The 57,671-nt window shown below is 52.4% G+C and carries 52 protein-coding genes (1 of these 52 running past the window's edge); 23 read left to right on the top strand and 29 right to left on the bottom strand.

The features are described from left to right. The 5 genes from JWJ90_RS07845 to JWJ90_RS07825 all read left to right on the top strand — a co-directional run. Positions 1-1,011: the 3' portion of an Rne/Rng family ribonuclease gene (locus JWJ90_RS07845; protein ID WP_205226658.1), read on the top strand. 495 nt of this gene lie to the left of the window's left edge; only the last 1,011 of its 1,506 coding nucleotides appear in the window; its start codon lies beyond the left edge, outside the window; its stop codon occupies positions 1,009-1,011. Positions 1,012-1,051: 40 nt separating this feature from the next. Next, positions 1,052-2,431: a peptidoglycan DD-metalloendopeptidase family protein gene (locus tag JWJ90_RS07840; RefSeq protein ID WP_205226657.1), complete on the top strand. Its 1,380-nt coding sequence runs from the start codon at positions 1,052-1,054 to the stop codon at positions 2,429-2,431. Next, the gene (lptF, locus tag JWJ90_RS07835; protein WP_205226656.1) at positions 2,421-3,719 is read left to right on the top strand and encodes an LPS export ABC transporter permease LptF; all 1,299 of its coding nucleotides are present in this window, start codon (positions 2,421-2,423) and stop codon (positions 3,717-3,719) included. The genes JWJ90_RS07840 and lptF overlap by 11 nt, the downstream gene beginning before the upstream one ends. A 318-nt stretch (positions 3,720-4,037) precedes the next feature. Next, positions 4,038-5,639 (top strand): NAD(P)H-hydrate dehydratase, encoded by a 1,602-nt coding sequence (locus tag JWJ90_RS07830; protein WP_205226655.1) that lies wholly within the window; start codon positions 4,038-4,040, stop codon positions 5,637-5,639. Then, the gene (locus JWJ90_RS07825; protein ID WP_205226654.1) at positions 5,633-6,088 is read left to right on the top strand and encodes a CBS domain-containing protein; all 456 of its coding nucleotides are present in this window, start codon (positions 5,633-5,635) and stop codon (positions 6,086-6,088) included. The genes JWJ90_RS07830 and JWJ90_RS07825 overlap by 7 nt, the downstream gene beginning before the upstream one ends. Here JWJ90_RS07825 and JWJ90_RS07820 read toward each other — a convergent pair. The 9 genes from JWJ90_RS07820 to rplU all read right to left on the bottom strand — a co-directional run bounded on the left by JWJ90_RS07820 (position 6,060) and on the right by rplU (position 17,554). Continuing rightward, a complete protein-coding gene (locus JWJ90_RS07820; protein ID WP_205226653.1) occupies positions 6,060-7,394 on the bottom strand; it encodes a diguanylate cyclase domain-containing protein in 1,335 nt (444 codons plus the stop codon). The genes JWJ90_RS07825 and JWJ90_RS07820 overlap by 29 nt on opposite strands. A gap of 72 nt (positions 7,395-7,466) precedes the next feature. Beyond that, positions 7,467-9,149, bottom strand: coding sequence for an ATP-binding protein (locus JWJ90_RS07815; RefSeq protein ID WP_205226652.1), 1,683 nt, complete (start codon positions 9,147-9,149; stop codon positions 7,467-7,469). Between the two features lie 3 nt (positions 9,150-9,152). Continuing rightward, positions 9,153-12,440 (bottom strand): UvrD-helicase domain-containing protein, encoded by a 3,288-nt coding sequence (locus JWJ90_RS07810; RefSeq protein WP_205226651.1) that lies wholly within the window; start codon positions 12,438-12,440, stop codon positions 9,153-9,155. Beyond that, positions 12,440-13,114, bottom strand: coding sequence for a nicotinate (nicotinamide) nucleotide adenylyltransferase (nadD, locus tag JWJ90_RS07805; protein ID WP_205226650.1), 675 nt, complete (start codon positions 13,112-13,114; stop codon positions 12,440-12,442). Before nadD ends, JWJ90_RS07810 begins: the two co-directional genes overlap by 1 nt. Before the next feature lie 21 nt (positions 13,115-13,135). Beyond that, positions 13,136-14,404, bottom strand: a complete 1,269-nt coding sequence (locus JWJ90_RS07800) for a glutamate-5-semialdehyde dehydrogenase (protein ID WP_205226649.1) — start codon at positions 14,402-14,404, stop codon at positions 13,136-13,138. Between the two features lie 101 nt (positions 14,405-14,505). Further along, a complete protein-coding gene (gene proB, locus JWJ90_RS07795; protein WP_205226648.1) occupies positions 14,506-15,714 on the bottom strand; it encodes a glutamate 5-kinase in 1,209 nt (402 codons plus the stop codon). Beyond that, positions 15,695-16,723: a GTPase ObgE gene (obgE, locus tag JWJ90_RS07790; protein ID WP_205226647.1), complete on the bottom strand. Its 1,029-nt coding sequence runs from the start codon at positions 16,721-16,723 to the stop codon at positions 15,695-15,697. Before obgE ends, proB begins: the two co-directional genes overlap by 20 nt. Before the next feature lie 231 nt (positions 16,724-16,954). Then, on the bottom strand, positions 16,955-17,212 hold the full coding sequence (gene rpmA, locus JWJ90_RS07785) for a 50S ribosomal protein L27 (protein WP_205226646.1): 258 nt from the start codon (positions 17,210-17,212) through the stop codon (positions 16,955-16,957). Between the two features lie 30 nt (positions 17,213-17,242). Next, positions 17,243-17,554: a 50S ribosomal protein L21 gene (gene rplU, locus JWJ90_RS07780; RefSeq protein ID WP_205226645.1), complete on the bottom strand. Its 312-nt coding sequence runs from the start codon at positions 17,552-17,554 to the stop codon at positions 17,243-17,245. Between the two features lie 452 nt (positions 17,555-18,006). Between rplU and JWJ90_RS07775 the strand changes: the two genes are divergently transcribed. From JWJ90_RS07775 to JWJ90_RS07740, 8 genes are all read left to right on the top strand, one after another. After that, positions 18,007-18,165 carry a rubredoxin gene (locus JWJ90_RS07775; RefSeq protein ID WP_205226644.1) on the top strand — a complete coding sequence of 53 codons (159 nt, stop codon included), beginning with the start codon at positions 18,007-18,009 and terminating at the stop codon, positions 18,163-18,165. Positions 18,166-18,522: 357 nt separating this feature from the next. Next, positions 18,523-19,233 carry a lipid-binding SYLF domain-containing protein gene (locus JWJ90_RS07770; RefSeq protein WP_205226643.1) on the top strand — a complete coding sequence of 237 codons (711 nt, stop codon included), beginning with the start codon at positions 18,523-18,525 and terminating at the stop codon, positions 19,231-19,233. Between the two features lie 43 nt (positions 19,234-19,276). Beyond that, entirely contained in the window at positions 19,277-20,389 is a 1,113-nt protein-coding gene (locus JWJ90_RS07765; RefSeq protein WP_205226642.1) for an MlaE family ABC transporter permease, read from the top strand. Beyond that, a complete protein-coding gene (locus tag JWJ90_RS07760; RefSeq protein ID WP_205226641.1) occupies positions 20,386-21,162 on the top strand; it encodes an ABC transporter ATP-binding protein in 777 nt (258 codons plus the stop codon). The genes JWJ90_RS07765 and JWJ90_RS07760 overlap by 4 nt, the downstream gene beginning before the upstream one ends. Continuing rightward, the gene (locus tag JWJ90_RS07755) at positions 21,159-22,166 is read left to right on the top strand and encodes an MlaD family protein (protein WP_205226640.1); all 1,008 of its coding nucleotides are present in this window, start codon (positions 21,159-21,161) and stop codon (positions 22,164-22,166) included. Before JWJ90_RS07760 ends, JWJ90_RS07755 begins: the two co-directional genes overlap by 4 nt. Before the next feature lie 2 nt (positions 22,167-22,168). Further along, positions 22,169-22,780, top strand: coding sequence for a PqiC family protein (locus tag JWJ90_RS07750; protein WP_205226639.1), 612 nt, complete (start codon positions 22,169-22,171; stop codon positions 22,778-22,780). An 81-nt stretch (positions 22,781-22,861) separates the two neighbouring features. Then, positions 22,862-23,281: a DUF3124 domain-containing protein gene (locus JWJ90_RS07745; RefSeq protein WP_240194818.1), complete on the top strand. Its 420-nt coding sequence runs from the start codon at positions 22,862-22,864 to the stop codon at positions 23,279-23,281. A 5-nt stretch (positions 23,282-23,286) separates the two neighbouring features. Continuing rightward, positions 23,287-24,132: a substrate-binding periplasmic protein gene (locus JWJ90_RS07740; RefSeq protein WP_205226637.1), complete on the top strand. Its 846-nt coding sequence runs from the start codon at positions 23,287-23,289 to the stop codon at positions 24,130-24,132. A gap of 168 nt (positions 24,133-24,300) precedes the next feature. Here the strand turns inward: JWJ90_RS07740 and JWJ90_RS07735 are convergent, their stop codons facing one another. Genes JWJ90_RS07735 through kdsB form a run of 8 tightly spaced genes read right to left on the bottom strand, consistent with a single transcriptional unit; the run spans position 24,301 to position 36,130 of the window. Further along, on the bottom strand, positions 24,301-26,103 hold the full coding sequence (locus JWJ90_RS07735; RefSeq protein ID WP_205226636.1) for an ABC transporter ATP-binding protein: 1,803 nt from the start codon (positions 26,101-26,103) through the stop codon (positions 24,301-24,303). Continuing rightward, positions 26,096-27,871, bottom strand: a complete 1,776-nt coding sequence (locus JWJ90_RS07730; RefSeq protein ID WP_205226635.1) for an ABC transporter ATP-binding protein — start codon at positions 27,869-27,871, stop codon at positions 26,096-26,098. The genes JWJ90_RS07735 and JWJ90_RS07730 overlap by 8 nt, the downstream gene beginning before the upstream one ends. A 10-nt stretch (positions 27,872-27,881) precedes the next feature. Beyond that, positions 27,882-28,928, bottom strand: coding sequence for a hypothetical protein (locus JWJ90_RS07725; RefSeq protein ID WP_205226634.1), 1,047 nt, complete (start codon positions 28,926-28,928; stop codon positions 27,882-27,884). Between the two features lie 9 nt (positions 28,929-28,937). Next, positions 28,938-30,902: an ATP-binding response regulator gene (locus tag JWJ90_RS07720; RefSeq protein WP_205226633.1), complete on the bottom strand. Its 1,965-nt coding sequence runs from the start codon at positions 30,900-30,902 to the stop codon at positions 28,938-28,940. Then, positions 30,895-31,263 (bottom strand): response regulator, encoded by a 369-nt coding sequence (locus JWJ90_RS07715; RefSeq protein WP_205226632.1) that lies wholly within the window; start codon positions 31,261-31,263, stop codon positions 30,895-30,897. Before JWJ90_RS07715 ends, JWJ90_RS07720 begins: the two co-directional genes overlap by 8 nt. Continuing rightward, the gene (locus JWJ90_RS07710; RefSeq protein ID WP_205226631.1) at positions 31,260-32,990 is read right to left on the bottom strand and encodes a response regulator; all 1,731 of its coding nucleotides are present in this window, start codon (positions 32,988-32,990) and stop codon (positions 31,260-31,262) included. The genes JWJ90_RS07715 and JWJ90_RS07710 overlap by 4 nt, the downstream gene beginning before the upstream one ends. Positions 32,991-32,997: 7 nt before the next feature. Further along, positions 32,998-35,346: a gluconeogenesis factor YvcK family protein gene (locus JWJ90_RS07705; protein WP_205226630.1), complete on the bottom strand. Its 2,349-nt coding sequence runs from the start codon at positions 35,344-35,346 to the stop codon at positions 32,998-33,000. A gap of 19 nt (positions 35,347-35,365) precedes the next feature. Next, a complete protein-coding gene (gene kdsB / locus JWJ90_RS07700) occupies positions 35,366-36,130 on the bottom strand; it encodes a 3-deoxy-manno-octulosonate cytidylyltransferase (protein WP_205226629.1) in 765 nt (254 codons plus the stop codon). 128 nt (positions 36,131-36,258) lie between these two features. Between kdsB and JWJ90_RS07695 the strand changes: the two genes are divergently transcribed. After that, the gene (locus tag JWJ90_RS07695) at positions 36,259-37,020 is read left to right on the top strand and encodes a class I SAM-dependent methyltransferase (protein WP_205226628.1); all 762 of its coding nucleotides are present in this window, start codon (positions 36,259-36,261) and stop codon (positions 37,018-37,020) included. 351 nt (positions 37,021-37,371) lie between these two features. Here the strand turns inward: JWJ90_RS07695 and JWJ90_RS07690 are convergent, their stop codons facing one another. From JWJ90_RS07690 to JWJ90_RS07680, 3 genes are read right to left on the bottom strand one after another with little or no spacing between them, the layout of a single operon-like run. After that, a complete protein-coding gene (locus JWJ90_RS07690; RefSeq protein WP_205226627.1) occupies positions 37,372-38,565 on the bottom strand; it encodes an aminotransferase class I/II-fold pyridoxal phosphate-dependent enzyme in 1,194 nt (397 codons plus the stop codon). Positions 38,566-38,612: 47 nt separating this feature from the next. Then, on the bottom strand, positions 38,613-39,461 hold the full coding sequence (gene panC, locus JWJ90_RS07685) for a pantoate--beta-alanine ligase (protein ID WP_205226626.1): 849 nt from the start codon (positions 39,459-39,461) through the stop codon (positions 38,613-38,615). Further along, positions 39,461-40,240, bottom strand: a complete 780-nt coding sequence (locus tag JWJ90_RS07680; RefSeq protein ID WP_205226625.1) for a YfgM family protein — start codon at positions 40,238-40,240, stop codon at positions 39,461-39,463. The genes panC and JWJ90_RS07680 overlap by 1 nt, the downstream gene beginning before the upstream one ends. 306 nt (positions 40,241-40,546) lie before the next feature. Between JWJ90_RS07680 and xseA the strand changes: the two genes are divergently transcribed. Then, entirely contained in the window at positions 40,547-41,884 is a 1,338-nt protein-coding gene (xseA, locus tag JWJ90_RS07675) for an exodeoxyribonuclease VII large subunit (RefSeq protein WP_205226624.1), read from the top strand. Positions 41,885-41,958: 74 nt separating this feature from the next. On the opposite strand, the gene JWJ90_RS07670 is transcribed toward xseA, so the two are convergent. From JWJ90_RS07670 to JWJ90_RS07655, 4 genes are all read right to left on the bottom strand, one after another. Beyond that, positions 41,959-42,495 carry a hypothetical protein gene (locus tag JWJ90_RS07670; protein WP_205226623.1) on the bottom strand — a complete coding sequence of 179 codons (537 nt, stop codon included), beginning with the start codon at positions 42,493-42,495 and terminating at the stop codon, positions 41,959-41,961. Between the two features lie 345 nt (positions 42,496-42,840). Further along, positions 42,841-43,917, bottom strand: coding sequence for a nicotinate-nucleotide--dimethylbenzimidazole phosphoribosyltransferase (gene cobT, locus JWJ90_RS07665; protein ID WP_205226622.1), 1,077 nt, complete (start codon positions 43,915-43,917; stop codon positions 42,841-42,843). A 576-nt stretch (positions 43,918-44,493) separates the two neighbouring features. Further along, positions 44,494-46,242: an ARMT1-like domain-containing protein gene (locus tag JWJ90_RS07660; protein ID WP_205226621.1), complete on the bottom strand. Its 1,749-nt coding sequence runs from the start codon at positions 46,240-46,242 to the stop codon at positions 44,494-44,496. Between the two features lie 138 nt (positions 46,243-46,380). After that, a complete protein-coding gene (locus JWJ90_RS07655) occupies positions 46,381-46,911 on the bottom strand; it encodes a shikimate kinase (RefSeq protein ID WP_205226620.1) in 531 nt (176 codons plus the stop codon). A gap of 160 nt (positions 46,912-47,071) precedes the next feature. On the opposite strand from JWJ90_RS07655, the gene JWJ90_RS23905 reads away from it, so the two are divergent. The 3 genes from JWJ90_RS23905 to JWJ90_RS07640 all read left to right on the top strand — a co-directional run bounded on the left by JWJ90_RS23905 (position 47,072) and on the right by JWJ90_RS07640 (position 49,660). After that, positions 47,072-47,608 carry a PilZ domain-containing protein gene (locus JWJ90_RS23905; protein ID WP_420828899.1) on the top strand — a complete coding sequence of 179 codons (537 nt, stop codon included), beginning with the start codon at positions 47,072-47,074 and terminating at the stop codon, positions 47,606-47,608. Positions 47,609-47,885: 277 nt separating this feature from the next. Next, the gene (locus JWJ90_RS07645) at positions 47,886-48,626 is read left to right on the top strand and encodes a DUF4114 domain-containing protein (protein ID WP_205226618.1); all 741 of its coding nucleotides are present in this window, start codon (positions 47,886-47,888) and stop codon (positions 48,624-48,626) included. Positions 48,627-48,967: 341 nt separating this feature from the next. Continuing rightward, complete coding sequence (locus JWJ90_RS07640) at positions 48,968-49,660, top strand: transposase (RefSeq protein ID WP_205226617.1); 693 nt, start codon at positions 48,968-48,970, stop codon at positions 49,658-49,660. A gap of 131 nt (positions 49,661-49,791) precedes the next feature. Here JWJ90_RS07640 and JWJ90_RS07635 read toward each other — a convergent pair whose 3' ends face one another. Both JWJ90_RS07635 and JWJ90_RS07630 read right to left on the bottom strand, forming a co-directional pair. Continuing rightward, on the bottom strand, positions 49,792-50,067 hold the full coding sequence (locus tag JWJ90_RS07635; protein ID WP_205226616.1) for a type II toxin-antitoxin system RelE/ParE family toxin: 276 nt from the start codon (positions 50,065-50,067) through the stop codon (positions 49,792-49,794). Beyond that, positions 50,067-50,336 (bottom strand): CopG family ribbon-helix-helix protein, encoded by a 270-nt coding sequence (locus tag JWJ90_RS07630; protein ID WP_205226615.1) that lies wholly within the window; start codon positions 50,334-50,336, stop codon positions 50,067-50,069. The genes JWJ90_RS07635 and JWJ90_RS07630 overlap by 1 nt, the downstream gene beginning before the upstream one ends. Before the next feature lie 345 nt (positions 50,337-50,681). On the opposite strand from JWJ90_RS07630, the gene JWJ90_RS07625 reads away from it, so the two are divergent. After that, positions 50,682-51,284 (top strand): PEP-CTERM sorting domain-containing protein, encoded by a 603-nt coding sequence (locus JWJ90_RS07625; RefSeq protein ID WP_205226614.1) that lies wholly within the window; start codon positions 50,682-50,684, stop codon positions 51,282-51,284. A gap of 32 nt (positions 51,285-51,316) precedes the next feature. Here the strand turns inward: JWJ90_RS07625 and JWJ90_RS07620 are convergent, their stop codons facing one another. Both JWJ90_RS07620 and JWJ90_RS07615 read right to left on the bottom strand, forming a co-directional pair. Further along, on the bottom strand, positions 51,317-51,736 hold the full coding sequence (locus tag JWJ90_RS07620) for a PGPGW domain-containing protein (RefSeq protein WP_240194817.1): 420 nt from the start codon (positions 51,734-51,736) through the stop codon (positions 51,317-51,319). Next, positions 51,733-52,335 carry a nitroreductase family protein gene (locus JWJ90_RS07615; RefSeq protein ID WP_205226613.1) on the bottom strand — a complete coding sequence of 201 codons (603 nt, stop codon included), beginning with the start codon at positions 52,333-52,335 and terminating at the stop codon, positions 51,733-51,735. The genes JWJ90_RS07620 and JWJ90_RS07615 overlap by 4 nt, the downstream gene beginning before the upstream one ends. A 160-nt stretch (positions 52,336-52,495) precedes the next feature. Between JWJ90_RS07615 and cdaA the strand changes: the two genes are divergently transcribed. The 3 genes from cdaA to glmM are packed head-to-tail and all read left to right on the top strand — an operon-like array spanning position 52,496 to position 55,616. Then, on the top strand, positions 52,496-53,299 hold the full coding sequence (gene cdaA / locus JWJ90_RS07610; RefSeq protein ID WP_205226612.1) for a diadenylate cyclase CdaA: 804 nt from the start codon (positions 52,496-52,498) through the stop codon (positions 53,297-53,299). After that, entirely contained in the window at positions 53,292-54,212 is a 921-nt protein-coding gene (locus JWJ90_RS07605; RefSeq protein WP_205226611.1) for a CdaR family protein, read from the top strand. The genes cdaA and JWJ90_RS07605 overlap by 8 nt, the downstream gene beginning before the upstream one ends. 51 nt (positions 54,213-54,263) lie before the next feature. Then, positions 54,264-55,616 (top strand): phosphoglucosamine mutase, encoded by a 1,353-nt coding sequence (gene glmM / locus JWJ90_RS07600; RefSeq protein ID WP_205226610.1) that lies wholly within the window; start codon positions 54,264-54,266, stop codon positions 55,614-55,616. A gap of 559 nt (positions 55,617-56,175) precedes the next feature. Here glmM and JWJ90_RS07595 read toward each other — a convergent pair. After that, positions 56,176-57,363: a pyridoxal phosphate-dependent aminotransferase gene (locus JWJ90_RS07595; RefSeq protein ID WP_205226609.1), complete on the bottom strand. Its 1,188-nt coding sequence runs from the start codon at positions 57,361-57,363 to the stop codon at positions 56,176-56,178. A 112-nt stretch (positions 57,364-57,475) separates the two neighbouring features. On the opposite strand from JWJ90_RS07595, the gene JWJ90_RS07590 reads away from it, so the two are divergent. Further along, positions 57,476-57,671: transposase (locus tag JWJ90_RS07590; RefSeq protein ID WP_205226608.1), on the top strand; the 196-nt coding region annotated here is incomplete at its 3' end.

Raw genomic sequence — 57,671 nt, 5'->3', positions numbered from 1 at the left:
CGCGATAAGATCGAGGTTCTGCGGCCACCGGGAACCGGGTTCATCATGCGAACGGTGGCAGAGAATATCGGGAGCGAGGCTCTGGAAGCAGACATGGAGTTTCTTTTGCTGCTCTGGGATGAGATTCTCACCAAAACCGCTAAATCTACTGCCCCCTGCCTGATTTACAAAGATCTGGATATAATTCTCCGGGCGGTCCGTGATTTTTTCACCGAGGTCACCAACGAGCTGGTCATCGACAACTACGAGGTCTATGAGCAGCTCCTTTCCTATGCCCAGACCTTTGCTCCACAGCTCCGTGATAAGATCACCTACTACAACTCCGATCTGCCGCTTTTCGAGCGTTACGGGGTCGAAGCCGATATCAACAGCGCCCTGGATAAAAAAGTCTGGCTGCGTTCAGGCGGGTATATCATCATCGAACCCACCGAGGCCCTGACCGTGATCGATGTCAATACAGGCCGGTACGTGGGCGCCCATGACCTTGCGGAAACGATCTTCAAAACCAATATGGAGGCGGTGCGGGAAATTGCCCGGCAGCTGCGGTTGCGCAATCTGGGCGGCATCATCATCATCGACTTCATCGACATGGAGAATGAAGATCACCGGGAAGAGCTCTATGATGCCTTTCAGGAAGCCATGCGCGATGACAAGAGCAAGGTCAATATCCTCAAGCTTTCTGAATTCGGCCTGGTCCAGATGACCAGAAAGCGGCTTTCCGAAAGTTTGATGCAGACCATGTGCGAGCCCTGCCTCTACTGCGGGGGGGATGGTTTTATCAAGTCACGCCGCACCATCTGCCATGAAATCTTTCGCAAAATCATTCGTGATGCCCGAAAAATTGGCGGTTCGCATGTGACGATCAAAGTGCATCCCCATATCGCCGACATGCTTCTCAACGAAGAATCTTTTACCATTGAGCTCTTGGAAGAGCAGACCGGGAAACGGTTTTCCATAATTCCCGTACCCGAGATGCACATCAAACGTTATGATGTTATCTGGAATGAGTAATCCCCTTTCTTCGCCACCTTCACCTTAGCCTTCTTCTCCCATGTCTACTCAGATTCGACTCCGTGGTTCTTCCCGAAAACGAGGCGGTTTTTTCAAGATGTTTTTTGCAGCGCTCCTGACCGCTGCCCTTCTTGCCGGAGGCTTTGCCGCCTTTTTGCTCTTTGAGTTTGAACAGCCAACCTTGACCCTGGACAAAGAGGTTAAATACCTTGGCACCACCATGCAACTGCCCCTGCAGGCGGCGGATAGCAAAAGCGGCATTCAAGAGTTGAACGTTTCTCTGCAGCAGGGGGAAAGTACCGTCACGGTTCTTGAACGTCACTTTCCCCGTAAGGCATGGTTCAAACCGGCTGGCCCCCAACTGCTCAATGAAAAAGTTCTTATTGATGCCCAGAAAGCAGGGATCAGGCAAGGGGCGGCTCAACTGGTCATTACGGTACGAGACTTTTCCTTAAGCGGTATGCTCAAGGGCAATGAAACAGTCCGTCGCATTCCGGTCATTATGGATACCGTTCCCCCCAGGGTGGGTTTGGTACATGGCCAACGGGTCATCAAACCGGGCAGCACCGGGCTTGTCGTCTACACAGTTGGCGAAATGCCCACCCGCCAGGGCGTACTGATTGACTCCACTTTTTTCCCTGGCTATCCCACCGGAAAGAAGGATACCTATGTGGCCTACTTTGCCTTGCCCTGGAATGCGCAGCCTCCGAGCGGCACCCGCGTTGTCGCCTACGATGCAGCGGGTAATGAGGGGACGGTGAGTTTTTCTCCCACCTTCACCGCCGTACCAGAAAGACATGATACCATTCGTTTAAGCGATGGTTTTTTCAAGAAAAAAATCCCAGAGTTTGCACAGCACTATCCACAGATGCAGGGTAGCCTGCTTAATCAGTATCTCTTTGTCAACAATCAGGTGCGCAAACAAAATAATCAGGTCATTGCGCGCATCTGTGGTCAGACCGATCCCGTTCAATATTGGAGCGATCGCTTTCTCCGTATGCCCGGTGCCGGTCGTGCCGGTTTTGCCGACCAGCGCACTTATGTATACAATGGACAGGCTGTGGATTACCAAACCCACCTGGGGATGGATATTGCCTCGGTGGCCAAAGCCGAAATTCGGGCGGCAAACCGAGGCAAGGTCATTTTTGCCGACTATCTGGGGATTTACGGCAACATGATTATCATCGACCATGGTCAGGGGGTGGCGAGCCTCTACTCCCATCTCAGCAGTATCGAAACCTCGGTGGGTGCCCTTGTTAAAAAAGATCAGCCTATTGCCCATTCCGGAGCAACCGGAATGGCCGGTGGCGATCATCTTCATTTTTCCATGCTCATCCACGGTATTTTTGTCAACCCGCTTGAATGGTGGGATCAACGCTGGATTACTATCAATATTACATCTGCGCTAGATGAATCCTGATCAGTCTATGGTGCAACCTCCCCAAAGGGGAGTATCAGCAAAAAATGCGAAGGCAGCCTTTGCTTTTCCCTGGCTGCTGTACAGCTACATCGCCAATGAGTTGCTCGCCCCTTTTTTTGCCAGCTTCCTCATCCTCTATGGCGTTTTTTTTCTGGTGCGGCTGATTCCGCTTCTCGAGGTTGTGCTCTCGCTCCAGATCGGAGCCGCTGATTTCATCCGACTCTTTGCCTATATCTTTCCCCATATGTTGCTCTACATCATCCCCATGGCCTCCATGGCCGGGGTGATTGTCGGCTTCACTCGACTGACCAACGACCGGGAAATCCTTGCGCTTAAGGCCTGCGGGGTCAGCCTCCGGCAGATGCTTCCTCCTGTGATTCTTACAGCCGCTGCCATTGCAAGCCTGACGGGCTATTTCTCTATTCGCCTCATTCCCGTGGGTGAACTTGGTTTCAAACAGCTGATGTTTCAGCTGGCCATGGAAAAAATCGAACACGGTATTCGCCCCCATGAGTTCACCCAAGCTCTGGGGGATATCGTGCTCTATGTCGACCGCATTGATGATCACAATCAGTGGCATGGTGTCTATGTTTCCGACATGCGTGGGCGCACCCAGCCCATTATCACATTGGCAAAACGAGGCCACATGGAACCGGATATGGATAACCTGCGCATGACCATCGTCCTGGAGGATGGGAGCCTGCACAATAACCAGGGCAAGGACAGCCAGGTGATAGGCTTTGGCCGCTACCAGCTGCAGATTGGTTTGCAGTTGCCCACCCGGGTGGGCAAAGAAAATGTGACTCATCGAAGCCGTGGTACCATGAGCCAGGCACAACTCCTGGAGGCGGCCCATAACGCCGAACCCGGCTCAAAGGCTGCCATAAATTACCTCAGCGAGTACCACAAACGCTTGGTCCTGCCGGTGGGATGCTTCATCCTCAGTCTACTGGGGCTGCCTTTGGGGCTGCAGGCCGCCCCAGGACGACGGGCAGTGGGAATTCCTCTGGGCCTTGGCTTTTTTATTCTTTATTACATCACCTACACAACCACCGGCATGATGGTTGAAGAAGGCTCTTTGCCTCTGGTACTGGGGATGTGGCTACCGAATATTCTTTTTCTGCTGCTGACCGTGGTTATTATCTATCGGGTCAACCTGGAGCGGCCCCTGCTGCCTGAATGGCTCCAACACTGGAGTGCACTCTTTTGCGAGCGTACCCTGACCCCGTTTCTACGACGCCCATGGCGCATTTTTACCCGTTCACGCCACAGGGAGAGGAAACCGTAAGGGGACTTCCGCAAACTGACAAAGCTAACAAAGGTTGAAGTGCTGTATGCTTCTGCAAGGCACGGTGCTTCAGCCTCTCTTTTTCAGATTCCCCTCCAAAGTTCTTCCATTTTTTCAAGCTCTAACAACATTGCCTCCCCGTCTAAGCCGCTGTATAGTATACCTGAATCCATAAAGGTGGATGATTGCACGGCTTCAGGGAATATCTAAATACCTCTTTGAACCAGATCTCATCCCCGAGACCTTTCCAGCCTGACCTGCTTTTGTTGCATCAAAAACGCAGATTGGGCTGACCTCTTTCGCACGGAGAACTTTGGCATGCAACTGGCCCTGGCTGCTCAAATGCGTGAGCTTGATCGTCAAACCATTGAAGAAATAGGCATTCCCGGCATGGTCCTCATGGAAAATGCAGGCCGAGGCACGGTGGACTTCATGCAACAACACTATGGTTCGGTGGCGGGGAAAACCGTCTGCATCTTTGCCGGGCCGGGGAATAACGGCGGAGATGGCCTTGTGATTGCGCGCACAGTCCACGGGTTAGGCGCCTATCCTTTTGTTTTTTTCCTGCTCGACCCTGAAGAACTCAAGGGGGATGCCGCTCAAAACTTCTCCATCTACAAACAAATGCGCCTCCCCTACCAGGTTCTGGATTTCTCGGAAAAAATGCTCAACCTTGCCGACACAATCCTGACGCTCAATCGCATACATCCCATGCACTCTCTGGTGGACTCCATCTTTGGTACGGGCCTTGAGCGCGAGGTGAGTGGCCATTTTTCCGATGTAATCAACTGCATCAACCATTTGGGGGAAAGCCACCAAATGCCGGTGGTCAGCGTGGATCTCCCCTCAGGTCTCAACGCCGATACAGGGGCTGTATTGGGAATTTCGGTGCATGCCGATCTCACCGTTACCTACGGCCAACCCAAGCCGGGCCACTATCATAATGGTGGTGTTGGAGTCGGCCATCTGGAACGGGTGGATATTGGCATTCCAACCAAGGTGGTCGAGGCCATGGGGCTCAATGGTGAGGTTCTGGACACGAGCACGGCGAACCTGCTGAAATCAAGGAATAAAGAAGCCCACAAGGGCGCAAACGGACATCTTTTCATCCTGGCGGGTTCCGAGGGCAAAACCGGAGCTGCTCTTTTAAGTGCCCAGGGGGCGCTGCGCATGGGAACCGGCCTGGTCAGCTGCGGTGTGCCCAGAGAACTCAACCCGATCTTTGAAACCGCCCTTGCCGAGGCAATGACCATTGCACTTCCCGCCTCGGCAAAAGCCCTCTCCCACGAGGATTCCCCCCTGATAAATTCCCTGATGCAAGGCAAGGACGCCCTGGTGATCGGGCCGGGAATCGGTACTGACAAGTCAACGGCTGAGCTGGTTCTTCAACTCTACTGTGACTCGCCACTCCCCATGGTTATCGATGCCGATGGACTCAATATTCTGGCGGCTCATCGGGAGAGCATTCGCCTGGCCCAAGGCCCCCGTATCTTCACACCACACCCGGGCGAGATGGCCCGCCTGCTGGGTATTTCCATTGGGGAGATTCAGGCCAATCGCTTGCAAGCATCCCAGTGGCTGGCAGAAGCCAGCGACTGCCCTGCCCTGATTACCGTTCTCAAAGGAGCGGGTACTGTGGTCAGTGGCAATGATGGCCGTTATGCGCTCAACACCAGCGGAAACCCCGGTATGGGCACCGGGGGTATGGGAGATGTACTCTCCGGAATAATCGGCGGTCTACTGGCTCAGGGGTATCCCCCCTGGGAGGCCGCCACTTTAGGAGTGTATCTGCATGGATTGGCAGCAGATTTTCTTGCCCAAAGCCAGCCTTACGGATACACTGCCACCGAGGTTGCCCAGGCCCTGCCCCGGGTACTTGGCGGTCTTACTCACAACGAACCAAAGGAGCATTTATGCTAAAAGCACGCGATATCATGACCCAAGACGTTATTACTGTGAATCCGCAGACAAGTGTGCGCGAGTTAGCCGCCCTGCTCCTCGAAAAAAAGATCAGCGGCGCTCCGGTTGTGGACGAGGCCGACAAGGTGGTTGGCGTGGTCACGGAAAGTGATCTTATCTTTCAAAACAAGAAAGTGCATCTCCCCACTGCCGTGGCTATTCTGGATGCCTTTGTCTTTTTAGAATCAACGGAGAAGACAGAGAAAGAGATAAAGAAGATGGCTGGCTACAAGGTAGGTGATATCTGTTCGCAGGATCTGGTGAGTGTCACTCCGGAAACAGAACTCGATGAACTGGCCACCATGATGGCAGAGAAAAAAATCCACACCCTCCCCGTCCTCGATGGAGACCAACTCGTGGGAATTATAGGGAAGTCGGATATTATTCGGACGATTGCCCAGGGGAACTGACCAGGGGCTCATAGAGCTGCCAACAGTTCCGCCCTTTTTTCTTGGCCTCGTACATGGCGATGTCGGCATGCCTGAGCATGGTCTCGGCATCGCTGCAGTCATTGGGGAAGACCGAGATCCCGATACTGGCACCGATAAAGCAGATGTGATCGTTGGCCTCAATGGGTTCATTGAGCGATTCGATCACTTTCTGCGCAACCAGGGTTGCCCCTTCCAGGGTCTCGGTGCTTTCAAGCAAAATCACAAACTCATCCCCGCCTAATCGACAGACCGAATCAGAGGAGCGCAACACGCCACGGAGCCGCTCCGCCACCTGCATCAGAACAATATCCCCCACCCCATGTCCGAACTGGTCGTTGATGGGCTTGAACCGATCCAGATCGATAAAGAGCAGACAGAGAATGCGCCCGTAACGCTTGGCCAGAGAAATGGCCTGGGGCAGTCGCCTGCGAAAATAGTTGCGGTTCGGCAGGTTGGTCAGGGAATCGTGATTGGCCATATAGCGAATCAGCTCTGCCGCCTCCTGCCGCTCGGTGACATCCTGGAACACCAAGACGCCCCCCACCAGCCGGTGTCCCTGACGAATAGGGGTGGCACGAAAATCCACAGGAAAACTGGTGCCGTCCTTGCGCAGCATCCGTGCCTCATCATAGCAGACCTTGATAGAGGCATCGCCCTGGGTAAAGAAGGGGCAACAGTCCACGGAAAAATCTTCGCTGCCGGGCAGAGACACTTTAAAAATATCCATGCAGTGTTCGCCGCGAACCTCGCTATTTTTGTACCCCAGCATCTTCAGCGCGGCAGGATTAATATAACTGATCAGCCCCCGGTCATCGACACCGCAGATACCGTTTGCGGCGGCGTCGAGAATCATCTCGTAGTTGCGGGAAAGCAGCTCAAGTTCCTGCTTGGCCCGGTGTGAGCCCAGAATATAGCGAATACGGTTTTTGAGTACCGGCCAGCGCAGGGGTTTACGAATATAATCAACGGCTCCGGCCCCATAGGATCGCTCAATACTCTTTTCGTCATCAAGCGCTGTCACCATGAGCACTGGAGGCGGATCGGCCATGGTCGTCCGAATCTGCTCACAGACTCCGGGACCATCAATTCCCGGCATGGCAATATCCAAAATCACCAGATCAAAGGACTGTTCTGCCACCATATCCAGTGCGGCATGCCCATCTTCCGCCTCGACCACAACGTATCCCTCGCCTTCGAGGAATTGGCGCATGAGCATGCGAATGACTTCGTCGTCATCAACTATCAAAATGACCGGAGTGGCCCCCGATAACAGGGAAACTGTCATAACCTGGCTTCTCCAAAACATAAGGGCTTCGACGATGAGGCCCGTCTCAGATATTGTAGGATAAACTGCTGATTAATCAAGTTGTTTACTAAAAAACTGATGCACCTTCTCCACAGCCTGCTCGATCTGTGCAAGAATTTTTTCCCCCAAACGCAAATTTTTATTTTTCCCCATCTGCTCGGCCTGCAGGCAAAGAGCGGCCAATTCCTCAGCACCAAACTGGCCGCTGCTGCCTTTCATGGTGTGGGCAACCTTGTTGACCGCCTCTGCATCCTGGGAGCTTACAGCCTGGCGCAACTCCTCTAAACGACGATTCAATGAGCGTAAAAAAACACCGACAACAGGTGTAATATCGCCCACATGCTCCCGTAATCGTTCCAGGCTGATGGGGTTAATCACCATTGAACTGGCGCCAATACTACCGACCGACTGCTCATTTTGCATGGATTTGGGGACCACCGAGGTCTTCAGCTCTGGAAGCCACCGAGAGAGTACCTGCTGTAACCGGTTAAAATCAAGGGGTTTGACCAAATAATCGACCATTCCAACTTCCTGGCACCGTTTCCGTGCCGCGGCTGTGGCATCGGCTGTCAAGGCAACGATGGGGGGAGTAGGCCGGTGCTGCTGCTCCGCCTCTGCAAGAATCCTCTCCGTGGCCTCATAGCCGTCCACAACCGGCATCTGGCAATCCATGAGAATCAACTGAAAATTGTTTTCCCGACAGAGCTCTATCGCTTCCTGGCCATTGGCAGCCACCACCACTTCGACACTTGTGCGGCGAAAGGTCTCGGCCATAACAAACCGATTCGTCTCTTCATCATCCACCAGGAGCAAACGGAGCCCTTGCCCATCATTCGAGCTTACGGAATCAGTCTTCTGTACATCAAGGTTTTCGGCCTGGGATTCAGGAAGGATGGCAGCCCCATGCTCCTTCGTCTCCACATCTTCCCGGGGTAAGAGCAGGGTGAACCAAAAGGTTGAACCGACCCCAAATTCGGAGTCCACACCGAACTCCCCATCCATGAGCTTTATCAGCTTGGCACAGATGGATAACCCCAGTCCAGTCCCTCCGTAACGGCGGGTCGAGGAGCTATCCACCTGAGAGAAGGGTTGAAACAGTTTATCCATGGCTTCCCCGGCAATCCCCACCCCGGAATCACGGACCATGAATTTGAGAAAATCCCCCTCTTCCTTTTGGGCCAGGCACTCGACCTGCAACTCCACGGAGCCCTGTTCTGTAAATTTGATGGCATTGCCTAATAGGTTGACCAGGACTTGCCGCAGGCGCACCCAGTCCCCTTTGTAAAGCGGTGCCAGTCCCTGATCGATACGGGCTGTGATGGCGAGACCTTTACGCTTCCCCGTAACCTGATAAAGTGTAAGCAGTTGGCCCATGAGGGTGCGCAAATCAAAGGGTTCCACCTCCAGAGCCATCTTATTCGCCTCGATCTTGCTGAAATCAAGGAGATTATTAATCAGGGTCATCAGGCTGGTTGCGGACGTCTTAATCAACTGGGCAAAATGTTTCTGCCGGGGTTGCAACTCAGTATCAAGAAGGAGTTCAGAGATGCCTATAACCCCGTTCATGGGGGTGCGGATCTCGTGGCTGATCATGGCCAGGAAATCAGATTTTGCCTGATTGGCCGAGTTGGCGTGGCGTGCTTTCTGACGCAGCTTTTGATTCTCCTGCTCCAAACGCTGGACTTTCAATTCCAACTCGGCAAGGTCGTTCTGATGGTTGTGTGGGGCGTCCATGGCTCAGGAAAAAAGAGAGAGTTGTTGATGTTTTCGTTTTCTTTTTGCCCTCGCTGCTTGCGAGGGAACAGCTGTGATGCTTTTTGCGGGCAACTCGGCAACAAAGGAGGAAAGAGCTCTCACTTCCAGAGGACCACCGTAAGGGGATCGTTGCCGCGACCATGAGAGGTAAAGCGTTGTGCTTGCTCGAGTAAGACCAACAAAAAAGAGCCGTCGTTCCTCCTCCAGATGTGCCTGGACCTGCTCGGCATTCAAACTCTTTTTGGGTGCCAGAGGAAGTAAGCCCTCTTCAACTCCGGCAATAAAGACCACGGGAAACTCAAGCCCCTTGGCGGCGTGCAGGGTGGAAAGCGTAATAACCTCTGACCTTTTATCGTAAAGCACTGAATCGCTGAAGTGGAGCAGGTATTCACCCAGAGCATCGAGGGATTGGTGGGAACTGATCGCTTCGCTTCGAAAACGCTGAAGAGAGGCTTCCTGGGGATCAAATTGATAGTAGGCAATCACTTGGTCAAGACAGCTGACAATCGTTCCCTCTTCAGTCTGGGTAAGGTTACTGTAAAGCTGAGAGAGAGCGTCCAGATTCGTTGCCGCCAACTGGTTGAAAAACAGGGAAGCCCAATCTGTTTGCTCCTGGGAAGGTCCTCGTTTTTTGAGTTCCTCATAGGCGCGAACCGGAACAGCCCTGCCCTGCTTTTCCTCTTCTTCCAGCAACCAGTGCAGGTGCTCTGGCTCTTCCAGCCGAGCGCAGATCAGTATCCAGGCATAGAGCAGGCGGCAGTTGCCTTTGGTGTAGTAGGCCTCCAGATCGACCAGTTGAAAAGGAAGCCCACGTTCACTGAGCACCTGGCCAATGGCCTGGGCCTGACGAGAGGTGCGGACAAGGACACCGATATCTTTAAAACTGCGTTGAGAATCACAGGTGGCATCAATCTGCTCCAGAGCACGATGGGAAGAGCCACCGATCTCGACTTCAATCTGCTCCGCAATGAACCGCGCCTCCTGCTGGGGTGTTGTGCTCGCGAGAAGATGGAGTGCTCCCCGGAGCCGCGACCTGGCCTCCATAGGCTCAACAGGCAAGGGATGGGGGTTATGGGCGATCAGGGTCTCAGCGGCCTGGACAATGGTCGCAGCACTTCGGTAATTACAGACCAGCTGATGGCATTCTGGGGAAAATTCGGCGATAAACTGATGGAACCACCTGGGATCAGAGCCACGGAAACCGTAAATTGCCTGATCAGGATCGCCGATTACAAAAACATGCCCCTGATGACGGGCCACCTCAGCCACCAGTTCGTACTGGGCCTGATTGACATCCTGAAACTCATCAACAAAGAGATGGCCTGTTGCCGCGCGTATCTGTTCTGCTCGCTCCCCGCCACGGCGAAGCTCTGCCAGCAGCTCAGGCACCAGACAGTCGAGATCAACAAGCCCCTGCTCGGCAAGATGCTGGCGATACTCTGTGACCAGAGCGACGACCGGCTCACGCCCTGTTTGACTATACACACTCAGTGCCTCATCAAGGCCCTGCAGCAGTTGCTTATCTCGTATTCCAAGGAGCTTGGCAGCAAGCCAGCGTCGCTCCCCCGGTCCAACCACCCGCAAACCAGGCTGAAGCCTGCGTAGGTGGTTGAGGCAAAAACGGTGAAAGGTCGCAACCAGAGGGAGCTCCGTTGGCTGCAATACTTTTTCCAGCCGCGTGCGCACCTCGTCTGCGGCCTTGTTGGTGAAGGTGATCACGGTGCAGGGGGTGTCGTTTTCCCGTGCAACGCGCTGGGCCCGACTGACCAGGGTGTGGGTTTTTCCGGTCCCCGGCCCGGCCTGAACCACAATCAGTGATGCCTTGCTGTGGACGGCCTGGTATTGAGCCTGGTTGAGTTGTTGCTTCCTCGTATCGGACGCTTTGCCTGCTGCTTTTTTTAAAGAAAGCGTTGCTTGCGCTTTGCTCTTTTTTTGAGCGGCCTTTGGTTTTCTTAAACCAAAAAGACTTTCCTGGCCTGCAAGCTCTGCCTGCTCGCCCTCGTCAAAGACGCGAATCACGCCAAAGGCGCCGTCATACCCGGGCTGACGGAGTACCCGGTTGGTGCGCATGCGCTCAATTGCCTCCGCCAGCAGGATGCCCGCCTTGGCTTTGACCTCTGCAATGGGGGTCTCCAGCAGAAGAGTAAATTCGCTTTCAAAGAGCCCAATGAGACGTTTATAGCCCTCAGCCACCTTCTTGGTGCCGGGGCCGCAGCCTAACAGCTCTGCCAGCACCTCCTGCAGTGGGATAAGGCTGTGCACGCCGGGGCTATGTTCTGGATAGAGAGGCTCAGTTCGATCGGCAAGTTCCATGACCCGGTGGAGGACACCTATGGTCATGGGTTTCCCACAGACGGGACACAGCCCCTCAAGCTCACGCGTCTTTGTGGGCTCCAAACAGACATTACATTTGCGGTGGCCGTCACAGTGGTATTTTCCCTCCTCCGGGTAAAACTCCACAGTGGCGTTAAAGACCTGCTCGCCCTGTTCATTGCGAGGATTGCGCAGGGCTTCACGGATGGCAAAAAAGCTCATCTCGGTGGTAAAAATATTGGCTTCTCGCCCGAGTTTAGCCGGTGAGTGGCAATCGGAATTGGAAATCAGGGTAAAGCGATCGAGAGCGGAGACAAGACGGTTCATCTCCGGGTCGGAGGAGAGGCCGGTTTCCAGGGCAAAGATGTGGCTGCTGAGATCGCCAAAACAATCTTCGATGGCGTCAAAGCCGGATTTTGAACCGAAAAGGGAGAACCAGGGTGTCCAGATATGGGCGGGAATAAAAAAGCCTTCCGGCGCCTTCTCCAGCAAAATCTCCAGCAGATCACGGGAATCAAGCCCGAGAATAGGCCGACCATCCGAGGTAATATTGCCGATGGTGGCCAAAGTGCCGTTGACGCGCTGTACGGATTCAAAATCCGGCGCATACAAAAGATTATGGACTTTACGGACCTTACCCCCCCGTTTGTAGATCGAGCTGATCTCAGCACTGAGCAGAAAGCGGACCGACTCTGGCGCAATAACCGGCGCCAGACCTGCGGGCAGCATTTGTGCAAAATCAATACCACTAACGCTTTTGAATTTATAGAGCCCAGGCTCGGCAGGTTCCAGATGCTCCTGCAGATGCGCGAACCAGGCCGGATGGGTAAAATCGCCGGTACCGAGCACACCAATCCCTTTCACCGCAGCCCAGGCTGCCAGACCAAAAAGATGACTGGCTTTACTTGTGGCCCGTGAATAGAGGGAGTGGATATGCAGGTCGGCGATGTAACGCATCAAGTGTCCTTCCAGCCGTAGAGATGGTGCTGACGGATATAGGCAAAGACCGCGGGAGCCAGCATGGCGGGGCGTTCTCCCCTGGCAAGTGCCGCCCGCACCTGGGATGACGACACTGGCAGCTCGATATCATCGATATATTCGACCGTCCGTCCCTGCTGATTGCACCAGAGTCCACGGGCGCGTTCATAGGTAAAACTTGCGTCTAAAGAGCGCAACATTTGCCCGACCCGGTCGACTGCCAGATGATCGCGTTGCACCACGATCAGGTTAATACGCTTGAGCAGATCTTTTATCCGGTGCCAAGAGGGGAGGTCGATGAGAGAATCCCCACCGATGATAAAAAAATAGGTGCAGCAGGTCCCCCTTTGCAGCAAAGCCTCGACTGTTTGCACCGTATAGGAAGGGGCGGGTAAATCCGCCTCAATACGGGAGCACTGCATGTGCGTGCCTGCCCCCGCCTCAGCAAGGGCAAGCTCAAGCATGGCAACACGCTCTTCAAAGGTGGTCTGCAGCACCCCCTTGTGGGGTGGCCTGGGGGCAGGAATAAAGAGCACCCTATCCAGGTGGCACTGGCTCAGTACATGCTGGGCCAGTGCCAGATGTCCTTGATGCACGGGATCAAATGTCCCGCCGAACAAACCAATGGCCGCCTTGTCGCTTCCTGTGTTCACTGGCCCGGATTTCTTATCGGATCAGGCTCGTGTCTCCCCCGCTCCATACACAATGAACTTACGGGTGGTGAGTTCTTTGAGTCCCATGGGACCATAGGCGTGCAGTTTGGTCGTGGAAATACCTATCTCGGCCCCCAAACCGAACTGACCGCCATCATTAAAGCGGGTGGAGGCGTTCACCATAACCGCAGAGGCGTCGACCTCACGCAGAAAGCGCTGGCTGCGGGCATAGGACTGGGTAAGAATGATCTCGGTGTGTTTGGAGCCGTAGGTATCGATGTAATCCATGGCTTCATCCATGTCACCAACCACCTTCACCACCAGGGCCAGGTCAAGAAACTCGGTGCCCCAGTCTTCCTCGGTGGCGGGTTCGATCATATCCTCCGCAAGCAGGCAACTGGAAGGGCAGCCAAGCATGCGCACCTTATCCGCTTTCATGGCTTGGGCCATTTTCGGGAGAAACTCCTCGGCAATGGCGCGATGGACGAGTACCCCCTCCAAAGCATTGCAGACACCGGGACGTTGCACTTTGGCGTTTTGAATAATGCGAACTGCCATCTCCTGGTCCGCGCTCTCATCCACAAAGCAGTGACAGACCCCCTTGTAATGCTTGAGCACCGGAATCCGGGATTTCTGGGTTACCGCCCGAATCAGCCCTTCACCACCGCGGGGAATGACCAGGTCGATATACTCTTCCTGCTCAAGAAGCAGATCAATGCCTGCACGATCGGTAAACGAAAGGACCTGAACAATGGCCGGATCCACCTTATGCTTGACCAGGACCTCCTGCAGCACCTTGGCCAGGGCCATGTTGGAATGGATGGCCTCAGAACCACCGCGAAGGATGATCGCATTACCAGCTTTAAGACAAAGGGCAGCAGAGTCGATGGTTACGTTGGGCCGTGACTCGTAGATCATGAGGATAACGCCCAGGGGTACCCGCATACGGCCAACGGTAATACCGCTGGGGCGGTTCCCCATCTCGCTGACCTCGCCCACCGGATCCTCCAGAGCTGCAACCTCCCGCAGTCCCTGGACCATGTCTTTGATTCCTTTTTCGGTGATCTGCAGTCGGTTGAGCATAGCCGGGCTCAAGCCCTTGCTCTCTCCGGCAGTCATATCCTTGGCGTTTTCTTCGATGAGGTACTGTTGCTGGGCAATGAGGGCCTCGCCGACATCGAGCAGAATGGTGTTTTTCAGGGCGGTTGGCATGGCACCGATATTGCGGCTGGCCGCCTTGGCCTTTTTCACCATCTCCAGAACAGCTGTTTCAATCTGTGCTCGATCCATTCGTGTCCTCCGTGTTCAGGGGTCAATATAGATAGGGGTAAAAACGTTCACTCTTTCACATCTCTGGCTAACCCGTGCCGGTCGTTTGCATTCTTTGCGTACTATGACGCGACCGGTTCATCCTGAGAGGTACGTGCAGGCAGTCCTTCACGGCCCATGAGCACCAGGTTGTCGCGATGGATCACCTCATCATGTTCCTTGCGTCCCAGCAGGTCAACAATCTCACAGGTTTTTCTTCCTTTTATCTTTTCCAGATCGCTACTGCTGTAATTACTTAACCCTGCGGCGATCACCTGGCCCTCCCCGTCCAGACAGTGAACGGGCGCACCCAGTGGAAAGCTGCCACGCACCTCAGTGATACCTGAGGGCAGCAGGCTTCTTCCCTGCTCGACCAAGGCCCGTCTGGCCCCGTTGTCGACCACCAGCATTCCCTGGGGCTTGAGCACGTAGGCGATCCAGTGTTTGCGGCGATTCATCTTTCCTGTTCCCGGGAGAAAGAAGGTACCGACCAGCTCACCGCTAAACAACGCCTGCAGTATCTCCGGATGCTTGCCCGGGCCGATAAAGGAGCACCCACCACAGGCCGCAACCATCTTGGCCGCCCGAATTTTAGCCATCATCCCCCCGGTTCCCAGAGAACTGGTGGAATGCCCGGCCATCTTTTCGATTTCTTTGGTAATTCTGGCGACAGTGTAGATAGGTCGTGCCGTGGCATCCTCAGAGGGATTGCCTGTATAAAGGGAGTCCACATCGGTGAGGATGATGAACATGTCGGCACCGATCATGTTGGTCATCAGGGCGCCAAGGGTATCGTTATCGGAAAAACGCAGTTCCTCAGCGGAGACCGTATCGTTTTCATTGATAATGGGTACAACCCCGAATTGAAACAGGGTCAGGACCGTGTTGCGCACGTTGAGATACCGCTCCCTGCTGGAGAGATCACCATGGGTCAGCAGGACCTGGGCCACAGGTTGATTGAGATCGGCAAAGGCCTGCTCATAGTCCTGCATCAACAGCCCCTGGCCGGTGGCTGCCAGTGCCTGTTTCACCTTGAGTTCCTCATGCGGGGTCTTGACGATACCCAATCGTTTGCGCCCGGCGGCCACGGCTCCGGAACTCACCAAAATAACCTCGCGCCCGGTGGATTGAAGAAAACTCACCTGACGGGCGATAGTGGTAATGATGGAGTAATCCAGACCATCGTCGTTGGTGAGGACGGCACTGCCGACCTTAATCACCACACGCCGGGCCTGATCAAAGAGGGTTTGACGGTAAAAAAGGCCGTCGTCCTTATTCACCTGAAAGGTCATCGTTTTCCTGTGCCCGCTGCTCTTCCAACAAATCTGCCAGTCGTTCCTTAATCGACTCAAGCCCCTCTCCGGTCTCGGCAGAGATTGCTCGGACCTCTAAACCAAGGGAGGCAAACTGGTCCTGAATTTCTTTAAGGCGCTCTTCGTCTATCAGGTCAATCTTGTTTAAAAGTACCAGATGAGTACGCTCAAGAAGTTCTTCTTTATAGGCCGCCAGTTCAGCCTCAAGAATTTTATATTCTTCAAGAGGCTGATCCCCTTCGCCAGAGGCATCTATGAGATGCAGGAGAATGGAAGTACGTTCAATGTGCCGCAAAAATCGATGCCCAAGGCCAACGCCTTCATGTGCGCCTTCGATGAGACCGGGGATGTCTGCAATAATACATGGTTCGCTGTATTTGAGATGCAAAACGCCCAGCTGCGGCTCCAAGGTGGTAAAAGGATAAGGAGCAATCTTGGGGTTGGCTGCCGAGAGCTTGGAGAGCAGGGTCGACTTACCGGCATTAGGCAGGCCTATCAAGCCCACATCGGCAAGGAGTTTGAGCTCGATAATAAGCCAGCGCTCCTCCCCCAGGCAACCGGGAGTCGATTTACGGGGTGCCCGGTTGGTAGAGGTCGCAAAGCGGGAGTTGCCAAGGCCACCCTTGCCTCCTTCTGCAGCACAAAAGACCTGCTCATCTTCAACCAGATCAACCAGCACGGCTCCGGTTTCAGCATCCTTGATCACAGACCCGAGCGGCACGTGGACAATGCAGTCCTTGCCGCCGCGACCGTGCTTGTCACTCCCCTGCCCCCCCACACCGGACTCCGCCTTGAAGTGGGAACGAAAACGAAAATCGATCAAAGAACGCAGATTGCGATCGGCGACCAGGTAAACATCGCCGCCTTTACCGCCGTCTCCGCCATTGGGTCCACCCTTGGGGACATACTTCTCCCGTCGAAAACTGACGCACCCGTTACCGCCATCTCCGCCTTTAACATAAAATTTTGCTTCGTCAGCAAATCCCATATGTTTCCCATCTCCCAGCAGGATCGCTTGGATGAAAATTCTTCGTCAGGCACCGAGCGTTTGACACAGCTTCGCGGTCCCCATGTACCTACATACCGTCTTTCCAACGGAGATCATACAAAAAAACCCGGCATCAAACATGCTGATGCCGGGTTCGCAATTAACTAGCGGTGTCTCTCTCTTCGCGATCCACGAAAAGGGACCATGCCTCGCTCCCCAGGGAGCAGACCGCTACTCGACGGGGTATACGGAAACGCGTTTGCGATCCTTGCCAAAAGACTCGTATTTAACCTCGCCGTCAACCTTGGCAAACAGGGTGTAATCTCGGCCACATCCGACGTTGGTGCCTGGGTGAATCACAGTACCCAACTGACGAACAAGAATGTTGCCAGCTTTTACGATCTGCCCACCGAAACGTTTAATACCGCGTCGTTGACCTATACTGTCGCGACCGTTTCTTGAACTGCCGCCCGCTTTCTTATGAGCCATGGTGTACTCTCCAGTAAATCAGTTTCTCGTTTAAGCAGAAATCGTCTCAATAGCCAGAGCGGTGTACATCTGACGATGACCATTCTTGACCTGATACCCTTTCCGGCGGCGTTTTTTAAACACAAGCACTTTTTTATGGCGGCCCTGCTCAACGATTTTGGCAACGACCTTGGCACCGTCAACCACGGGCTGCCCAATTTTTACAGCCTCGCCATCGACCACCAGAAGAACGTCTGATAATTCTACTGTGTCGCCTACTTCACCTTGCAGCTTCTCAACGCGAAGCGTATCACCGGCCTCTACCTGGTACTGCTTACCGCCGGTCCGAACTATTGCATACATGCGACTCCTCCTCTCTATCCTCAATATCTAAATCAGCAACAATATTATTAAACTCGTCTAACCCCGCAGAGGAGACCGTGCATCTATGCGTATAAGCGCTCGGCACGCCGTTTGAGTGTATCCCGCGGGCACAATTAAAAATCAGTGAAAATATTCATTCGCAGAACGTGCAATTTAACCCGATCACAGGGACATCTGTCAAGTGGAATGTTCGTTTACTGATATTTTCCCTCCAAAACCATCTCTCCCCTCTCAAAAACCCAAAGAAATCCCCCTTCATTGTTGCGAATCGCTCCACCACAGTAAAGAATAATTTTTCTCAAAAAAACGGGTTTCACTTGTCCACCAACCTATTCATAACTACTATTGTGGTGTGTTTGATTATACCAATCATGCGCTCAACCTTGCCTTGATTGGTGCACCTTTTGTCAACTCTTCCAGGAGAAGCCCCAATGCAGAAAATGGAATGTCCTTGTGGTTATATCTATGACCCTAAAGAAGGTGATTACGAAAACAATATCGCTCCCGGTACCGCCTTTGCCGACCTCCCTGATGACTGGGTTTGTCCCAAGTGTGGTGCTGAAAAAGAATACTTCTACGAGGCCGACTGACCACCTAACCAAGAGGCTTCGCCCTTCGTCAGCTGGAAGACGGAGGTTTTGCAGCCCTTTTTCCACAATCCGTGTGCGCTCATCACGCGCACGGATTCGCGTCCCTCTTTCCCGGCACGACAAATTTCTGTTGTCGAAACACGTTTCCTACCATATCTTTGCTTTTTACTGGTACCTGAATCCATGAGCATTCATAAGATACATTGTTCAGTGCCCACCCGCCATCACGGATTCAGGTGGTAAACTGATAGGGTGCCTTGCATAAGGCTTTCCGTAAGGTGTGGATTTCCCTTGCACCTCAGAAGCCCATGACCCTATTTACTTTTGTGTATTGAGTCCTTTTCACGGAGGTTCGACATGCCCTCTTCCGTCCGATTTGCCCTATTTCCCTTGTTGTTGTGCCTTGTGTTATGCTCTGCGCTTCCGGCTAGGGCAGAGTACTACACGAACCCGGAAAGCCTGGTCAATCAGGCCACCGTCGTCTACCGGGGCTTTCTTGCCGATCCGGATATGCAATGGTTTCGCAACAATGTTTCGACAGCTCGGGGCATTTTCATTGTCCCCCAACTCCTCCGCGGTGGGTTTATCGTGGGGGGTTCCGGCGGTCGAGGCGTACTCCTTGCCCAGGATCCAACCACCGGCAGATGGAGTTCTCCAGCTTTTTACAGCATGGGCAGTCTTTCTGTCGGCTTCCAGATAGGCGCCGATGCCTCTGAAATTATTCTCCTGGTCATGACTGACCGTGGGCTGAAGGCCATGCTCAGCACTGATTTCAAACTCGGAGCCGATGTTGCGGTTGCTGCCGGCCCTGTGGGAATCTCGGCCAAGGCGCAGACAGCTGATATCCTCGCCTTTGGTCGCTCCCAAGGTTTGTACGGCGGTATAAGCCTAGAGGGGGCCATCATCAACCCCTTAGATGATTGGAACCGTCAGTATTACACCTCTCCGGTGCAGATATTTGATATTCTCATTACCCAGAAATATAACAACCCACAGGCAGACGCTCTTCGTCAGCTTCTGCCCAAAGCAAAGCCTCCACAAACGCAGGGAAAACCTCTTGGCTGGTAAAAGCAGACAGTTTCACTTTCCAAGCATTGGTTGGATGTAGCCCATGCACTCCCCCCGGTTTCGACTTGATTGCAGCCAGAAAGGAGAGGTCCGTGTCATATTGAGTGGGTACTGGACCCTGCAGTCAGAGCCGCCGAATCCAGGCCCTATCCTCAGCGCCCTGGTTCCAGAAGTACGGCACCTGCATTTTGCCGAAGAAGGGCTTGGCAACTGGGACACACGGTTGCTCATTTTTCTGCAGAACATTCTTAACCACGCCAACACCGAGCAGAGAGCAATCCATCTAGAAGATCTCCCCTCAGGGGTTCGGGATCTGCTGCATCTCAGCGCCACCTCGCCGAAACAAAGCCCTTCTTTAGGAGCAAACAAAGAGTCATTTATCACCCGTGTGGGCAACAGGGTACTGGACCTTACAGATCAGTCCATTGAAATCGCGACCTTTATCGGTGAGATCATCCTGGCCTTCATGGAGCTGCTTGGGGGAAAAAGACCCTTTAAAAGCCGTGATTTTTTCGGCTTTGTCCAAAGCTGCGGGGTTGAATCTTTGCCCATTGTTTCACTGATCGCAGTTCTTGTTGGGGTGATTCTTTCCTTTGTTGGGGCAGTGCAACTGCAGATGTTCGGAGCCCAGATCTACGTGGCCAACCTGGTTGGATTGGGTATGGTGCTGGAGATGGGCGCGCTCATGAGCGGGGTGATTATCGCCGGGCGAATCGGCGCCTCTTATGCCGCCCAACTGGGAACGATGCAGGTCAATGAAGAGATCGATGCCCTGCGCACCATGGGCATCTCACCGGTGGGTTTTCTCGTGCTGCCCCGCATGTTGGCCCTGATGCTGATGCTCCCGCTCCTTTGCATTTATGCTGATATCATGGGGATTCTCGGCGGTTCCATTATTGGCGTGAGTATGCTTGATCTCTCACTGATCGAGTTTCTGGAACAGACCCGTAAAACCCTGACCCTCAATCAATGTGGACAGGGCCTACTGAAAAGCTCAATTTTTGGTGTGCTCATTGGCTTTGCCGGGTGCCTGCGCGGCATGCAGTGCGGCCGGAGCGCCCTGGCAGTGGGAGCGGCAACCACCTCGGCGGTGGTCACCTCCATCGTGCTTATAGTGGTCTCAGATTCCATCATTACCTACTTCCTTTATAGATGAGCGCAACCGCAGCCGCCATAACCGTTTCCGACCTGACCATGGCCTATGGCAGTTTCGTGCTGCAGCGTGGCCTTGATTTCACCATCAACCAGGGCGACATTTTTGTGATCATGGGGGGGTCCGGTTGTGGCAAGTCGACCCTGCTGCGCCATATGATAGGTCTGATGCAACCAGCTCAGGGTGAAATCTGGTATGGTAAGGAGAACTTCTGGAAACTAGATGAAACGGACAGGGCTGCAATTTTGCGCAAGGCCGGGGTCCTCTACCAATCAGGCGCCCTCTGGAGTTCCATGACCCTCGGAGAAAACATCGCCCTCCCCCTTGCCCACTATACCTCCCTGGCGCCCAAGGTCATAGACGAGTTGGTCTCCTTTAAACTCTCCCTGGTCGGTCTGGCTGGCTTTGAATCCTATTACCCGGCACAGCTCTCAGGTGGCATGCGCAAGCGGGCGGCTCTGGCAAGAGCTATCGCGCTGGACCCCGATTTCCTTTTTTTTGACGAACCCTCAGCAGGGCTTGATCCCATCAGCGCCCGCAACCTGGACCAGCTCATCCAGGAACTCTGCGAAGGGCTGGGCGCCACCGTGATCATCGTCACGCACGAGCTGGCCTCGATCTATGCCATCGGTACAAACTCGGTCTTTTTAGACGGTGAAAAAAAGACTATGCTAGCCACAGGCGATCCCAAAATGTTACTGAAAGAGTGTCAGGAAGAAACGGTTGTTCAATTTCTCACCCGGGGAACCGGTAAACGGGAGGTGCGCACGGTTTGAGTAAAAAAGCCAACCCGACCCTGATCGGTGGTTTTGTTCTTGTGGCACTGGCCATCACCGTCGTTGCGATTATCATTCTTGGTCAGGTGCAACTTCGCGATCAACAATTTCGCTGTGTTGCCTACTTTACAGGTTCTCTGTACGGACTTGATGTCGGGGCACCGGTCACCTTCCGCGGAGTCAATATAGGCCGGGTCAGCGAGGTCCAGATCAACTTTGATCAGCGGTCCAACACCTACCTGATACCGGTAGCCATCGACATTGAACAGGCTGCCTCAATTACCGGCACCTCTTCAAAAGAATGGGATCCTGATGTTCTGCGCACCGCTCTGAGTCAGATGATAGCCAATGGTCTCAGAGCCCAATTAAAAATGACCAGCTTTCTCACCGGCAAACTCTATATCGATCTTGCACTCCACCCTGAAAACACGGCTACGTACCGGGGAAACAACTCGGAGATTCTGGAAATACCGACCATGCCCTCGGGCCTGGAGCAAATCACCCAAACAATTGAAAGTCTCCCTTTAAGCGAACTGCTTGCTAAAGCAGGACTTGCTCTGGATGGGCTGAACCAACTGATCAGCTCCAGAAAAACCCATGAACTCTTTCAGAGCGCAAGCGTGAGCGTGAACAAACTCAACACGCTTCTGCTCCATGTGGATGAAAAATTTCCAGAGCTCGCCGATACCCTGCAAACAAGCATTCGCCAGGTGGGTTCTGCTGCACAAGCGGCAAAAGACCTGCTCAAAGACGGGCAGCACACTCTCCCTGGTCTCAGCAAGGAGCTGCATCGCACTCTTATGAATCTCAACAAGGCAACCGGTTCCCTTTCACAAACACTTGCCAACCTGCAGCAGTTGACCGCCAAAGACTCAACTTTTATCTATCAGCTTGAGAGTTCATTACGGGAAATTGAGCAGACAGCGACCTCCATTCGAGAGGTCTCCGATTATCTGCAGCAGAACCCCAATGCCCTTATTTTTGGCCCCAGAGAGGTGCAGTAGCCATGAATCGACCAGCGCAGTGGTCTCGCCACGGGTTACTCCTGGCTCTCGTTCTGTCACTTGCAGGCTGCCTGAGTTCCACGCAAACGGCAACCCTCTATAGCCTGCAGAGCATCAACCAGCCCCCGATTGTAGCTGAGGATCAGAGAGTAAAAGAAATAATTCTGGTGTTGCCGGTACAGGTGGCCCCGCACCTCCAGGGGAGAAGCCTTCTCTATCAGCAAAGAGACGGTGAAGCACGGGCAGCTGCCTCGCATCTCTGGTCTGCAAGCCTGGACAAACAGCTCGCAGTACACCTGACCAGCCAGCTGCAACAGCTTCTGGCAACAGCCAACGTGAGCCTGTTTCCCGGTCCCCGCTACGCACAGCCGGCCTACCAGGTGGAGGTGGAGGTGGGAGAGTTCAGTGGTGATGGAAAAGAGTTTCAGACCCGTGCGACCTACACCATCAGCGACCGAAGGAAGCAAACAATCTGTTTGAGAAAAATATATCAGCAGAAAAGCTCCATAGACACGCCTGAATACACAGGCTATGTTCATGCAGCGTCCCGTGCTCTGGCCGATTTAAGTCGTGAGATAGCACAATCCCTTGTGGAGCTTCACACAGCCCTTTAACGCATTCAATCTATCATGCCTACTTTACGCCTTTTTCTTTGTCTTCTGTCGTTGGTACTACTGACACGTCCAGCCTCGGCCATGCAGGTCTTATCAAAATGGATGGGCCAGACGGTCTACGTACCTATTTACTCGCATATCTATGCTGACGATCGTTTTCGTGACCGCCCCTTTCAGCTCACGGCAACACTCAGTATCCGCAACACAGACCCGGAGCGTGCGCTCATTTTAACCAGTGTTCGTTACTATGATTCCCATGGGAAACTGCTGCGCCGCTACCTGGACAAACAACAGACTATTGCTCCGTTGAGTTCGATCCGCTTCATTGTCCCGGAATCGGATTCCCAAGGAGGCTCTGGCGCAAAATTCCTGGTTGACTGGAAAGCTGAAGAGGCGGTGGTGGAACCCATTGTCGAATCGGTGATGATCGGCACCAAACTGCAGCAGGGCATTTCATTTGTTTCCACGGGCCGAGTTATCAAGGGAACCCCAGGGCACTGATTGTTATGAGTTCACCACGCCTTCTCTTTCCCTTCAACGCCTGGTACACACTCCTGCTCTGCTGCCTGCTGACCGGTTTACTTGGCGGTTGCCAGGCCAAACGAACCGACGGCCCGTTGGACGCATTTGTTGAGCCGCAACCGCTCAAGGTTGGTATTGCTCCGGACAGCCCTCCCTTGATCATGAAAAAAAATGGGCTGGTAACCGGTCTTGAACTGAACTTTGCCCAAGGCCTCGCACGCTCACTCAACCGGCCTCTGAAGTTGGTGGAACTGCCTCGCCAGAAACTCGTGCCCTCGCTTCAGGCAAAACGCATCGATATTATCATGTCCGGAATGTCTGTTGCTACGGCCCGAGAGCAGAGACTGGCAACTACGGAGCCCTATCTCATCTCCGGACAGGTCGCTCTGATGCATCTTGATGATTTTCCTCTGCTGGGAAGAGGAAACGAACACTTGATCAGCGATTCGATCCGCTTGGGTGTGGTCAAAGAAAGCCCTGGAGCGAAGTTAGTCGGAGGCCTGAATCCCAAGGGGAGTATCCACCACTACGCCAGCAGCCTCTCCGGGCTCCAGGCCTTGATCATGGATCGCATTGACGTGTTCATCTGTGACCTTCCCACCAACAACTACTATGCGGCCCAGTTCATCGAACAAGGCCTGACCCCCGGCACCACCTTGCTCACCCGAGAGTCCCTGGCTTGGGCGATTCTTCCGGAAAACAAAGAACTCCACCAGGCAGCCAATGCGTATCTCAAGCAACTGAAAACAGAAGGAGCCCTGGAGACCCTGCTCAGCCAGCGGCTTCCTTTTTATCGAAACACTGCCTACAGCCCCCATCTCAATCCTTGATGGGGGCGGGGGGCAAAATTTTCATCTGCTCAAACAAACAAGCCTGGTCGCAATGCCAGGCTCAAAAACTCCCTTCGGAAAAAGCGCTCATTCTTCCCCCTGAACCCGTGAGCGCCCGCTGCCACGGATTCAGGCTCAACTGCAGGGCGGATGGTTACTCTCTGCGCTTTATTCTTCCTGACCATCCAGGCGTACCAGTGAGCGGTAAAGCGTGTCTGTTGCCATGAGTTCGTCATGGCTTCCCTGCTCGATAATCTTTCCATGATCCATGACCACAATGCGGTCGGCTCGTCGAATGGTGGAGAGGCGGTGAGCAATCACCAGGGAGGTTCGCCCCTTAAACCCCGCCTCAATAGCCTGTTCCAGCATGTTCTCCGACTCGGTATCGATGGAGGCGGTGGCCTCATCAAGCACTAGAATGGTCGGATCACGGTACAGGGCCCGCACAAAAGAAAGCAGCTGTTTCTCCCCCAGGCTCAGATTAAGCGCCCCCTCGCCGATACGGCTATCCAGTCCTTGCGGAAGACGGTCAATGAAAGAGTGCAGGCCGGTTTGCTCTAAAATATGCTCCAACCGATCCGGTTCATCGGCCTGGTCGAGGATAATATTGGCCCGCACCGTATCGGGAAGAATAAAAATATCCTGCATAATAATCCCCACCCGCTGACGCAGGGTTGCAAGCGGCACCTGGCGCACATCCACACCATCGACTAAAATCTGCCCGGAGACGGGGTCATAAAAGCGGGATAAAAGTGAAATCAGGGTGGACTTGCCCGCACCGGTGGAGCCCACAAGGGCCAGGGTCTCTCCCGGGGTGATATGAAGATTGATCTCGGAAAGGATGGGTTTCCCCTTTTCATAGGCAAAATGCACATCCTGAAAATCAATTTTCCCCTGGTTACGCAGCGCCTGAAATTGTTTCTGATCGAACCCGGGGACAATGTGCAGTGAGGTCTTGGCATCCAGCGTCTGAAAGATGCGCTCTGCCGAGGCCATTGCCGACTGGACAATGGAGTACTTTTGGGAAAGCTCGCGAAGAGGCTGAAAAAAAAGCCGCATATAGAAGATAAAGGCGGCAAGCTCACCAATAGTCAGTTGCTCTTGCATGACCTCTCCGCCACCGTACCAAATAATAAGGGCAACCGCCATCGACCCCATGAGCTCAATAAGCGGCATGAAGGCGCCAAAAACCTTGATTTGGCCAAAGGTCCGCCGCATGTATTCCTGGTTCAGGGCCGCAAGCGTGTTTCTTGAGCGTCCCTCACCACCAAAGGCCTGAATAACGCCAATACCTGCAAGGGCCTCAGCTAGGAAGCTGTTGATCTTGGCCAACTGAGAACGGATTGCCCGGAACTGCACCCGAGCAAACCGGGAGAAGATAACGGTCAAAAGCACGGCCAGGGGAATGAAGATGGTCATCACCAGGGCAAGGTGCCAATTCATCATATAGAGAAACCAGAAAATACCGACCAGCTTGAGCCCATCATTAAACAGGGTCACCATCACCGAGGTGAACATCTCGTGCATGTTCTGAATATCATTGGTCAACCGGGTGACCAATCGCCCTGCAGGCTGACTGTGAAAGAAGCCTAGATCCAGCGTCAGAAGGTGGGTAAACAGATTTTGCCGTAAGCGGTGCATAATGGACTGCCCAATCCACTCCAGCAGGACAACCTGAACAAAGGTGGCGAGAAAGATCAGGCCCACGCAGAGTCCATACCAGAACGCAACCCGCCCCAGGCCACTGATGCGTGTCCCTTGCTCAAGCCCGGCATGGACGATGTACTGATCAATCCCCATCTGCATCAAGCGTGGCAGCCCAAGGGACGCCAGGGTGACCACCAGGGAAAGCAGAACCGCCCCAAACAAGGCAAAGACATGGGAGTGGCAGTACTGCCACACCCGTCGCCAGAGGCGAATATCACTAAGAGAGCCGTCCTGCCCCTCTTCTGAATAGCCGAAATTATGCATCGTTACGCTGTTTCTCCACCATGATGCGATAAAAGGGATTCGCCAGCAGGTCCTGGTGCTGTCCCTGATCGACGATCTTACCTGCATCAAGTAAAACAATGCGATCGGCATGGCGCAGCACATTGACCCGGTGCGAAATCAACAGCACCGATTTGCCCTCCATTTTTGCGAGAATCCCCTGAAGCACCTGCTGTTCTGTCTCCACATCAATGGCTGAGAGGGCATCATCAATAATGAGCAGCGGCCGATCACAGAGCAATGCTCGCGCCAGGGCCAGTCGTTGCCGTTGTCCCCCCGAGAGTTTGACACCGCGCTCTCCAATCACTGCCTTATATCCACCGCTGAACTGAGCAATATCGGTATCGATGGCTGCAGCCTTTGCCGCCGCCTGGATCTCATCCATGGTTGCTTCAGGACGACCAAAACTGATATTGGCGGCAATGGTATCGGCAAAAACCACCGGTTCCTGGCCCACGTAGGCGATATTGTTTCGAATATCTTCCTGGGAGAGATCATTGACATCCACGCCTTGAAAAAAAAGCATGGAATCTTTGACAGGATACATGCGCAGCAAGATCTTACACAGGGTCGATTTGCCCGAGCCGGTTCGTCCGGTCATGCCGACAAGCCCTGGCCCTATGGTAAGATCGATGCCGTCAAGGGCTCGGTGGGTTGCCTCGCTGTACTGAAAGCTGAGTTTTTGGCAGGTATAGGTATACTGCTCTTTCTTCGGGAGCGGTTGAAAGGGGGGCTGAACGACTATGGGCTCTTGGGTCAATACCCGGTTGATACGGCGCAGACTGGTGACACCGCGCTGGAAAATATTGGCAACCCAGCCCACCGCCATCATTGGCCAGATGAGCATATAGAGATAGCTGACAAAGGCGACAAAGGAGCCAATGGTGATGTCGCCCTTGATCACCAGAATCCCCCCAAAGTAGAGCAGGAGCAACATCCCCACGTTCCCCACCAGGGTGGCAACGGGAAAAAGCAGCCCTTGAACGGTGGCCACCTTGAGGTTCAGGCGCACATATTTCTCGCCCAATTCACTGAACCGATTTTCCTGCAACCGTTCCAGGGTATAGGCCTTGATCAAGCGGACGGATACAAGGGTCGCCCGGGCAAACTCGGTGAGCAGGGAAAACTGTTCCTGGACCAGATTGAACCGGTGATGTAACCGCCCGGAAAGTACACGGGTGCAGATAATCAGTACCGGCATGGGGAGGAGCGCAATCAGGGTGAGCTTGACTGAGATGGCCATCATAAAGCCCAGAGCGGCAGTGGACATAACCAGGGCATCCACCGTGGCAACCAGCCCCATGCCACAGGCCATTTGCACCGTGGCCATGTCGTTACTGTTATGGGCCATGAGATCGCCGATAGTCCAGCGCTCAAAAAAAGGTTGATCCATGCGCAGGAGATGCTCAAAAAAGCGATCACGCAGCTTTTGCTCAAGAATACGGGAAAAACCGATAATCAGATAGCGCCAGGAAAAACGCAAGATCGCCACCATAAGCGCGCAGAGCAGAATCATGGTGCTGAGTTGCAGCAGCTGTGGCTGACTGGCCGTCTGGGCAGTGAGGCTATCCACCGCAGTTTTGACAAACCGGGGGATGATCAACTGAAGAAAATCCACCACCACCAGGGCGATGAAACCACCCAGAAGGCGAAGCCAGTGGCGCCGGAAGGTCGGGCCAATGAGCCCTAAAAGGGTTCGCAGAGAGACCGGAATAGTGGTAGGCGAGGTAGAACCTGAGACGTCTTGCAAACGATGCCCCCTACTTCAGAGAAGGAAGCAACTCTTCATAGGCTGCCGTTAAACGGATGAACAGTTCAGGATCGCCCCCGGTATCAGGGTGCAACTCCATAGCCTTCTGGCGGTAGAGCTTGGTGAGATCACGCTTGCGCATAGTGGAGAGTTCTGATGCCGAGAGCCCGAAAATAGTGAATGCCTGACTGCGGGTGACCCGATCGCTGGCCTTGAGATTTGACCGGTTAAAACGTCGAGAACGTCCTGAGCCTGCAAAACGTGCCCAGTCGGGAGTTTGCTCGGGCACGCCATCAAAATACATCAGCAGGTAACGGATTAAAGGGGGCTGTAAGCCTCTGCACGCAGGGTAGCCACGCCAAAACTGCTTACTCTCGGCAAGTCGACAAATTTCTTGCACAAAATATCCATCGAGCTGGTCACGGTTGAGTGCATGGGGCATAGTGCGAGCGTAGCTCTCATTGAAAAAGCGGGAGAGATCAAAGGTCGTGAGGATATAACTCTGGTATTCCCGAGGTTTGAGCATCATCTCCTGCTGCATGAACATCTGTTCGATCTCATCGCGGGATTTGTCAAGAAGCGTAGTATAAAGAGCGGCGCCTTTGCCACTATCGCCCCCCGCTGCCGTGGAGCGACCAAGGCGAAGAAAATGGATCCTGCGCTGGTCGATAGGATGGGTTTCCTCCATGGCACGCTGACGCAGCCGCCCATCAGCAGGCCGCCAGTTTCGGTGTTTACTCCGGCTGCGAAACGGTTGTTGCCTGTTCTTGATATACGGGTCCAGATAGGGGTAGAAGAGATCCTCAATTTGGGTATCGTCGGCAGTCACTCCAAGGGTTTGCAGTATCTCCAGAAAGGCCTCGTCCAGATGATAGGAAACATCGTCATCGTAGATAAAGACCTGTCCGGGGTCACCACCGAGATCAAGGATATCACGCGAGTGAAAGACACCATCGTGCAGGTAGCTCTGGCGGAGGACAACCCCCTGCCTTAGGGGACCGGTCTCCCGTCGGGCCAAGTAAAGACGGGTTGTTTCATGTACAACAAGTGTTGGCATACACCTTCCTTAAAAAAACTGCCGAACGAGCGCCTCAACCGCATCAATGGAAAAGGGTTTGGCCAGGGCTCCGGAAAACTGATAGTCAGCATAATGCAGCATCTCTTCACAGCCCGAATCACCGCTTACGGCAATCAGGTTTGCCTCAGGGGAGAGTTCACGAATCTTTTGGGCTGCTTCCAGCCCGCCCATGCCGCCGTGGACCTTGAGATCAAGGAGACAGAGGTCAAAGGGCTGCCTCACCTGCTGCTGCTGTTGAAAAAAACTCAACGCCTCATCGCCCGAGGTGGCCACGGTGACCAGACACCCGTAGTGCTCAAACATCTTACGGTTGATCAGCCGCATCATCTCCTCATCATCCATGACGAGCACTCGGCGCCCTCGCCCAGCAGCGGTTTCAATGAATTCGCAGTCTACACATAGCTGCTGAATGGGTAAGTAAAGCAACACCTCACAGCCCCCCTCCTCCGGCGAATTAATCCAGACAAGGCCACCGTGCTTCTTGACAATGGAGTGGACGATGGTCAATCCGAGCCCCATTCCCTTCTGCGCACCTTTCTGCTTGGTGGAAAAGTAAGGATCAAAGACCTGATCCGCAATGGTTGGAGCAATCCCCGGCCCGGAATCGTGAAAAGAGATACGGGCAAGCGTCCCCTTGGGAATGGGGTGACCGGTACGGGTGGCCTCTGTTTCCCCATCGACCTGGTCGATCTTGACCTGAATCGAGCCCTTTTCTCCCATGGCGTCCATGGCATTGTTCACCAGGTTCGTGAACACCTGACGGATAAGATCCGGATCCAGGGTAATGGCCAGATCGTCCTTGCTACTCTCCAGTTGGTAGAGAATATCAGTCTCCTTTAAAAGGACACTGAGGACCTCATTGATCAGCCCAGGAAGCTGTACCTGGGACTTTTGTGGAAGGTAGTTGTCGGAAAAGGTGGTGAATTGCCTGATAAGCTGGGTGGTAAGGGTCAGGGCTTTTGCCGACTCGGCCAACAGCTCATTGACCCCATCGTCGCGGCTGACATAACGAGCCATCTCCAGATTCCCACTGATGATCGTCAGCAGGTTATTGAAATCATGGGCTATGCCACTTGCCATCATCGACATGGCGTCAAGTTTACGGATTCGCTGCAACTCTTTTTCCAGCTGCTGCTGACGAAGCTCCAGCGCTTTTCGGCGGCTCACATCCTGGAGAATGCCAATAATGAAAAAGGCCCCATCCTCTGGCACAGGCACCAGATTGCAGATGAGCTGTCGCTCCTCCAGCATAATGGGCTCATCATAAGGAAAAACCAGAGGTTCATACTCGCCCATGGACTGTACGCGCCCCATCCAGGCATCGACCCGCTCTCCGGCCTTTTCCCCCAAAAGCTGTGGCAGTGAATTTCCCAGAACCTGGGCCTCAGGCCGGGCAAAGATACCAAGTGCAGCGGTATTGGCCATGACAATACGCCCCTGGTGATTCAACTCAACCACTCCCTCGGTCATGCGGGCCAGGACCACGTCCCTGTGTTTCTTACTCACCAGCAGCTCCGCGGTTACTTCGCGCGGGTAGAGGCCTTCCAATCCTTCGATGCTTTTGCTGGCTCCCCGCTCATTGTTTCGAAAGCGTTTAAGGGAAACCTTGATATGCTCCTTCATGGCCGTTGCCGTGCCCTTGGCAATGCAAACATCCGCACCAATACGCAGTGTGGCATCGTTATCTTCCAGGGCAACACCTGAGAGAACCACCAAAAAGATATCATTGAGCTCAGGCGTATGGCGAATGATGTAGCTTAACTTTTCACCGTCAATCTTGGGCATGATCAGATCGGTAAAAATGATATCGGGTTTCTGCCGAGCAATGCAGTCCAAGGCTTCCAGGCCGTCTTCAGCCAGATCGACCGTGCACCCTTCACCTTCCAGGATGTAACTCAAAAGACGACGAATAACCGGAGAATTATCAACAACCAGTACGTGAGTATCAGTCATGATCAAGCAACTCCTTGACCGCGCTGGCAAGCTCACGGACATCAAAGGGTTTACTGAAGACCTTGTCAGCTCCAAGCTCCTGGGCTGCCGGCAAATACGCTTCGGGACCAATACGCCCACCACCGGAGATCGCAATCACTTTGGTTTTGGGAAACTCTTTGCGAAGCTGGCCGATGGTTTCCAGACCTTCCTGCTCGGGCATGATCAGATCGGTGATAACCAAATCGGCTGGATCACGCCGCTGCAAGTGCATGCCCTCGCGGCCGTCTTCAGCCTCCAACACCTCATACCCTGCCCATTCCATTACCTGACGCAGCAGAACCCGCATCTGATCGTCATCATCAATGACCAGAATTTTCATATCTCTCCTCCGTTGCGATTAGGTAATATTTCACGAATGGCAATGGCCAGCAGCCGCATATCCACAGGTTTTGCCAAAAAACGGCTGACCCCGGCATCAAGTGCCTCTTCCAGGGTAACCGCTTCACTGTAACCAGAGCATAAAATTATGGGAACATTGGGATGGTGGCGCATAACCTCCCGTGCCAGCGCAAGCCCGGTCATACGAGGCATGGTATGGTCAGTGATGACCAGATCGATCTGTTCCTGGCCGCCGGTAAAATAGGCAAGCGCCTGTTCCGGACTGGTCGCTGGTAAAACACGGTAGCCCAGATAAGAAAGCATCCGTGTGCGCATGGTAACAATATCTTCCTCATCGTCAACAAACAAAATAGTTTCCGTGCCTCGGGGCATGGAATTTGAGCCCTCCGACTGGTCCTTTTTCTCCTCCTCAACGCGGGGAAAAAACACTGTAAAGGCCGAGCCCTTACCGACCTCGGAGTTGACGTCGATGATACCATCATGGGAGACGATGATCCCATGCAGCACTGAAAGCCCCATTCCCGAGCCATCCCCCACTTCCCGAGTGGTAAAAAAAGGATCAAAGATACGCTCCAACATCTCCGGCGACATCCCCCGGCCGTTATCCTTGACGGTCAGCACCACATAGCGTCCCGGTGCCAGGTTATGATAACGCAGTTGCTCAGCCTTTCCGGTTTCGGTTTCACGCAGAGAGATATCAATGAACCCTGATTGATTCTCCAGAGCCTGGGCTGCATTGGCACATAAATGCATGATGACCTGCTGAATCTGCCCACCATCTGCGTAAATCATTCCGACCTTATCCGCCACCGAGAGCCGCATTTCAATGGTTGCAGGCAGTGAGGCCCGAAGAAGACGACAGGACTCTTTGAGCACCGGCGCAATCAGAAGGTTATGGCGCTCATTGACCGACTGGCGACTAAAGGCAAGAATCTGTGTGACCAGTTCTTTAGCCCGGTTTCCAGCCCGACGAATAGCCTGAATGTGCTCTCCAATCTCCTCGTAGGTAATGGGGGCAGTAGTCTTCTCCTGAACAGACTGTTCTTTTTTGGGCAGCCGGTAGAGCAAAAGATCGGCATTACCAAGTATCGCCCCTAGAATATTATTAAAATCGTGAGCTATACCACCGGCCAGAGTGGCGATGGATTCCAGCTTGTGGGCATGAACAAGCTGCTTTTCCAGGTTACGCTGTACACTGATATCTTTAGCAAAATAGACAAAGCCAACGATCGTCCCCTGGTGAAACAGGGGTGAACAGCTCAAGGAAAAAATTCGGCCCAGGTACCTGAAATTTTGTTCTCGCCGCTGTGCCTTTCCCTCCTGCCGTACAGTCTGCACCGGGCAGAAGGGGCAAATCGTTTCCGAACCGGCAAACAACTGATGGCAGAACTTCCCCTCAATGGGCTCCCCATTGACAGAAAGCAGGTCCACGGCTGGTTCGTTGGCGCTGACAACCCGAAGTTCGTTATCTAAAATCAGCACAGGATCGATGATGGCTTCAAAGGTAAACTGCCACTGCGCAAGCGCATGTTGCAAGCCAGGATGTATCGTTTCGCCATCTTTCAGGCTTTTTTGCGGGCCAGTACCATCATTGTCCGGCAAAGACAGGGGATCCACCTCTCCCAACCGCGGCCGAAGGTGGATAAAATAAAAAAGAAATGTGAAGAGGGCGTAAACAGCGAGTAGGAGACAGAGTAAGGTGAGCACGGGTTGATTACTGTATCTTTCCGGAAAGAACGGGGAAGGTTTGCCTGAAAATACGTTCACGGAAAAAGTCGATCGTTTTCCGGCGTCGATCAACTATCCGTATCTGTTCGGGAATCAGGTCGGAAATAGTATTACGCATTATTGACATTTTGTATTCTATGTTGGCTGCAAACCGGTTGTCCAGATACCAGGCATAAAAAAGGCCAAAAAAAAGGCCTGGTGGGGTAAACCCCTCACCCGGGTTAATCACTCGGGTATACAGACGTTCCTGCTCCGCTTGTCGATGCATGCGAGCAAGCTCCAGGTAGGTAGCCAGGTCTTCCGGGGTAAGAAAACTGAAGAGTTCCTCCTGCTCGCGCAAACGCAGACGATAGACACGGCCAACGGGGATCGAGTCGCACACGGCCTCGTCCATACGCTTGCTGAGCGCATAATTCCCTAAAAGGGACTGCCCCAGTGCCACCAGAAAGACCATCTCAAAACGATTAATATTATCGGTTTGATCCCGACGAATTTTGATCCGCTGGTCTTGGGGATCGTAAAACGAATAGATCGTATCCCATACCTGACACCGTTTCCATGCTTCTGGCTCAACCAGGCACACGCCACGAATATAGTGGAGATGCTCCAAGGGGATATCCGGATGCAACCAGATGATCTCCACCATGCGTTCAAGAAGCCACTTGCGCTGGATCTCACTCATCTTCTGGGTGCTGATCGATCCGACCTGAAGCTGTTCCATATTGAGGCCGGCAAGCTGACGGCGAATTTTTTCGTAACGCTGGCAAGGGGGGAGCTGCAGGGGATACTTCTTCCCTGCTGAAAAATTGACGGAAGGAAGCGGGGCCTTGGACTTGAGGGGCGTCAGTCCACCACTTGCATGCAGTGCCCAAAGAGTCTTCACTGTTTTGGCAAGGGCATCAGGATCATGCTGAATGGTTTTGCCTTGGCGCAACTGCTCTTCGTTGAAAACACGGGCCTCAACCGAACGAAACCCCAGAGAACGAATTCGATTGCGGTCGATATATATCGGTTCTTTGTCCTCCAGAGCGTAACGTTGCAACACGGAGCCGGGAATATCAGTCAAATCCAGGGTAATGACCTGGGAAAAAAGCGCTTCCACGCCTCCGGGGATGTTATGCTGATAGGCACGAATCAGGTCCGAGACGTAAAACTTTCGATCGGGGGCATCCCGCGCCACATCGGTCTCCCCCTTTTGGACCCAGATATTGGCCACCAAGACCTTCAAGGCCTGAGTATTTTTGCGAACCGCATCAGCAAGCCCCGGCACCTGGAGAATGGGAATGATTGAGGTATAAAGACTTCCAGGGGCAAACAGAATAATATCAGCCTGCTCAACCTGCTGCACCACCTCCGGCTGCAGGAAAGGAGGCCGCGAAAAATCGACCACCACCCTGTCCACAGGATAGCCGCGTCTGGCTTTGCTGGATTTATCCTCGCTGGTCACTAAAACGCCGTTGCTGTAGAGCATCTGCAGGCGGGATAGCGTTGTGGTGCAGGGCAGCACGGAATTCTTCGGAACGCCTATGGCCATGGATATATCCGCAAGACCACGAATGGTGGCGGTGCGCACCACCTGATGCGAGGCGAGGAGTTCGTCTGCGGAGAGGCAGATATCGAGTTGCCTGTAAATGGCAGCGGCGAGCAGCAAATTCCCCAAACACTGGGGACGGCTCAGGGTGGCTTGCAACCGGGGATCGTGAAAGATGCGCTCAACCAAAGCGTGTATATACTCAAGCAGCTTTGGGGGGAGATCCTTGAGCTCGGCGTTGGTATCTATCAGTAATTGCTCGACTGACTCGGGAGAAGAGATAAAACGATAGTTAAACAACGCATGGAGCGCGGCCGTGCAACGGCAGGCACGTGCGCTATCCAGGCTATAGGCCCGCCGGAGGTTCTTCTTTCTGATTGAAGAGATAAGTACATGCCGCAGATCCCCCAGAGCAACTAACGGCAGATCTTTTTGCAGCTCACCGGTGGAACCACCATCATCGGTCACACAGACGACCGAGGCCAGTTGAGGAAAAATTTCTTTGAGTCCTGCAAAGGGGTTGCGAGCCCAACCAAGCCGTTTGGAGTCCCCCCCCACAATGTTGGAGAGACCGGTTCCGCCACCAAAGACCACCACTCGGATAGTGGCGGAGTCTAGCTCATCAACCTGGCGCTTCAGATTCGCAAATAAAGAGGAAATGGCTGGCGAAAAATCAGGGGCGTTTCCCAGCACAATGGAGATGACCTTCTCCGTCAGACTGCCTTCTGGCAGGACATCAAGAACAGAAAATCCCTGCGCGGTAAGAAACTCGAGCTGTGATTTCAGTTGCTGTATTCCGGCCATGGTCTAGAAAGGATGTCTTTTACTGTTGCTCCGCTGCAAGCAGCGCTTCCACGCGTAATAGATCTTTTGGGGTATCGACTTCCGCCGAATCATGATCTGTCAGGACAACCCGAATTGTATAGCCAAACTCAAGGGCGCGGAGCTGTTCAAGCTTTTCAAACCGTTCCCACTGCCCCTCAGGCAACTCGACAAAACGCATCAGGAAGGACTTGCGGTAGGCATAAAATCCCAGGTGTTTGTAATAGGTCGGCGGCTCGCTCTCCTCTGGATCACGCTGAAAGGGAATGGGAGATCGGGAGAAGTACAACGCATTGGAGTTGCAGTCAAAAACCGTCTTCACATGGTTAGGATCGGGAATTTCTTCCGGCCGCACGATTTTATAAATCAGGGTCGACATGGGGAGCGTACTGTCTTCTATCAGGGGCGTTGCCACCTGACCGACAATCTCCGCCGGGAAAAGCGGCTGATCGCCCTGGATATTGACAATGACATCCTCATCTGAAATTTCCAGCAAACCTGCGGCCTCGGCAAGTCTATCGGTTCCTGTGGCATGATCCGTCCGGGTCATGACCCAGGAGCCACCAAAGCTCTCAACAACCTGGGCGATACGCTCGTCATCGGTGGCAACAACCACCTGGGAGAGTAAGTCAACCTTTTGTGCACGTTCAACCACGCGCTGGATCATCGGCTTGCCCTGAATCAGGGCCAGAGGTTTGCCCTCAAAACGATTTGACTTGTAGCGGGCAGGGATAATCGCAATAACTTTAGGTGTGGAAGTACTCATCAACAATCCTGATCGGCAATGCCCGCCAAGGGGGCAACTATGGTTTGCAAGGTTTATCTTCCCCATGATACAGTGCGGTCAATTAAAAGGCAATCAGCAAAAAATCCATCAGGTTACAACAACGATCCATGATCAATCCTTCCCCACTCCCACCGCTTTGGGCTGCACCGGAAATATCCTGCGCACGTGCAGAACCACTGGCTCGCGAAATAGGCACTGTCCTGGTTGATACACTGCCTGCCAGGGGCCAGGTGTTGGTTCTGGAGAGTAATCGGCTTTTGTTTCGCCTTATAGGGGATCATGAACTGAAGGGAAGCCTCTGGGTGGATTTTAATACAGCCAGAGCCACTCGACGCAGCCGCCAGGTCGGCAGCGAACTCCTGGTCAAGGCCGCACGCATTCGCCGAGTAGAGCAGCCGCTGCTGATCGATGCAACCGCTGGCCTTGGCCAAGATGGTTTTTTACTGGCCACCCATGGATTTCAGGTTGAGATGATTGAGATGAACCCTGTGGTTGCGGCATTACTTGCCGATGGACTGGCACGGGCGGCCGAGGTGGAACAGCTTGCGGAGGTGGTCGGCCGCATTCAGCTCCACCGGGGCAATAGCGTGGAGCGACTTGCCTCACTGACAAGAAAACCACATGTCATCTACCTGGACCCGATGTTCCCCGAGCGCAGCAAGAGCGCGAAGGTCAAACAGAACCTGCGCTTGCTGCAGCACCTGGATGCCCACACCGTTTCTCCAGAGGAACTTTTAACAACAGCCCTGGCAACACAAGCCAAAAAGGTGGTGGTCAAACGGCCGCTCAAAGGACCGTATCTATGCGACGAGAAGCCTTCTTACAGCCTCAAAGGGAAGGCTGTGCGGTTTGATGTGTACCTTGTATGAGCGTCCATCGGCATCCATCGGCACGCCACCTTCGTTGTTTGCGACATGCTGATAAAGCATACTTTAATCAGCATGTCGCAAACAACGAAACTGATGCACCGATGAATACTTACGGATTCAGGTAGAATTTCAAAAATACTTTTTATTACAACACGCAAACTCAGCAAGTTAGCACGCCATGTTGGGGTTCTTTCGTCACCGCTATCTTACCATACTCAGGGGATCGTAGGTTGGCGGTGACAAAGGAACCCCAACATATTCTTTTACAAACATCTAAAAAAAACACCCCCTGATCCATTTGATCAGGGGGTATGTATTTAAGCATATTTTCCGCTGGCAAAAATTATCTGTTTATACCGCCTTCTTCAACGCTTCCGCGATCTTCACTTTCTGCTCATCGGCCAGCTTGATCGGCACCTGATAGGTCAGGGTACGCCCAAGCAGAGCAGCTGAAGCCGGCAATGCCTGCGGATCGTAGATAACCCGCCGCTTGCCGTGGGCATTGAACGGCCAGCCATTGGCGCAGGGGGTTTTCCCCTCCAACAGGTGCTCCCAGTTGGGATAGTAATGCCAGCCGTTCTCGCTCCAGCTCACTGCTCCCACACCGGCCTCACGCAGGACCGCGTTTACGGCCTGGGTGCGCTCTTTATCCGGTAAGAGGAAGGAGAAAAAAGTCGCTGAATCCCCCTGAGGATCCAGGATCTCCCGGTACTCCACCCCAGGCAGGACGGAGGCGGCCTCTTGGAAGAACTGCTTATTTTTCTGCTGCGCTTCGACCATGCCATCGAGTTTGGCCAACTGTGCCAGGCCAATAGCCCCCTGGATCTCCATCATACGATAGTTAAAACCGATAAAGGGGCGCCCTTCCCCACCCCGACCTCCGGGATTGGGCACATGGTCGTGTCCATGATCCTGGTACTCCGACATCCGCTGCCACAGGGCCGCATCACTGGTGATACACATGCCGCCTTCACCGGTGGTCATGGTTTTTACCGAATCAAAGGAGAAGGTTCCCACAGCCCCAAAGCTGCCCAGATGTTTTCCCTTGAGCCGACACCCAGCAGCCTGGGCCGTATCCTCCAGTACCGGAATATTGTGGCGATCGGCAAGAGCCTTGATCTCCTCAATCCGTGCCGGAGCCCCCATCATATGCACAGGTATGATCGCCTTGGTTTTAGAGGTGATCTTCTTCTCCAGATCAACGGGATCCATATTCAGGGTCATGTCGACCTCGGTAAAGACCGGAATCGCCCCACAGTCAAGGATGGCCTCCCAGGTGGCAACAAAGGTAAATCCCTGGGTGATAACCTCATCACCTGCTCCCACACCAAGTGCGATAAGGGCAACCTTGAGCGCGGCACTGCCCGAGGTCACTGCCTGGGCATGGGTCGCTCCTGTATAGGCTGCAAAGGCCTTTTCAAACTCAAGCACCTTCCAGACATCACCACGCTGGGCAGCAAACTCGTAACGAAACAGCACACCGCTGTCCAACACTTCCATTACCTGTGCTTTTTCTTCAGCACCGAATATTTCAAATCCTGGCACGAATGCACCTCATAGTTTTTTATTAATTTGTGCTCTCAGGAGGGGCCTTACGGCAACACATACCCGTTGTCAATCAATCGCACCTTGCCATCAATATGGACAGCCAGGGCGAGCACAGTCTTTTCATCCACGATATCCATGAGTTCAAGCGTATCCGCATGTACAAAGCTGGCGTAATCAATGGCCGTCCCCTGAAAGGAGTGGATATATTTTTCCAGCATTTTGGCAAGCGCCGCAACCGAGCGCTCGCCCTCAGCTGCCAGCTCACGCACCTTGGCAAGCCCCGTTGACAAACTGAGTGCGGCCCTGCGATTGGCCGGATCGAGATAGGCATTGCGGGAACTCATGGCCAAACCGTCTGCTTCACGTACAATGGGGTGCCCGATGATCCGGACCGGAATATTCAGATCCTTGACCATGCGGCGAATCACAGCCAGCTGTTGAAAATCCTTTTCACCAAACACCGCCACATCGGGTTGAACCACGTTAAAAAGTTTGGTCACCACCGTGGCTACTCCGGCAAAATGGACCGGACGGCTTTTTCCACAGAGATGGGTGGCAAGTTCCTTGACCGAGACCTCGGTCTGGTACCCGGGCAAATACATGGTGTCAGGCCTGGGCGCGAACACAGCAGCCACCTTTTCCTGGCGCACCAGGGCCAGGTCACGCTCAAAATCACGGGGATATTTTTCCAGATCCTCATTCGGACCGAATTGGGTCGGATTGACAAAAAGGCTTACCACCACTAGGTCGCAAAGCTCAGCCGCCTTGCGCATGAGGCTGAGATGCCCCTCATGAAAAAAGCCCATGGTCGGCACCAGGCCGACGGTTTTCCCAGCTCTGGCCTGGTTCTTGGACCAGGCATACATATCTGCAGGATTTTGTACAATTTCCATTAGTTCTGCAATTGGTTCAGTCTGGACTGGACCATCCCCCGTACAGGGTTTGCCTGACCTGAACGTTGCTGCCCACTCTCTGATTGAAGGTATTTGTTATACATGGCAATGGCCTGTTCCTTGTTGCCCAACTGTTCATTAACCCGCCCAAGGCTCCTATACGCTTCAGAGGCAAAGGTTTCCCATTCGGAGAGTTCGGTATAGAGCTTCAGGGCCTTCTCAAGCTGTTTGTCGTTTTCATAAAGCACGGCCAGTTTACTGAGCAGCAGGGGCCTAAGCGATGAACCAGCCCCCAACTCTGACTTAATAGACTCGAGTTCCTTGATGGCCAGGGTTGCTTCCCCTTCTTCCTCTGCCAGGGAGGCCAGCTCAACCCGTGCCCACAGCGCAGATTCTGTCGAACCAAAATCTGCAATCACCTGCTTGAGTTTGGCTTTATTGTCAGTGGCCGCAAGAATGGCCGCATCCAGTGCCGAGGCAGCCTGCTGTGCCTGACGCTCCCGGTAGGCGTTGAAACCCGCCACTGCAAGAGAAACGACAATCACGGTAATTATACAGATCCAAAGCTGGCGCTGGTAACGCCGCAGGAATTTTATTGCCTTGGGGGGCAGGTTGAGATGTTCCAACAGCCCCTCAGGTGGGCCCAGCGGTTGTAACTTGGGATTGTTGGGGTCAAGGGATGCGGGCTCTGTCATAGGGTGACTCTCCGTGGCACATGATAAAATTACCTGTAGGGGGATGGTGATACGGCCAAGCTCACGCTGAGCAATCACGTTCATCTGGCACAAATTCTCATTGCAGCCTCTTTGAGCAGACTGTAGAAAAAGAGGGTTCCCCTATACGGCAAAAAAAATAAGATGGCATGTTTGATGACGTCGTTCAACGTTCTGCGCCCTTCTCAGGCCTCGCAAAAGCAGTGCATTTCGTCGCCTGAGATAGAGGTTTTGCGCTTTTGACAAGGATGTCAATTATAACCAAGCGAAAAAAAAAAGCATTAGACAATCAAAACAACAAAAGAAAAACTTGTACCTTCCGGCCTGAGTTTTTCTACATGAAAATACCCCTTCCCCCAGGATTTGTGTTGTATGGACGACCGAAAAATCTTTACCGTCTCCCAGCTCAACAGTGCGCTTCGTAGCCTGCTTGAATCCAAATTTCCCTTTATTCGTGTCGCCGGAGAAATCTCCAACCTGCATCGCCCCTACTCTGGGCATAACTATTTCACCTTAAAAGATTCGGGTGCTCAAATCAAAGCTGTCCTGTTTAAAACGCAACAGCGCTACCTGAGCCGTCCGGTAAAGGAAGGTGACCAAGTTGTATGCCGAGGCAGGATATCGGTTTATGAGCCAAGGGGGGATTACCAGCTTATCGTCGATACGGTGGAATTTCAGGGTGCAGGGGCCCTCCAGCAAGCCTATGAACAACTGAAGAGAAAACTGGCCCTTGAGGGACTCTTTGACGAGCATACAAAACGGCCCTTGCCCCGGTTTCCCGAACATATCGGTCTCATCACTTCGCCTCAAGGGGCTGCTGTTCATGATTTTATACGGATTGCCACCAGGCGCTGGCCCCAATTGCGCATTTCGGTTTATCCTGTTGCCGTGCAAGGGACGACGGCTGCGTCCGAGATTATTCAGGCCTTAAGCGAAATGAACATGCAGGTACGCCCGGATGTCATCGTGCTCTGCCGTGGCGGCGGCTCCATAGAGGATCTCTGGTGTTTTAACGATGAAGGACTCGCCCGATCCATTCGGGCTTCAAACATTCCTGTCGTCAGCGGTGTTGGCCATGAGATCGATTTTACCATTGCCGACTTTGCAGCTGACCTGCGTGCCCCGACCCCAAGCGGTGCAGCCGAATTGCTCACGCCAGATATGCAGACCCTGCAAAACCAACTGAGCAATCTGCAGGCACGTCTGGCCCGCAGTTTATCGCAACAGGTACGTTCCATGGAACAACGGATTACATTGTTCAAACAACGTCTGGGCAGCATGGAACGACCATTGGATCAGCTCAGTCTCAGACTTGACCATCTTTCAGCACGCCTGCAGAGCGGACTGAAGCAGCGGCTTACTCAGCAACAGCAGCGAGTAGAGTCGGCAATGCTTAAACTCACCCGACAGAGCCCTGCACATCGATTGGAGATTGCTGAACAACGACTCGAAGCACTAAGCGGACGTTTACAGCAGTCCATGCGGCAAACCCTGCAGGAGGAGGAAGATCGGCTTGGTCGAGCGGCAGGGATTCTTCACGCGGTCAGCCCGTTGGCAACTTTGGGGAGAGGGTATGCAATTATTCGCACAACAACAAAGCGGCCGCGCCTGATCAGACGAGCCAGCGAATTGAAAAAAGGGGCAAAGGTTGAGGCAATGCTCGGTGAGGGGCGGCTAATCTGTCAGGTGGAAGAGATTGATGAAACGTGAGGGAATCGTGAACCCGTGTCAGCGGGGAATTACAGAAAACGTATTCAGGGATTCCCTTAAGAAGGGATACGGAATCAGTCCAGAACGGCATCCACTTCCTGGTTGATGTAGGCAATGGCCGCTGTCAGTTGCTGCGGCTTTTTCTTTGCAGTTTTGCGGAGGATATCCCCCCACTCCTTGAGCATGGAGGAGTTTACCCGCCTCACAGCATTGGGCCGACACCATTCGGTACCAATTTTATTGCCCAGTTTGGCCAGAGCAATTTTCTGCTCTGGTTGTTGTGCCGGTGGAGTTTTGGCCATAATCTCTGCAGAGATGGCCTGCCACCCCTGGGAAAGAAAATTGCCCTCCTGAAACGTAATAAACCATTTTCGTTCTTTCTCGGTGAGGTGATCGGGGATTTCATAGACAGGCACCTGAACCTCCTTGTGGGTGGCAGGTTGAACCTCTTCTGCACAGGCTGGCAGGTTTGCGGTAAACACAAGACCTCCCATCACAACAATGCAGCAACAAAAAACAACGAACTTCTGCGTTGAAGAGGTACGTCTTCCCCCCTCCTTCACCTGTACCAACGAATTTTTCCGCATGTCAGCCAGTATCGAAACCGCCATGGAGGTTTTCACGAGATCACCAAGGTCAATTTTTTTTAACGATTGATAAAACTTGCAGACTTATTTCAGAAATTAGCACGAACATTAAGAAGTGTCAATAATCCGACGAGAGCTCGGTATAATTTTTTGTACTTCAGGCCCTTCATCCACCACCTCCCAAGACACTAACGTGTTCGGTTGGCTAACTCTTTGGAAAAAAATCGATCCCGCCGAGTTCTCCCCAATACCAACAGAATACATCCGGGGACGAAAGTGCCATCGGCGCTGAGCCGGGCGGCTGCCCTTTCTTTTCGCCATCCGGCGAGGAGACCCTACCTGTCTTATCGTAAAATCCCCAAAAAACCTTTACGCCTGCGCAACACCCGCCTCAGCAAAGGTCGCCATATCTGTCAGCAGAGCCGCTGCTCCATCGACCAAGGGCATGGCCAAGGCCGCCCCAGTCCCCTCCCCCAACCGCAGGTTGAGATCCAAAAGCGGCCGCTGCTGCAATTTCTCCAACAAGGCCAGATGCCCTGGCTCCGCACTGCGATGGGCACAGATTATATAATCACGCACAAAGGGTTCCAGGCTGCAGGCAATCATGGCGCCAGCCGCGGAAATAAAGCCATCCACCACAACGGGCTTACGCCTGGACGCTGCACCAAGAATGAGCCCGGCAATACCACCGATTTCAAATCCCCCCACTTTGGCCAAAACATCAAGCCCTTCCTTGGCATTCGGGGTATTCCTGGCCAAAGCCTTTTCAATCACAGCAATTTTGTGTTTGAGTCCGGCATCATCAAGCCCTGTTCCCCGCCCGGTGAGATCTGACACTTTTTTCCCTGTAAAGACAGCGGCAATGGCAGTGCTGGGTGTAGTGTTGCCGATGCCCATCTCGCCGGTTGCAAAGATATCCACCTCATCTGCCAGGGACTGGGCCACCTCAATACCGGCCTCCACCGCCATAACCGCATGCGTCCTGGTCATAGCCGGTCCATAGGACATATTGGCGGTCCCCCGGCCAATTTTCTTCGATAAAATTTTCCCAGCCTCGGCCAGCTCCGTAAAATCGTCACGTCCCCCGATATCGACCACCAGTACATCTGCCCCGGCTTTATCTGCAAGCACGCTTATGGCCGCGCCACCGCGGGCTATATTGTGCACCATCTGCGTGGTGACTTCGGCAGGGTACTGGGAGACGCCTTCGGCGGCCACCCCATGATCCCCCACCATAACCACGACCTTTTTGCGGCTGACCGGCGGCTGTAGAGAACCGGTCATACCGGCCAGATCCACGGCCAGATCCATCAAGTCTCCCATGGCCCAGAGCGGCATGGTGAGTTGCTTGAGGCGATTTTCCGCCTGCTGGCGAAAATCAAAATCCTGAGGATAAATTGAACGAAAGGTGGTTTCGAGAAAACTTAAAGGTTCTTTGGGAGCCATGGAGTATTCCTGCAGAAAAGCGGCTGGAGTCAAGAGTTGATCAACCGCAAGAGAGTGTCTTCGATTCCCCCCAGCGCAACAGAGACAAAAATGCATCCACAGAAAAAAAGCCCTATTCGAGCCCAATGCTTAAGGGTGTCTTGAATTATTAGATTTTTCAATCAAGGTCAAGGCATGCTCAAAATTTTACCGCAGGCATATACTTGATATTCCGAGGATAAAATTTTGAGCATAACGCCGAGATTGGAAGAAAAAGCAATTATTCAAGATTCCCTTAAGGCAAGAAACCAACATCTACTCGGTGTAGGGTGGGCACGTCGTTTGTGCCCACCGTGAGCATCCATCAGCACGCCACCTTCGTCGCCTGCAACCTGCCGATAAAGTTTACTTTAATCGGCAGGCCACAACCAACAAAACTAACGCACTGATGACTGCTCACGGCTTCAGGTAAAATCTCATGGAACGCTGACGGTGGGCAGAAAACGACCTCTGCCCACCCTACGGGGAATACGTATCAGTTAAAGAGTTTAGTCTGATCATTCAGCCAATCCGCGCTGAAGTCAAAAATAAAAAAATTTATTCGCTGCCAGCCAAGGTACGGTCATACAATTTCCCGACTCCGTATTCCTTCCGGCGCTGGAACTTCTCATAGGGCGGCCCCATGAGCTGCATTTCAGGATAGAGCTTCTGCATCTGCATGGCGATTTCCATCTCTTTGGTGCAGCCTGTGGAATAGGTGGCATCCTTGCCGGTCCACTCCGGTGGGACCTTTTTGCCGAGCAACTCAAAGGATTTGACAATATCATCCACGCTTTGAAAACGCCAGATATCAATGTGGCCCGAACGCTGGAATATTTCCCACATATACATGATATCATCCGCATCCATACCCTCGACAAAATGCTCCCCCGGATTAATAATGACCACATCCCCCAGCGAGGCCCGGAGATGCTCGACAAAAACATTGAGGATCTCCTTGGCGGTGATCAACTGTCCGGGAATCGATCCGACAATAGCCGAATAAAACATGATGGTTTTGCCCTGAGCCTTCTCACGAACCACCATGCTGATCAGATCATCGGCCATCCGCCGCAGCTGCGCACGGGAGAAGCGAATAGCCCGCGGATGATGGGGCTTGAAAAGCATGTCGATCTCACCGTCATCACCGGGAACGATGGAAAGAATATCGCGGGTGAATTCAAAATGATTGGTAATATTTTCGCGACCCCCAGGATTACGATACACCACAAGATCCGCCTCTTTGAAGGCGCGGGCATAGGTCACTGAGGTCAAGAGCGGGTTAAAGGGCTCACGGGTCCCATCGGAGATAACGAGCAAACGATTATCGCTGTCCAAACGACGCAAAAGTTCGTTCTTGGAAATTTTGGGATCACCGATCAGGTCGGCATCCTCAAGCAGACTATCCAGGGTGGGATCTTCAAGAAGATCGACAAAAGAAACCCGGTGGTAATAAAAGTTTTGTTTGACTGCCAGGATAACCTTGATCCCCATCTTCATGAGAATTCGCAGGATAGCCATATCAAAGACAATCTCACCGGAGCGTCCACCTACCCAGAGGATGCATGGGCGCCGCTCTCCGGAGACCACTTCCCGCAACCAGGTACAGAGCCACTGCCACTCAGGTGTTACAAGGGGTTTGTTTATGACCTCACAGATGGTGTCAATACCGGGAGGCTCTTCCTGACGCCAGATAGGGCGCATAGCTGAAAGCAGCAGTAAACGTTTGAGGCGGAGCAGATGCAACTGCAGGTCGATATCCGTAAGGGTCGTCTCGGCACCGATCTCCAGCCCTTCCGGAGAATTGAACGTTTTTTCAAAATTCTCGGATTGGAGGAATTCAGCGACCCGCTTATTTTCCCGCTCACGTTCTACGGCCAGAGGCCGGTCGATCTCGGAGATTGTCGTAAATATCCCTAAAAGGCGCTTTTCTATTCGCCCTGGCAGTTGAACCTTATGCGTGGTTTCGTGGCTATACTTAATTGTGAGCAGACTGAGCAAATAACTCTGCTTATACGGGTCGGTCACGACCTCCTTAACCAGTTTTTCCAGCCGGGTCCAAATGCCCACATAGGCCGAGATCAAGACCGTATCCGCACGCTTATCAATAATGGCCTGGAAGAGCTTATCGGAGCAGGGATAGTAGACATGCTCATCTTCCAGATGGACAATAAACTTGAGCTGCTCCGGAGAGGCGACGATATCGGGGTAGGCCTCATAGGCCAGGTGGTTTTCCGTAAAAAAGTTGGTCAGCCAGGCATCCCGGTCCGGGTCCTGGCCTTTGACATAGCGGGTATACTCACTCATGAGGGATTCTCAGGTTGTAAACAAAACGGTTTCCAGCTGAGTTTTGCTGGAAAGAACATTGCATTTAGAAGGTGGACTTCACAATCTGCCGGAAGACTAGAGGAAACGCAAGGAAGAAATCCCGTTCACGTTTTGTTTTTACCTTTGAATTACGCCATCTTTGGTGAGCAACGAGGCAATTTCGGCGACAATTTCCGAGGTTTTCCGCCCTTCCACATTCACTTCAAAATCTGCCTTATTCCGGTACAGCGGCAAGCGTGTCTCGTAAAGCGCTTGCGCCTTGTCCATATCCTGGAGCAGAGGGCGTTTCTTAATCTTTTTCTCCGCATTGGGATGCCGCATTATGGTGGCGATAATGCCATCCAAGCTGGAATGGAGATAGACCACCTTGCCAATCCGGTTCAGATTTTCCACCATGAAAAAGCCACCACCCGTAGAAATGATGGTTCCCTGCACCTGCTTCTCCAGCCAAAATCCGGTTTTTTGTTCAATTTTCCGGAAAGCCGGTTCTCCTTGCTGGGCGAAGATGGTGCGAATCTTCTGTTTGACGTAGGATTCGATCAGATCGTCGGTATCAACGGCGAACAGGCCGGTTTCAGCGGCCAAGGCACGGGCGGTTCGGCCTTTGCCAACGCCCATGAAACCGACAAGAAGGATATTTGGGGTCATATTTTTCTCCACTGTGCTCCGTTTTTTTGGAAGGAGCAATACTCGAACCCAGAAAAAATTGCACGCGATTGCGGCAAACAAAGTTGCCTAGGCCCATGCAACAGCAAAATTCCGCAATAAACCTCTGTCCAGAGGATCAATAATTGCAGTGTTAATTTTTATGCAAAACACTATTCCTTCCAGTAAGATAGGACGACAATGTTCGCGAAACTCACAGGCCTCCACCTGTGAGTGCCCCTATTGGTCTGGTAAGGAAAAATCCTGTACCCTGGTGAAAGAAGGCCTTTTTTTGCCTACAAAAGCCCATCTGATAGCGTATTGCACCAGCCCCCACTTCAGTTCCTGCGATCACTTTCAACGCCTCGCACCTCAGCCTGAGCCCCCCCCCTTAGACACGCCTGTAACCAACCGGCGACGCTCAATTCGGGTACCCCAACATAGTATTTTTCGTTTTTCCGTAATCGGCGGCCAGGAGCACCCTGCCATTAAGCGACAGGAAGAAAGCTATACTCTTGATATTAGTCGACAAGGGCTCTGTTTTACAAGCAGGCGTCGCATAACACCCGACACTGTGGTTCTTTTTTCCGTAGAAGAGGAAAATGAGTTTGGATTAGGCAAGGGACAGGGACGGGTGGTTTGGTCCCGAGGGCTTGGAAACACTGGATTGTTTGGCTGTGGGGTTGAAATATTGGGGTAATTTTTGTTATTTCATACTCCTGAAAGAAGGTTACATTTTTTTGTTTAAAAAATCCGATTTTTTCCGAAATAGCTCATCCTTTTTTAGGCCTCATCACAGCTGAGTATCTATAGCAACGCCTCACACATTCTCGCAACATCTCAATAATACTCATAAAATTATTTTTTAACAACAAACCAAACGCCCTCTTTTTGCCAAGATGGCACACATGATGCATAAACAGTTGCAAGCTATTTGATTACAAAATTTCATTCAAGCGACCTTCAGGAGGGGACAAATGAAAAAGCAATTATTGAAAAGTGCATTGATCGCAGTAGCAGGTATAGGCTTATTTTCTGGTAGCGCATTAGCAACTCCAGGCAGTACTTTACAAGGCGTTTTAGATGGCATAACTGTTGCCCCAAATGTAGGGGACAGCAGTACAGACGTAACAACTGATTACCTGAGTGATAACACCGACTCCTACTGGAATGTTACAGCTTCTGGCGGCAGTGTGGCCACTATGATTATTGAGTTAGCTGGATATGCCAATACCAATTCATTTGGTATTTATGATGCGAATGACACTAACAACAATGTAGAACTGTTTGGTGGATCGGCCTCAACGGGTTCAATAATAACCCTTTCTATCCTTCTCGACGGCAGTGTTCTTCTCAATGGCACTGATTCTGCCATTGACCTTTCCAGTGGTACTTTTGGTTATTATCTCACAAGCGGTGCTGGCTACACATATTATAGTGACACATCCTTAAATGATGACGCTTTTGATCATATGTATGCATATCAAGGCACTGATACGGATACAGTCCAAATTGGTTTGTACCAGCCAGGGACCTGGACCGATAACGAATTCATTCTCGCCTGGGAAGATTTGTACAATGGCGGAGACCAAGACTTTGCAGATATGGTACTGATGGTAGAATCCGTAGAGCCTATTCCCGAGCCTACAACTATGCTCCTTTTTGGATCGGGTTTACTCGGTCTTGCAGCAGTTGCGCGTAAAAGAAAAACTGCTTAAGAGTTAGAAGTACAGAAAAGCAAATTGTAAAATTGGGGTCAGACGACAGCCTCCCCCATCAGACTTAATGGACCATTCACTCGTTGGATGGTCCATTTCACTGTGCGGCCATCGCGGCTTGATGAAATGGGAGACAAACCAAAATGGCGCTAGAAGAAATAAATAGCAAAAATTAATTGGGGTAATTGGGGTAAAATTAATTGAAATTTATTGGGGTCAGACCAGAATGGCGCAGCACTTCCCGTTATCCCGTAATGCCCTGTTTTTATGGGGTGTAATAAATAGGGGTCAGACCACATTTTCCCCTTCCCTCTCTTTCTTCTTGGTGCTAAAGTTCCAACATGCCAAGAAGACCACGTATCATCACGCCAGGAATTCCTCTCCACATCATTCAGCGCGGCAACAACCGGCAGGCATGCTTCTTCGCTGACGACGATTACCTCTTTTACCTCGACTGGCTCAAGGAATACAGCAAGGACACTGGATGCCTGGTCCACGCCTATGTCTTGATGACCAACCACGTTCACTTACTGCTCACCCCTCAAGAGGCAACAAGTGCAGGACTTTTGATGAAACGACTTGGGCAACGTTACGTTCAATACATCAACAGAACGTACCAACGAACCGGAACCCTCTGGGAAGGGCGTTTTCGATCCTGCGTAACGGAAGAAGACAATTATTTACTTCTCTGCCAGCGATACATAGAGATGAACCCTGTCCGGGCTCAAATGGTCAGCACGCCAAGTGAATATCCTTGGTCAAGCTTTCAGACTAATGGATTGGGGGAGAAGAATGAAATCATAACGCCGCACACTGTGTATCAAGCTTTGGGCGAAAATACGGAAATACGGCAACAGGCATATCGTGAACTGTTTCGATATGAACTTGATCCAGGTGTGCTGGAGGAAATTAGAAGGGCAACAAACGGGAACTTCGCCTTGGGCTCGAATCGGTTCAACGAACAGATTGCAAAGGTACTGGGCAAAAGGGTTACACCTGGAAAAGCTGGTAGGCCCAGGAAAGAAAGGAAATAAGCAAAAAAAATAAATTGTCCCCCTGCACAATTTCCCTAAAATCAAAATTGAAATAAGGGGCAGTCCACGATTTCAAACTCCAAACCAATTACCCTATCCCCTCACATTTCGTTTCCCAACCTCCTTTCCGGCTAACGTTTTTCCCGAGTATGCCAAAGCCTGAGCACATAGATTGTCGATTGCTGAATTTCATAGCGAATTTCATACTGGCCAACAAGGATTCGGCGAATTTCTCGAGAATCGAAAACGTCTATCTTTTCACCAATGCGTGGAGACAGCAGCAATTTCGCTGGAGCTGCAGTGAGCATTTGGATTACGCGAGCCGCAGCAGTCTTATTCGACAAACTCAAAAATTCATAAAGCCTTACTAAATCGGAAAGAGCCTTACTGGTCCATTTTAATTCCATCAGCAAGGTGGATCCAAGGGAGTTTCTGCATCAAGGCTATCAGCCCAGGCCTGAACAGCCTTATGATCAATCACTCGACCGGCATCAACATCAACCAGAGCTTCTCTGGTTAATCGGTTTCGCTCTTCCTCTTGATCGATCCAATCCAAGAGCGCTTGCTTTATAATCCAACCTCGAGATCGCTCAAGTCGCAAAGCCATCTGATCCACCTTTTCGGCTATCTGCAAGGGAACATGTGCGGTGAGCACTTTTGTTTTCGCTTGAGCCATTTCCTCCTCCCTCAAAGCTAGTTATGAAGCACCACTCAATTTATTATTATTTTTTAATCATAGTGATTAATTATGATTTCGTCAATTTTTCCTTAGGTTTAAATTGAAGCCTGCCCCGAATGAGGCTAGTTTTAGCCATTCTGGTTTGCTCCCCAATTTCTCACCCCATTTCTCGCGTTCGATTTCAGCTCATCCCCCCAATCCCACGCTTTTTATTCCGAAATTTCGTTTTCCTGATTTACATTTTTCCGAAAACCACTACTTTTTACTTCGCAGCAACACAACTGTGTCGTAAAATGAAGATCGAATTACGTTTTCGATTCACAATAAATTTTGGAAGGAATAATGAAAAAACAACTTATAAAAAGTGTATTGGCAGCAGCCATCATCATGGCAGCGCCTACGCTCTCTTTGGCATCGTCGTATGTATATGCAACCAATGTGGAGTGGACCAAAGGGACAAATGTCGGGACGGCAGATCGCTATAACCCAAACAACGCGCTTGGCGATTCAACTAAGGATTTTTTAAGTCTTGGACTTGGCGGGTACGCCGTTTTCTCCTTTGGCATTGATTTTACAGACACGGCATCTCTTACCGAGGTAACCTGGGGGAGCGACATCTCCCATTATGTTGAAAACGCCACCGTGTACGTATCGCAAAGCTATTCAACAGGAGCCTCAGGCTCTATTGACTTCTCTAATCTTTCCGACTGGGCAAAAGTCGCCGACATCAGCAACCAGGATGGGCCAACCATCACTTTGGATTTACCGGAAGGAATCTGGACCTATTTGGCAGTCGTTGATACCTCCACTCAGCCAACAGGAACGACAAGAGACGGGATTGACATTGACACGGTCGCCGTTCTCCCTGTTCCTGAACCTGCGACCATGTTTCTCTTTGGATTTGGGCTCTGTGGGCTGGCAGGATTGTTTCGGCGCCAACGGTAAAACTCCACACAACTGACTTTGGGGGAGGTACATCACCTCCCCCGATCAATCGCTACGACAAACAAAAAAAGCTCTTTCCCCTGTTTTCGACGTATCCAGTTCAGCCCCCTCTGAACGGATGGGTTCTGCACTATCTTATTAAGCAATGTCCGTTTTCCAGGAAAATTCAACAAGCAAACACCGATCAACATAGTGAGCAGCCCTTGTCCCGGCAAAAAGAGCATGGCAAATCCTGCCAGAAAGAGCAAAAAGCCAAAAACATTGCGCAGGACAAAGCTCACGAGAGCAACGACTGGATGCCGTGTGTGGCTTTGATCGACCTGTCTCCAGTGATTCACAAAATAATCTGCTGGCATTCGTCCTATCACCCAGGGAACGACGAGCAAACTCCCGACAAAGGTAACCAGCGAAAACAAGCCAAGCAGTTCCAGCAATCCGGGATTCACCATCATTTTTCCTGAAATGCGGACGCAACCAGCACGATGTCCTCAAGTTTTCGCTTGGGGACATGATGCCCCCCCTGTTCATCATGCCAGTAGCGAATATCGCCCTCCGCACCGATTTCTTCGATCACAACCTCTTCTGCCGGATAGCCCAGGGCCACGACGAGCAGAGGTGTATATTGCCCAGGCAGGTTGAAGAGCTTTCCTACCTTTTCTCCTGAGAATGCGCCAATTCGACAGCCACAAATGCCCTGTTCCGCTGCAGCAAGCAGCATATTCTGGGTAGCAATCCCCAAGTCAAAATGGGCTTCCGTTTCAGGTCCTTTTTGGAGCTTGGTATCTAACAGACAAACAACATAGGCAGCAGGTCGCTCACCAGCTTCAGGTCCGGGCCAATGGGGCAGGTACCCAGCCCAGGCGAGCAACGGAAAGAGCTCGTCTCGCGTCTTTTTTTCCATTATCACCATGTATTTGAGTGACTGGGCGTTACGCGCTGAACCGCCGAGGCGTGCCATATCTATGAGCATGGTCAGCAGATCAGGGTCAATGTTTTTTTCTTCCTGGAACCGCCGGACGGTTCGAGTCTTGCGGACAAGTTCATCTATCATTTTTTCATCCCCTCATTGTGAATTTTTCAATTGTTGATTTTGGCAGAGGGATAAAGCAACAAAGATTACCTTGCAGCACAACGCTCTTTCCCTTGTTTGCTTTTCCCTGCCATGATACATATTTAAGCAATAAAAAACTTTCTCGATCGAATAATTCGCCATGCTTGATGCTCTCCAGTCCATGCGGATGCTGGATATTTTCGATATCCTCATCGTTTCTTTTATCATCTACCGGATCATGCTGCTCATTCGCGGCACCCGAGCCGTGCAGATGTTAGTTGGCATCGCACTTATCATTATCATCTATTATCTCTCAGGCAAGTTTGAACTGCAGACTTTGCACTGGCTTTTAAAGACCTTTCTCGGGTCCATCCTTGTTGTCATTGTCATTCTCTTTCAGACAGATATTCGTCGTGCCCTCACCCAGATGGGGAGAAGCCCCTTTCATGCGCCCGGCAAGGTGGGCGACCGAGAGGTGGAAGAACTCATTCGAGCCGCGACCTTCATGGCCAGACGACGTATTGGCGCGCTCCTGGTGATAGAGCGCGACAACGGCTTACGCGACTACCTCGATAGCGGGCACCGACTTGACGCCCTGCTGAAGGCAGAACTGCTCATGGCCATCTTCCTCCCGGCCTCGCCCATGCATGACGGGGCAGTTATTATCAGTAAGGGAAAAATTCACTCTGCAGGGTGCCTGCTGCCCCTATCTCGCAACCCTGCCATCAACAAACGCTATGGCACGCGGCACCGTGCAGCCCTTGGTCTTTCAGAGGAAACTGATGCCGTAATTATTGTTGTCTCCGAGGAGACTCAGGAAATTTCACTGGTGCAAGAGGGGGAGATCACCAGCTTTCATGATGAAAAAGATTTAACTCAAACCCTGAGCAGCCTCTGTACCCACCCGATGAAGCAACCTCTGTTAGCGCGCATATTAAGCAAGAGGAGCCAACTCCATGCCTGATGTGAAAGCACTGTCACAGGACTGGCTACTCAAGCTGCTCTCGCTCATCATTGGTGCCAGCCTCTGGTATTTTGTGGTGGGAGAGGATCGGGTCGATCTCATCGTTACCATGCCTCTTGAGATGCGCAACCTGCCAACCGACTTGGTCATTGCCAATCAGTATAAGAAGGATATCGAGCTTGCCATCAGTGGCCCCAGGCGCCTGATTCAGGAAATGCGCCAGCAAAATATTTCACTGCCCATAGATCTCGGCCAGGCCAAGCCCGGTGCTATGGTCATTCAAAACGAAGCCGAGTCGATCCCCCTGCCCCAGGGGATCAGCGTGCAGCGAGTGCAACCAGCCACCATCACCTTACTCATCGACCAACTCATTCAAAAAGAGTTCACCATTGAGCCGGTTACATTCGGGAAGATTTCGGACGATTTCACCCTTGCAAGCCTCAGCCTTAAACCTCCGGCCATAACCGTAACCGGCCCCAAAACTACTCTGGACAAAAAGCAGGGATTGCGCACCTCCCCTATTGACCTCTCGGGACTAGATCACTCCTCCACCCTTCAGGTGCATCTTGATTTGAACGAATCGCTGGTCAAACTCATTGGCGAAACTGTCATTGAGGTCAACGTCGCCCTCCAGGAAAAGCTGGTCCGGCAGACTATAAAAAAGGTAATGGTCAAAAAGCCCAACAACAGCACCTTCAGCTTTACCCCCTCACGCGTAACGGTGGAAGCTGATATTCCCAAGCAGGTTGTCCAGGAAACCCCGGAACTGTCCCTGCTTCTACGGGCAACGATTCTCCCGCTCAAAGAAGGGGCCGCCGAGGCCGAAGTGCATGTGCATGCCATTAACCTGCCGGGGCACACGCCTATTGTTATTCACAGCGTAAGCCCGGAGAAGGTGAAAATCAAAAAGTAACACAACCATTTAACCACAGACTCTTTTTAATAGAACACCTAAAAAAAACTCATGAAAAAACTCTTTGGAACCGACGGAGTACGCGGGGTCGCCAACATTTATCCCATGACCTCTGAGATAGCGATGCAGATTGGCCGGGCCATCGCCTTTATCGTCAAAAACCAGGTCAAGGGGAATACGATTGTTATTGGCAAAGACACCCGTCTTTCCGGCTATATGATTGAAAATGCTTTGGCGGCCGGTATTTGCTCCATGGGCGTCAATGTCCAGATCGTCGGCCCTTTGCCAACACCGGGGATTGCCTTTATTACCACCTCCATGCGGGCTGATGCCGGTGTGGTGATCTCTGCCTCGCATAACCCCTTTCAGGATAACGGTATCAAAATATTCTCGGCTGACGGCTACAAGCTCCCGGATGAGCAGGAAGCGGATATTGAAGACCTGATCTTTTCGCAAAAGATGGCAGCCCTGCGCCCGGTGGCTGATGAGATTGGCAAGGCCTCACGCATTGAAGATGCAGCAGGCCGCTATATTGTCTACCTCAAGAACACCTTTCCCAAAAATTATGTGCTCGATGACTTTCATATCGTGCTCGACTGCGCCCACGGAGCTACCTACAAGGTGGCCCCTCACGTTTTTACCGAACTTGGGGCCAAGGTGACGGTCATTGGCGCGGACCCGGATGGCAAGAACATCAACCACGAGTGCGGCGCGCTGCACCCGGAGGTGATGGCCGAAAAGGTCAAACAATTGGGAGCGGATATCGGCCTTGCCCTGGATGGTGATGGCGACCGTTTAATCGTCTGCGACGAACATGGCGCAATCGTGGATGGCGATCATATCATGGCCATCTGTGCCAGCGAACTCATGGCCCGGCGCAAACTCAAGAAAAAAACCCTGGTCGCCACGGTCATGTCGAACATGGGGCTTGAGCAGGCCATGCAGGCCATGGGCGGACAGATGATTCGTACCCAGGTGGGAGATCGCTATGTGGTTGAGGCCATGCGGACCAAGGGCTATAACTTTGGTGGCGAGCAGTCTGGCCATTTGGTCTTTCTTGATCATAACACCACAGGCGATGGCATCCTGGCGGGCCTGCAGCTCCTTGCCATCATGATCAAGCGCAAAAAGCCGCTTTCAGAACTGGCCACCATCATGACCACCTTTCCCCAGGTACTCAAGAACGTGCGCATGGCCAGCAAAATAGAACCGGAGCTGATTCCGGGTTTTCCTGAAGCCCTGGCAAAGGCTGAAGCTTCCTTGGGAACACGCGGGCGAATTCTGGTTCGCCCCTCCGGGACCGAACCGGTCATTCGTGTTATGACTGAAGGAGAGGATGAACAGGAGATCAACACCATTGCCAACGAACTCTGCGAGGTGATTCGCAAGGTGGATCGAGGGTGAGTGTATTTTCAGCCCTCAGAGAGAGGCCAAGGTGAAATAAAAGGGGCAGATTGTTGTCGCGGGCATGGCCCGCTCCTACAATTCGGTTTGCTGCAGGCTTCTCAGTGGGAAACAAAAGCGTACAAGTCGGGCAGAATTCTGGTGGCCACAAACAACGTGCCTACCCTATACGGCTACCTGATAGGAATTCGAGATGGTAAATAGCAAAACGCGCTCCCAGCTACTGAATAACTAAACGCAACCACCTCATTCTGGGAAGATAGGTGCCGTCGGCGCTGAGCCGGGCGGTGAGGTTTGAATCCGGAAGAAGAGGCCAGCTGTTTGAGCGCAGCGAGTTCTGGCCTCGCCGGATTCAAAGCTTGCCGATCGGGGTAGTCTCAGCGGCGTGGCTGCCCTTTCTTTTCGTCCTTTTCTTTTGGCAAGCAAAGAAAAGGATGCCCCTCCGGCGAGGAGACCCAAATGAGCAAACAATACTGAGTTCCTTGCAAGAGGGCAGAATTCCGGTGGGCACAAACTACGTGCCCACCCTACACAGCTGGGAAATTGGGCTCAGGAAAAGTTACTTGCCAGTAGCCTGCGCCATTGCTTTCTTGAAGGCCTCTGCCGAGCCGGCAATCACCTTCTCATCAACACAGAAGGCCAACCGAATGTATCCGGCCATGCCAAAACCGCGGCCAGGAACCGCTAAGATCTTATTTTCTGAGAGGATCTTACAAAACTCGACATCATCAATGGGCGTTTTGGGAAAAAGATAAAAGGCCCCCTTGGGACGCACATAGCTCATGCCCGCCTCATCAAGCACCTTGCAGAAAATTTCCAAACGACGGGCATAAATGGCGTTGTCAGCCGAGACGTCCTGCAACTGCGCAACCGCCCGCTGCATCAGAGCCGGGGCGTTAACGAAACCAAGGATTCGATTAGCCAATGTCAGCGCTCCAAGCACCTCGTTTTTATCCGCCATGTCAGGATGCACCGCCAGATAACCGATCCGCTCACCAGGTAAGGAAAGTTCTTTTGAATACGATGAGGCGATGATCGCATTGGTGGTCGTGTTCATCAGCGGCGGCACCACAGTGCCATCAAAGACGATATTACGGTAGGGCTCGTCAGAGACCATATAGATGGAAGTTCCGAATTTTTCCCCAGCCTTATCCAGTAACTTGCCAAGCGCCTGGAGAGACTCGGAGGAGTAGACCTGTCCCGTGGGGTTGTTGGGGTTATTAATCAGGACAACCTTGGTCTTCTCGCTCAGGCCCGCCTCAATGGCCCCCAAGTCAAGATTAAAGTCCTCATCAGTGTTCACAACCTTGGGTACGCCGCCGTGATTATCGATGTAGAAATTATACTCAACAAAGTACGGCGCTAAAATCATGACCTCATCGCCAGGGTTCAGCAACGCCTTGAAAATAACGTTCAGACCACCGGCAGCACCGCAGGTCATGAGGATATCGTTGATATCAAATGTCACCCCCTGCTCGCCACCTAAACGTTTAGCCAGCGCCTCACGGGTTTGGGGGTATCCTGCATTGGGCATATAGCCATGAATTCCAGGCTGCTCATCCTGGGCCAACTCACGCAGGACCGAATAAAACTTGGCTGGCGGAGGCACATCAGGGTTACCAATGCTGAAATCAAAGACATTGTCTGCGCCGAATTCTGCTTTCATTCTCGCGCCTTCCTCAAACATTTTGCGAATCCAGGAGGATTTTTCCGCAAAAGTCTGCATCTTCTTGGCTACACCGCTCATAGCATGCCTCATTTTTGGAATGATTTAAATTTATATGGCTCTGAACAATTCTCAGTAAATGCTTATATTAGTTGCAAGATCAAAAGGTTAATCAAAAACTGGAGGTCTTGTCATGAAAATGCCGCAAATGTCTCTTTTGGAATGGCAGACCAAATTTGGATCCGAAGATGCATGTATCGATGCCCTGATCAAAACAAGGTGGCCCGATGGCTTCGTTTGCCCTGAATGTTCGAGTAGAGAATACAGTTTCATAACATCAAGAAATTCCTACCAGTGTAGCCACTGTCATCATCAAACCTGCGTCACAT

The sequence above is a fragment of the Desulfobulbus rhabdoformis genome, from assembly GCF_016919065.1.
GTDB lineage: Bacteria > Desulfobacterota > Desulfobulbia > Desulfobulbales > Desulfobulbaceae > Desulfobulbus > Desulfobulbus rhabdoformis.
This window is presented reverse-complemented; position numbering and strand designations above follow the sequence as displayed.

What these genes read in the sequence shown, in the direction of transcription:
- JWJ90_RS07840 (WP_205226657.1), top strand. Translation starts at nt 1,052, where the DNA reads ATGTCTACTCAGATTCGACTCCGTGGTTCTTCCCGAAAACGAGGCGGT.
- lptF (WP_205226656.1), top strand. Translation starts at nt 2,421, where the DNA reads ATGAATCCTGATCAGTCTATGGTGCAACCTCCCCAAAGGGGAGTATCA.
- JWJ90_RS07830 (WP_205226655.1), top strand. Translation starts at nt 4,038, where the DNA reads ATGCAACTGGCCCTGGCTGCTCAAATGCGTGAGCTTGATCGTCAAACC.
- JWJ90_RS07825 (WP_205226654.1), top strand. Translation starts at nt 5,633, where the DNA reads ATGCTAAAAGCACGCGATATCATGACCCAAGACGTTATTACTGTGAAT.
- JWJ90_RS07820 (WP_205226653.1), bottom strand. Translation starts at nt 7,394, where the DNA reads ATGACAGTTTCCCTGTTATCGGGGGCCACTCCGGTCATTTTGATAGTT.
- JWJ90_RS07815 (WP_205226652.1), bottom strand. Translation starts at nt 9,149, where the DNA reads ATGGACGCCCCACACAACCATCAGAACGACCTTGCCGAGTTGGAATTG.
- JWJ90_RS07810 (WP_205226651.1), bottom strand. Translation starts at nt 12,440, where the DNA reads ATGCGTTACATCGCCGACCTGCATATCCACTCCCTCTATTCACGGGCC.
- JWJ90_RS07800 (WP_205226649.1), bottom strand. Translation starts at nt 14,404, where the DNA reads ATGGATCGAGCACAGATTGAAACAGCTGTTCTGGAGATGGTGAAAAAG.
- proB (WP_205226648.1), bottom strand. Translation starts at nt 15,714, where the DNA reads ATGACCTTTCAGGTGAATAAGGACGACGGCCTTTTTTACCGTCAAACC.
- obgE (WP_205226647.1), bottom strand. Translation starts at nt 16,723, where the DNA reads ATGGGATTTGCTGACGAAGCAAAATTTTATGTTAAAGGCGGAGATGGC.
- rpmA (WP_205226646.1), bottom strand. Translation starts at nt 17,212, where the DNA reads ATGGCTCATAAGAAAGCGGGCGGCAGTTCAAGAAACGGTCGCGACAGT.
- rplU (WP_205226645.1), bottom strand. Translation starts at nt 17,554, where the DNA reads ATGTATGCAATAGTTCGGACCGGCGGTAAGCAGTACCAGGTAGAGGCC.
- JWJ90_RS07775 (WP_205226644.1), top strand. Translation starts at nt 18,007, where the DNA reads ATGCAGAAAATGGAATGTCCTTGTGGTTATATCTATGACCCTAAAGAA.
- JWJ90_RS07770 (WP_205226643.1), top strand. Translation starts at nt 18,523, where the DNA reads ATGCCCTCTTCCGTCCGATTTGCCCTATTTCCCTTGTTGTTGTGCCTT.
- JWJ90_RS07765 (WP_205226642.1), top strand. Translation starts at nt 19,277, where the DNA reads ATGCACTCCCCCCGGTTTCGACTTGATTGCAGCCAGAAAGGAGAGGTC.
- JWJ90_RS07760 (WP_205226641.1), top strand. Translation starts at nt 20,386, where the DNA reads ATGAGCGCAACCGCAGCCGCCATAACCGTTTCCGACCTGACCATGGCC.
- JWJ90_RS07750 (WP_205226639.1), top strand. Translation starts at nt 22,169, where the DNA reads ATGAATCGACCAGCGCAGTGGTCTCGCCACGGGTTACTCCTGGCTCTC.
- JWJ90_RS07745 (WP_240194818.1), top strand. Translation starts at nt 22,862, where the DNA reads ATGCAGGTCTTATCAAAATGGATGGGCCAGACGGTCTACGTACCTATT.
- JWJ90_RS07740 (WP_205226637.1), top strand. Translation starts at nt 23,287, where the DNA reads ATGAGTTCACCACGCCTTCTCTTTCCCTTCAACGCCTGGTACACACTC.
- JWJ90_RS07735 (WP_205226636.1), bottom strand. Translation starts at nt 26,103, where the DNA reads ATGCATAATTTCGGCTATTCAGAAGAGGGGCAGGACGGCTCTCTTAGT.
- JWJ90_RS07725 (WP_205226634.1), bottom strand. Translation starts at nt 28,928, where the DNA reads ATGCCAACACTTGTTGTACATGAAACAACCCGTCTTTACTTGGCCCGA.
- JWJ90_RS07720 (WP_205226633.1), bottom strand. Translation starts at nt 30,902, where the DNA reads ATGACTGATACTCACGTACTGGTTGTTGATAATTCTCCGGTTATTCGT.
- JWJ90_RS07715 (WP_205226632.1), bottom strand. Translation starts at nt 31,263, where the DNA reads ATGAAAATTCTGGTCATTGATGATGACGATCAGATGCGGGTTCTGCTG.
- JWJ90_RS07705 (WP_205226630.1), bottom strand. Translation starts at nt 35,346, where the DNA reads ATGGCCGGAATACAGCAACTGAAATCACAGCTCGAGTTTCTTACCGCG.
- kdsB (WP_205226629.1), bottom strand. Translation starts at nt 36,130, where the DNA reads ATGAGTACTTCCACACCTAAAGTTATTGCGATTATCCCTGCCCGCTAC.
- JWJ90_RS07695 (WP_205226628.1), top strand. Translation starts at nt 36,259, where the DNA reads ATGATCAATCCTTCCCCACTCCCACCGCTTTGGGCTGCACCGGAAATA.
- panC (WP_205226626.1), bottom strand. Translation starts at nt 39,461, where the DNA reads ATGGAAATTGTACAAAATCCTGCAGATATGTATGCCTGGTCCAAGAAC.
- JWJ90_RS07680 (WP_205226625.1), bottom strand. Translation starts at nt 40,240, where the DNA reads ATGAACGTGATTGCTCAGCGTGAGCTTGGCCGTATCACCATCCCCCTA.
- xseA (WP_205226624.1), top strand. Translation starts at nt 40,547, where the DNA reads ATGGACGACCGAAAAATCTTTACCGTCTCCCAGCTCAACAGTGCGCTT.
- JWJ90_RS07670 (WP_205226623.1), bottom strand. Translation starts at nt 42,495, where the DNA reads ATGGCGGTTTCGATACTGGCTGACATGCGGAAAAATTCGTTGGTACAG.
- cobT (WP_205226622.1), bottom strand. Translation starts at nt 43,917, where the DNA reads ATGGCTCCCAAAGAACCTTTAAGTTTTCTCGAAACCACCTTTCGTTCA.
- JWJ90_RS07660 (WP_205226621.1), bottom strand. Translation starts at nt 46,242, where the DNA reads ATGAGTGAGTATACCCGCTATGTCAAAGGCCAGGACCCGGACCGGGAT.
- JWJ90_RS07655 (WP_205226620.1), bottom strand. Translation starts at nt 46,911, where the DNA reads ATGACCCCAAATATCCTTCTTGTCGGTTTCATGGGCGTTGGCAAAGGC.
- JWJ90_RS23905 (WP_420828899.1), top strand. Translation starts at nt 47,072, where the DNA reads ATGCAAAACACTATTCCTTCCAGTAAGATAGGACGACAATGTTCGCGA.
- JWJ90_RS07645 (WP_205226618.1), top strand. Translation starts at nt 47,886, where the DNA reads ATGAAAAAGCAATTATTGAAAAGTGCATTGATCGCAGTAGCAGGTATA.
- JWJ90_RS07640 (WP_205226617.1), top strand. Translation starts at nt 48,968, where the DNA reads ATGCCAAGAAGACCACGTATCATCACGCCAGGAATTCCTCTCCACATC.
- JWJ90_RS07635 (WP_205226616.1), bottom strand. Translation starts at nt 50,067, where the DNA reads ATGGAATTAAAATGGACCAGTAAGGCTCTTTCCGATTTAGTAAGGCTT.
- JWJ90_RS07630 (WP_205226615.1), bottom strand. Translation starts at nt 50,336, where the DNA reads ATGGCTCAAGCGAAAACAAAAGTGCTCACCGCACATGTTCCCTTGCAG.
- JWJ90_RS07625 (WP_205226614.1), top strand. Translation starts at nt 50,682, where the DNA reads ATGAAAAAACAACTTATAAAAAGTGTATTGGCAGCAGCCATCATCATG.
- JWJ90_RS07620 (WP_240194817.1), bottom strand. Translation starts at nt 51,736, where the DNA reads ATGATGGTGAATCCCGGATTGCTGGAACTGCTTGGCTTGTTTTCGCTG.
- JWJ90_RS07615 (WP_205226613.1), bottom strand. Translation starts at nt 52,335, where the DNA reads ATGATAGATGAACTTGTCCGCAAGACTCGAACCGTCCGGCGGTTCCAG.
- cdaA (WP_205226612.1), top strand. Translation starts at nt 52,496, where the DNA reads ATGCTTGATGCTCTCCAGTCCATGCGGATGCTGGATATTTTCGATATC.
- JWJ90_RS07605 (WP_205226611.1), top strand. Translation starts at nt 53,292, where the DNA reads ATGCCTGATGTGAAAGCACTGTCACAGGACTGGCTACTCAAGCTGCTC.
- glmM (WP_205226610.1), top strand. Translation starts at nt 54,264, where the DNA reads ATGAAAAAACTCTTTGGAACCGACGGAGTACGCGGGGTCGCCAACATT.
- JWJ90_RS07595 (WP_205226609.1), bottom strand. Translation starts at nt 57,363, where the DNA reads ATGAGCGGTGTAGCCAAGAAGATGCAGACTTTTGCGGAAAAATCCTCC.